This window comes from Paenibacillus sp. MBLB1832 (assembly GCF_032271945.1).
In the GTDB taxonomy this organism is placed as follows: Bacteria; Bacillota; Bacilli; order Paenibacillales; family NBRC-103111; genus Paenibacillus_E; species Paenibacillus_E roseopurpureus.
The window spans coordinates 1827058-1884728 of record NZ_CP130319.1 but is presented as its reverse complement, the minus strand read 5'-3'; the positions used below and the strand labels follow the sequence as shown (position 1 = coordinate 1884728).

The following is a 57671-nucleotide window of genomic DNA, read 5'->3' as shown; positions in this document are numbered from 1 at the left end:
GGGTTGACCTTCGCCTTCGTGTAGAACTCATCCAGCGGTGTCAGTACTCCCATCGCCGAACGAGCCATGATCTCCTCAATATTCGGGAAAATCGCTACATCTACCTGCTCGCCGGAGGCCAGCGTTACATCCAGCTTCTTCAGTGTCTCTACAGAGTTGCCCGGAACCAGCGAAATCGACTCTACCTTAATGTTAGGAAACTTCGCTTGGAAGCCTTCGATCAGCTTCTTCGTAACAGCGGCTTCAGCCTCTGTGTCATTGTTATAGTACTTAATTGTGACTGGCTCCTGGACTTTGGGTGCCGATGATTCCGCTACCTTTTTATCAGCAGAACCGGAACCGCAAGCGGTTACAGCAGCAGTAGCCAACAAAATACTAACCAATGTTAATGCGATCTTTTTCATATCCCATTCCCCCTATGAATTATGCTTATCCTCTTACTATATATATTGTATCCTACCATTCTGATGTTGCGATGTGCCATCTCATGCTCGTTTTGTGCCAAATCTTTACCCCTTTACACCACCCAGCGAAATGCCTTTGATGACCTGTTTCTGAAGCAAGATAAATACCAGCAGCAGCGGCAGAATCGCCGAGAGAGAAGCCATCATCAGCACCGCATAGTTATCGGCAAAGTCATTGCGGAACAGCTGAAGACCTAAGGGAATCGGATATAAGTCGCGTTTGATCAAAAAAATCAGCGGGTTCTGGTAATCGTTCCAGGACCAGATGAATTTGATGATTCCCACCGTGGCAAGGATCGGCTTCGACAAGGGCAGCATAATCCCCCAGAAGACTCGCCAGTAGCCGGCTCCGTCGATTTTGGCCGCTTCGATGAAATCATTATGAATCCCCATCATAAACTGCCGCAGGAGGAAGGTAAAATAGATGGAGAACATCCCCATGAAGATCAAGCCACCATGAGTATTGTAAAGCCCGAACCACTTCAGCAGTAAATATCTGGGTACCAAGGTAGCCTCCGATGGAATGATCATGAAGGAGAGCAGCAGACCGAAAGCCAAGTTACGTCCGGTGAATTGCAGCTTCGTGAACGCATAAGCTGCCATAGAAGAAAACAAAAGTGTGGTTAGGGTCATAATTAGGGAAAGCTTGATGGAATTTAGATAGAACAATGTGAAAGGCACCTTACCGAGCCACACCTGCTCGAAGTTACCTAGGAAGTTCCACTTGGTGGGAATCCATTGAATAGGATACACCAGCACCTCGGTTTCGAACTTGGAGGCAGCGGACACCATCCAAATAAGCGGAATTAAGAACAGTAGAGAGAACAAACCGAGAAGGGCTGTTGTCACCAGCTTGGATACACTTAGCTTCGTGGAATTCAGGGTACTCACCTGCCTCTTGTTAGTTTTTCTTATTCTGCAGCTTCCAGCTGATCATGGTGATCACGCCGACAATAAGGAACAGCAGCCAGGATATCGCCGAGGCATACCCCATCCGAAAATTGCGGAAGCCTTCTTCGTAAATCCGATAGACGAGCACGGTAGAGGAATCATTCGGTCCCCCTCCTGTCAGGAACGAGATCAAGTCGAACACCTTGAAGGAGCCCATCAGCGTTGTGATAAAGAGAAAGGAAAGTGTCGGGCCCAGCAGTGGCAGCGTAATATTGAAAAATTGCTGTGTCTGTGACGCACCGTCGATGTTCGCAGCTTCGTACAGCTCATCGGGAATGTTGCTGAGTCCGGCAATGAAGATGATCATCTTGTAGCCAATGGCTGCCCATATCGCGATAATGATAATAGCCACTAACGAATAGTGCGAGTCGGCCAGCCACTTCGGAGGATTCTCTACACCTACTCTAAGCAAAAACTGATTAATCGGCCCTTGGGACGGATGAAACAGTGCACTCCATACCGCACCCAGAGCGATGATGGAAGAGATATACGGGATGAAGAAGGCTACCTTGAAGTACTCCTTGCCGTACACCTTCGAATGAACGAACACAGCTAAGATCAGTGCAAGAAAAATCCCAATCGGCACAGTGAATAAGGTGAAGATTAAGTTGTTCTTCAGCGCCATATGGATCTTCTCGTCCTCCAGCATGGCTACAAAGTTATCAATGCCGATAAAGTGGATCGAGCTCAGTCCACCTACCAAATTCCATTCACAAAAGCTTAGGTAGAGGGAAAATACAATGGGAAATACACTTAAAATCATCAATCCTACAAATTCAGGCGCTAAGAACAGCCAGCCCACGACGAACTCCTTGCGCTTATGGTTCCAGTACGCCTTCTTCACTGGAGCCGCCAAGGGCTGTATTTGTGATTGTACCATATTGCTCACCCCATATTCTTAATAGTTCGTTTGTATTTCTACTATAGAATGGATCGGGGTTTGCTATAATAGCTTGATTTTGACCCATTTGTGCCAAATCTTTACCTTTGGCGGGATTCCCTGCTTTACTAGAACAGAACGTAAAGAGGCACTCCCACTGGAATGGGAGTACCTCTTAAGATTGCATGATTTGATCTACTTGCTGCCAACCGATCGGAACACCGCTTCATCTCGCTTGATTCGAGCTTCTTGCGCTAAGGCTGAAATATAATTTTTATACTTCTCTCTTGTCCAGGCCCGCTTTACCTGATCCTTATGTTCCTCATAAGCAGGCTGCGGCGTGTTAGCGACAGACTCGACGCGAATGACATGCAAGGCTGCGTGCTCCTCAAATACCGCGCTCACTTGCCCCTCCTCCAGTCTCAGTGCTTGACCAGTCAGCAGAGGGTCCTCCTCTGAATAAGAGCGAAGCATATCGCCTTTCAATTGAAGCAGCTCCGAAGTTTCATCTAAAGAAGTATCCCCGTTCTCCCATGCCTGCTTAAGCTTGGTTGCTCGCTCCATCGCCGCCGCCCGAGAATTCTTACCTTCTGCATCATCCACGTCAAAGGTAAACGCAGCATGCTTCACTTGCCTATCAGGCGGACTTTGATATAGCGGCAGCGTCTGCTGGAAATAAGCTCGAAGCTCCTCATCGGTGGCACTCCATTCTACCGATAGTCTTTCTTGAAGCCTAAGTGCAAGCTGGTCCATCACATAGCCATAATATTCATGGAAGCTGAGCTCCTCAGGACCATAAACTGGCTTGCCTAGAGAGAGTGCTTCCTTCCGCCGCTCATTCTCTTGTGACCATGCCTTAACGAAGGAGGAATAATTCGTATTCCCGATCAGTCCGTTCTTCTTGGATAATTCCAGAAGGATCCGATTTATAAAGAATCCTTTCCATGCGTTGTCCTGCGCCACATGAAGCGGTATCTCCCCATTGTAGTCATGCAGCCAAAATTCTGCGCTGCCCGGGTCTGCTTGATAGCTGCGCACAAAATAATCCGCTGTCAAGCTTCGCTGCTGAGTGACCCAAGGTTCGAACTCCTCCACAGAAACGGCATACCCATTCACCCATGCGACCGTCTCGTCCTTCACTTCAGCAGATGTTCGTGTATGCAGAACCCCAACATAGCTTACCAGCAATATGACGAATAGGATTCCTCTTACCTTAGGCCAACGAAGCCTCAGCATAATGACCACATCCTTAGTTAATTACGAATACGTTGTTTAAATAAGCTGTTCCTGTCTTCGCCGCACCGGTTGCGAAGGAAATTCCGTTGGCTTTGGTTAATGCCGTTCCAAAGCCGACATTCGTTGCAACTGCCGTACCATTGACATAGATCGTACACAAATCGGTTGCCACATCGGCTTCAACCTTGACGGTATACCATTCATTGGCAGCGTAGGTACCCACAGTCGGATAAGCTCCCGAGCTATTCTTGTAGCTAAACAAACCATCTTTGGCAAAGAACGAAATGCCATTCGTTGTACCATCCTTCAAATACAGCTTGAATTCCCCGGTTGTTGTCGTTTGCAGGAACTGATACTGGATGACCAGCTTACCGGTCTGGTCCGCGAACGACTTGTTCAAGTCCAGTGCATCCGTTGTGCTCGCATCCTGGAATCGAACGGATTTATCCGCTGTGCTTGGGTAGCTCTCGACCGTTGCACCGGCAATGGTCGACGTCCAGCCAGTCGGAGCTGTCCCAACGGTTCCTCCATTGAATGAATCAGCGGACAGCGCATTCACAGCAGGACCACCATAAGCGCCGCGGTTAATGCTCGATCCTAATGTATTGCCCCAGTAGTCGCGGCCACCATTATTGGTGATCGTGACCCCCGAGCCCAATGCAGTTGAACCAGTCTTCAGCTTGTAGCCATCCACAGAATTCATTCCCAAACCTCCACAGCCGCCGCATACAAGGCCCACTGTACCGCTCAGCTTGTTCAGGTCCTGCGTACTGGTAGGCTCATTCACCCCTGCTGTGCCGCCATAGAAATTCGCATCGAAGGTCGCATTTCCACCTTGATAGCTGAGAGTCCCTGCATTGGCAATCACATTGTTACGGAAGGAAAGGTAATTACTGCTTGCATTGATCGCTTGACCGAAGAAGAGTACCGAATCTCCGGGGTTAATGAAGATCGTATTATTATAAATTTGCGTATTTAAAGGCGCCGTTCCGCCATTCAGCTGGAAAGTCCTTGTTTTATCGCCTTGACTGATATTGTAGCGGACTACAATATTGTCGTTGAACGTGTTGCCCATCATGAGCAAGAAGCCGCCATCATTGTCATGGCTGTAGTTGTATTGGACTGTACATCCCCGGTTGCTATAATCACAATCGAAGGATTCTCCGTCAATCGTACCAATTGTATTATACACTTCATTAAACTGCATGATCGTATTATTGCTGTTGATCGGCCAAACAGCGACATTCGCTTCTGTGGAGCGGGAGCGCGACTCGCTTACTGTATTGTACTCAATAAGCGCATCGTTCGTAGAACGAATGAGTATGCCGTCCCCGCCAATGTCACGAAGTACGTTATTCCGGACTACCACATTCAGCAAGGGTGTAAAGTTGGGGTCTGCATTATTACCATAGGTAGCTGATGTAAAAATCCCTGTACGATCAATTGTATACAAATTATTGTCTTGGATGAGAATATCGTCGAACCAGGCCTTGGTTGGGCCCTTAGCCTCGAAGAAGATACCGCCTGTGTTTTTATAGGGGGCCGTATTGGTCGATCCACCCTTAACGTTATGAATGGTCAGATTCTTCAACTGAAAATGCTTGCGGGCGCCACTATTTTCTGCCACAACATGAACACCCATCCGCACATCATTAGTCGAACTGTCGTTCGTAATTTCAAGGTTGTTGATTTCCCAGTATTGCTGGTTGTACAAATACACGGTTCCACCTATCAAACCACCACCATTGATAATTGGCTTCGCTGTACCGCCATATTTATCAATGATGATGGAAGCTGTGGAGTTCCCAGAACCCAGGGGATGCAATTGCCCCGTCCATACCCCTCCGGATTTGAAGAAGATGCGGTCTCCAGCCGAGAAAGTGGTCGCATTCACTTGAGTTAACGTTTTCCAAGGGTCCGATAGTGTAGCTTGCCCGCTATCGCCAGAAGCAGCCGAATCAATATAATAGTCTCGGGCTTCCGCCTTATCCATACCAATCATAATCAGCACGAAGAACAATAGCGTTGCAAAGAGAAGCTTTCCATCCACTTTCATAGTAAAGCTTGGGTAGTTCATATCATGTCACACTCCTTGGTTATTGTTTGAAGCAATGCTTATGAGTTTCTTCTCATATCATGATCTGTAAAGCTAACACCTCATCTCCATTGAAATCGCTTACAGTTTGATTGTACAATGATTCAGTCAGTTATAGATGTGCCATTTGATGACTTGAATGTGCCAATCTTTTACCTGAAAATGAGGTTACTAAATAGAGGGGCAACATGTCGTACATGATAACTAGGATTCAGGGGTGTTTGAATACACGTGGATAATTTGTTACTCCACTTTCGACCAATTGCCTCCTACGTCGCATAATGGGCTTACGTCGAGTGTTCTCGGAGATCATGAACAAAAGGCCCTTGCGTTCGGCTTCCCCAACTACTTACATGGACTCCCCCCGCAGAAGTGCAATGGGCTTCTCATAAAGTACAGGAATGCCGGCGTCAAAGGCCGCTAGATCCACCTTCGTATGCACAGAAGGTGGTGTAACATGAATAAGAAAATGCGAATACAACTTGGGTAAATATTCTTATGCTCCTTCAGGCGTCGGTATCAGCCTGACCGAAATTTCCGAGTCCAAGATGATCGCCTTCATGAGGCTACCCCGTAATGTCATCGATGAGCTGCAGCTCTTCCTCGCTAAACGCCATCCGATTCAGCATACCCAATGTTTGCTGGAGCTGTTCCACACTGGACACTGCAGTAAGCACCGAAGTGAGCTCTGGCAAGCGAAGGACCCAGGCAAGCGCCATCTGAGCCAGTGTTTGCCCGCGCTGCGCAGCCAACTCGTTCAAGGCGCGAATGCGACTCAGCTGCGCTTCGTCCGGCAGCTTGAGACTCCCTAAAGCAGCCCTTGAGCCGGTTGGAATATCCTGCTTAAGGTATTTATCCGACAACAATCCTTGGGCTAATGGACTGTAGGCGATCAAACCAAAGCCATTGTGGCGTGCCGTATCCACAAGCTGCTGTTCCATTTGCCTGTTTAGTAACGAGTAATTATTCATCTGTACTGTGAGCGGGAACCAATTCTTCCGTTCCTTGAGGTTGATGGTCTCCTGGCTCTGTTCCGCCGAGTAGAAGCCTGATACTCCCCCATAGAGAACCTTCCCTTGCTGGATCAGCGTTTCTATGGCCCCATGTGATTCCTCCAGCGGCGTATTCGGATCAGGACGATGATGATAGAATAAATCGAAATACTCCAGTCCCATGCGTTTCAGACTCTGATCACAGGAAGAGATAATGTACTTGCGGCTCCCCCAGTCGCCATAAGGTCCTTCCCACATCTTATGTCCGGCCTTGCTGGCAATGATGATTTCATCCCTGGGAAGATCCTTCAGGATCTTCCCTCCGAGAATTTCCGCACTACCCACGGGTGTTCCGTAATTATTAGCAAAATCAAAATAAGTGATGCCGTGATCGAACGCCCTGTAGAACACCTCACGAGCTGTGTTCTCTTCCTCATAACCGCCAACAGTTCGCCATGCCCCCAGGGAAATGACAGGAAGCTTCAGCCCCCATTTACCACAGGAACGGTAGATCATTTGCTCATATCTCGAAGGATTCCAACTCATGGATATTATTCTCCGTTTCGTACGGCATGTTGAATGCGAATTGTCTTGATCTCGAAGGGGTTCAGCTCAAGTGGAATCGTAGAGCCTACATAGCTGAGCGAATGCAGCTCGTTCTCCAGCATATCGCATTCCGCTGCAGAATGAATGGACGTCATCGGAAGCTGAATCGCCACTTTCGTTCGCGCCCCATGATTCTCATAGACTCGCACAATCCAATCGCCCGATCCATCCTCCGCCGGCTTCAGCGCAGATAGGAACACACCGCCGCTTGAATCTAATCTCAGCCAGGACTTTTCGGAAGGCATCACTGCGCCTTGTCCGACCGGATGCGCAAGCAGAGGTGCATTGAACTTCCAACCCTCTTGATCCACTCGCCCTGCTCTCCAATCTCCATCATGCAAGTAGAGCGAGTAGGTGAAGTTGTGCTGTCCGATATCGCAGGTGGTGTCCGGATATTTCGGTGCCTTCAGCAGCGTGATGCGCATGAGTCCGTTCTTGATATCATGGCCGAATTTCCCGTCATTTAGAAGGGCAACACCGTAGCCGCGCTCGGACAGATCCGCCCAATGGTGCGCGCAGACCTCCCACTGTGCCCGATCCCAGCTTGTATTGTTATGTGTGGACCGCTCGATATGGCCGAAGCTCATATCATACGTAGCTCGGTCAGCACGGATATCGAGGTCGAAGCCCGCCTTCAGCAGACGACCTGTTTCCTTCCAATCCACCTGGGTCTGGAAGTCCACCTTGCGTTCGTACTTCTTAAGCACGATATCCTGAACCACAACCGAACGATATACCTGCTTCTTGACCCGGATGACCGCGATTGAAGCGTTCGCTGTAACCAGCTCCACAGATTGTGCTTCATCGAATAACTTCCCTCCGGCCGCAAGCGTCTCCTCGTTGATGTTCCATGCATCATAGAAATCGTACAGCTCCTCGAATACTTCCAGCACGTTGCCAGGCTTCCCGGATTGACTCAGCACTTCTCGGCGATGGCGCTTATCCCACACACTATCCAGGAAGCCCGTTTGACGGTTAACGACCAGCAGCAGCTCCCCATTCTCCAAAACGAAGAGGTCGCCCACTTCAGTGACCTTAACATCATCTGGTGAGGCTGGAGTAGCTGAGGCAACAGCCACGACATCATATCGTCGATAGCCTACGGATGGGACATTCACTGCATAGATCATCGTACGGCCATTCGGGAGTATCCTATGTTCTACCGGCTCTCCACTGACCGCATCCATCACCGATTGTCCCTCAGCGATCTGGAGGTCACACTCTACCCATCCCGTTCGTGCAAATGCGAGCGAATTGAATAGCACGATCGATGCTGCTTCTTGCACAGCTGCTGCAGGAAGACCTGTCAGCGCCATCAGCGCTTCCGCAGCCGTCTTTTCCCCGATGCGGAAGATTTCCTGATACTCCTGCGCTCCGGTCACGAAGGTCTCCGCTTGTGAAGTACCAGGGAGAATGTCATGGAACTGCTGGAACAACAGTCGCTCCCAGCCGTCGCGAAGTTTCGCACTGTCAGCACCTTGAAGCGCCAGCAGCAGCTCGGCGTTCCGGTAGAGCAGCTCCGCTCGGCGATTATTTTTCTTCGCTGCCGCTTGGGATGTATAGGTGCCTTGATGCCACTCGAAATACAGCTCACCTCTCCAGGTCGGCAGCTCCTCGCGAATCGCCTCTAGCTTGGAAAAATAAGATGCTGCGGTGCCTCCCTTGATCTTCGGCATCCCCGGCAGCTTGGAGTAGCGATCAGAACGCTCGATCATCTCGGAGGTAACACCTCCGCCTCCATCTCCGAAGCCATATACGATCATCATATCTTTGATGTTCTTCTTGTTCCGGAAATTTTTGATGCCATTTTGTATCTCAGGTATTTTCATCTGAGCAGAGTAGCTGTTGAACATATCGAGAGCCGCAACCAGCTTACTGCCATCCGGGGACTCCCACTGGAACGTGTTATGCGGGAAGATGTTGACGATATTTCGATTGATTTTGCCAGTGTAAAAATAGCGGAATCCGCTCTTGCTCAGCACCTGAGGCAGGTACGCCGGATAACCGAACGTATCTGGTAGCCAGCAGATGTCGGGAGTGATACCGAACTCATCTTGGTAAAATTTCTGTCCGAAGATGGTTTGGCGAATAAGCGATTCTCCCGAAATCAGGTTGCAGTCCGGCTCGACCAACATCCCGCCCATGAGCTCCCAGCGGCCCTCTCCTACATAACGTTTAATTCTCTCATACAGGGAAGGATAGTGCTCCTTTGCCCATTGGTATTGCATGGTCTGACTCTGTGTAAAATGAAACTCCGGGTACCGATCCAACAATTGCAGCATATTGGAGAACGTTCTACCGCATTTGCGAACGCTTTCCTTCGCAGGCCAAAGGTAGGCTAAGTCGAGATGTGAATGGCCAACAGCAGTAATCTCCCGTCCTGGAGCTGAATTCGTTGCCTCTGTCCATCGTTCAGACAGCCATGCGAGGTAGTGAACGACTCCTTCTTGGAAATAATGCTCCTCATCATCCGGCTTCACCACGCGTCTTGCCTCATTCAGCAACGCTTGCGCCCAGTCCGATTCCGTCTGGAGATAGTACTCATACAGCACTTCGAGGTCAAGCATAAGATTATACACATTTTGGTTTATTGTTACGATGGAGGCGTACTTAAACACATGGGTACCGTAATCGACACCACCTTGCACCATGTGGGCCAGATTTTGCCAGCGAAGCGAGGCTTCTACTGACAGGTTGTATTCCGTGCCCGCTATACCAGACTCCGATAGGAGACACAGTGAACGGTTCGGGTCAAAGCCCTGCTGCGGTTCTCCATTTAAGGTAAACAGACATTCCCCCTGATTGTCGAAACGCAAATACACCGGTTGGCCTGCATGCTTTGAATCAAGTGTGATTTGTGTTTGAAAAAAAGCAGTGTTTGCATACCAAGTCTGGTTGACATCAATGGTCGTCCATTCCGTAGTATAGCGTATATTTCCCGGACCTTCGTAGAAGGCCTCCCGATAATTCCAGGTAGGAAGAGGGGTTACCTCTCGGAATAAGTGTTGCTTGATTTTGCCTAGAAAAGATTCCATAGATCTGCGAAAATGATCTGTAACTGCCATTGGGCTCAGCCTTCTTTCTCTTGTTCGTCATCTTCTATCACTTTATAATAGGTATAAACCAAGTGAAATACGTTTTTCGGACGTTTTTGTAAGATATTTGGACATAGTTAGAAAGGATGTGAATGTGAACTTGAAAAAGCATATCTACATTGATGAAAACGAGAACTACGAATTCCGCTTTGGTGATCTCATGGTTCGCATCTTAAACGTAACGAGAGTGTTTCCTAGTCGTGATTGGAGGGTGGGCGAGCATTCTCATACTTGCTATGAGTTACACGTGATTCCAGCCGGTGAAGGGATTGTTACCATTGAAGGCCGAGAACTCCATGTGCGCGGGGGGCAATTCTACATTACTGGTCCCTATATTGAACATGCTCAGCAGGTGGTTGAAGCTAATCCAATGAGTGAATATTGTCTTCGTTGGGAGCTTATTCCTCTGTCCGATCATACGGCGGAAAGTGATGAATATCGAACGTTAAAGAAGTACCTTTCTCATTGTTACCCTTACGCTTTCGAAGATACAAATCGGATTGATCACAAATTCGAGCGTATCTTCACTGAACTTCAGGTACCTCGTGTGGGCTCGCAGCTTCGAATTCAAGCTATTCTTGTAGATATCATGGTCGATGTCGTACAATCCGTTGATATTTTCGGAAATGCGAGAAAACTCATGGAGGCTGAGGAAGTACTGCGACTCAATCGTATATTGGAATTTATACAGAAGGAATATCATCGCCCCATCACTGCAGAGGAGGTGTCCTGCCTTCTCTTCCTCTCCCCAAGACAGATCAATCGGCTTCTGCAGAAACGAACAGGCTGCTCGCTTGGAGAGTTAATTATTAGACGTCGGTTAGAAATGGCGATTACGGCATTGCGACAAACGAAACTAACCATCGAGGAAATTGCTATTCGTTGTGGCTTCACAAGTCGTTACTATATGTACGAAGTCTTTCGTAAGCACGGGTATCCTTCCCCTGGAGAGGTACGAAAAGTAAATCACGCATGATTTCATTTAAAAAAACTGGCTTTTGATGCAAACTTCGATCACGTACACCTTTCCGTCAAGCGGCTTGCTGCGCGGATTTTCGTAATGCAGCTCCCCCTTTTCACAATATTTGCTTAGATACCGTATGCAGACAGCAGCCATTTTGCTGGAGCAGCCCCCTCGATGCTCATCCAGGAGGTGGCTGCCCTGGTGTGTATGGAGCCTGTTTATTTCAGCCGCCTTTTCAGAGAAATCAATGGGACTAGTCTCACAGGCTATAGACCTACGCAGGCATAATTTCTTGCGAGCAATTCTCAACTTGAACAGTATGACAGATCAACCGGCTGCTCTGAGAGATAACGGTAAGCATACCAATCAGCCGGGGCGCACCTTGTCCCCGACTGATTGACTTAATCGCTATAATTCATTTTTAAAAACTAATAAACGACCACATCGTCTACATACATGTCCCCAGTACCTGCTATTACGGTGTTGATCCACACATTGCTAACGGAAGTAACCGCATTGCGAAGCGGCTTTCCTGCCACATACTTGGTATTATGAATGTACAGATCGTAGGTCCCTGCCGTTGGCCGGACGACGATTCGGAATGGATACGTTGTGCCCGTGTTATAAGCCATGAGATAGATCTTGGTGGCGCCGTCATAGGCATAGATTTGTCCTGCTGCCGGATCGAATCCAACCGTAGCAGCAAGGATACTAGAGCTGTTGCTCAAACTAAAGCCGCCTCCGCTGCTAGGGGCTTGGGCACTGAATTTCAGGTTAACGGTACCCGCTTGAGCTGTAAAGGAAGTGGTAGCTTCCACTCTCGATGCTGTGCTGGTATCCGACAGTTTCAGACCCTTGTTGCTGGTGTTAGGAAGGTTCGCAATAGTTACAGTTCCACCCGACGTCAAAGTGGTCCAGTTGCTTCCAGGCGCTGCTCCTAAGGTACCAGTTCCAAAATCATCCCCCTGCAGCTGCACCTTAAAGCCTACTACAGAATTAGCAGGAACGCTGATGTCGGTTGTGATGGTTCCATTGGTAACGGTTACAGGTTTGCGTTCTCGATAAACGGTTGCGTCATTGGCAGTTGAAGCCTCATAGATTTCTAGTATAGCGCTTCCATTTTCGAGACCAGTATTGTTCATTGTAACTGTTGCCGTGTTCACAAGGGCATCACTATTAACCAGCACTCCGAGCTTCTCTCCATAGGTATTGATATACCCTTGAGCACTTGTGATATTGGAGGAGGATGTGAATTTGACATTGCTGTCCCCTTTGCCTAGTCCCATCTTGTCGGACATCAGGCGATAAGTTTTTGCTTTGGGCGAAAACACACCGTCTTTATAAAAATACCAGAATGGATAATTCGCAATGTATTTACTAGATTTGAACAACTGTGCACCTTCAGTTCCTACAGAGAACATGTCATTTAATTTTAACCCAATATAGGAAATCGTTTCTTCTCCCATGGTGTTGATTGGTGTCCCACCACCAGTAGCACCAGCTTGATCAGCATCATAGTTCCATTCAGTAACATGGACGGGGAAGTTGGACTTGCCGTACTGAGAAGCCCAGTACCTCCAGCTCGTAACTGCTGTGGAGATTTTACCAGTCCCATTGTAAACATGCATGCTTGCAAAATCGATGTTATCCTTGTTTCGGGTGTCCTGTAAGATATAGCTGATAAAATCTGGCCATGTAGTTCCACTCGCCAGTGCTGGACCACCAATTTTAATGGTCTTCAATGGGTCTGCCGCACGAACCGCATTGGTCACATGGTAGAAAATTTCATTGTAGGCGTCTTTCAAATGAGCAAAATCATAGGGACTGCCCGTAAGGCTAAGAGCAGACGAATTATCCGGCTCATTCCATACTTCGACCCAGGTAATCTTATCCTTGTACCGCTGAATCACCTTTTTAACGATATCTTCATACACAGCCCAGTCCTTAGGGACACCTACCTCTGTACCGCTCCAGGTTAACCAGGTGGGCGCTTTGGTTACCAAGAGTAATATCTTTTGCCCATGATCCGCCCAGGCAAACCTGCTATCCATAAGAGTCCAATCCCAGGTGGAGGGATCCTGGATATTGCCCACATTATTCTTGTAATCCTGCAAGTTAGTACCAGCGAGCATCACATGCACATACGTTTCGAATCGGATGTTGGTAAACCCGATATCCTTGATCTGATCCATATAGCCCGCATCTTCTTTACTTGAATTGCCGCCAAATACCTCAGGATGTCCGGTAGCCACCGTATTCGCGTAATCGATAGTCACCGTGCCAGCTGCAGCGCTTGCGCCTCCAGGAGCAACTCCAATACCCAACACAGCTGCTACGAGTACGATACTAACCATTCTCACAAGTGAAGCTTTCATTGTAACAAGGTTCATCAACAACTCATCTCCTTCATCATTTCTTTTTTCCTTCAATCTCACTTACTGATGATCCAGGTCAACAAGATTAAATCGATATGCGGACTTCCACATCACCCCCTTTCATAGGTACGTCAGGTCTGCTACTCCTTAACAGAACCGACAAGCGCACCCTTGGCAAAGTATTTTTGCAGGAACGGATAAACGGCAACAATCGGAGCCATGGCAATCAGGATCGCCGCCATCTTCACATTCGCACCCAAAGTAGCTGCCAGTTGCTCGTCGATTGCAGCCTCCGCGCTAATATTGGAGGAGCCGACAAGAACCATCTGCCGCAGCAAAGGCTGAATAGGCCACTTGGACGTATCGTTGAGATAAATAATCGCTCCAAAAAATTCATTCCAATGACTGACCATGAAGAACAACGAAAAGGTGGCTATAATCGGCATGGACAAGGGAATAACCACATGCAGCAGGATTTTCAGCTCCCCTGCACCGTCGATTCTCGCTGCCTCATCCAGACTTTCCGGTAATCCCTGGAAAAAGGTCTTCATAACCATCACCGTAAAAGCATTGGTCGCTCCAGGTAAGATCAACGCCCATAAACTGTTTACAAGTCCTAGCCATTTAACCAGCAGGTACGTCGGAATTAATCCACCGCCGAACAGCATCGTGAAGAAGATCAACATCATCATCCCCCTGCGGCCTGGAAGGAATTTCTTCGACAAAGCATAGGACAAGGTAACGGAGAGAATTAGGTTTATGACGGTTCCCATGGCCGTCAGTTTAACGGTATTCCAGATGGCAAGAACGAAACGTGTAGACGAGAACAAGTAACGGTACGCATCATCGTTCCACACCTGGGGCCACACATAAAAATTACCCGCCATAGATTCGGATGGAGAACTGAAAGATACGGCGAACATATAGAGAAAAGGAAGGACAACCAAACTGGTGAGTGCAAGCAAAAAGGCTATGATAAGGATTTCACTTAAAGACAAGTATCGTTTTAACTGCATGATTTCACCTCCATTAGAATATACCGTCTTCACCAAACCACTTTGCCAAGCGGTTAGCGCCAAGCACCAGCACAAGACTGACGATCGACTTGAACAATCCGACTGCAACCCCGAAGCTGAAGCTCCCCTGCTGCAAGCCCACCCGGTAAACATAGAGATCGAATACATCCGATACCCCGATATTCAAGTTATTGGACATCAAAAACACCTGCTGAAAATTGGAATCAAGGGCGTGTCCAAGTCGAATAAGAAGGAGTATGATGATGGTGCTCTTGATGCCCGGCAAGGTGATATGCCACATACTGCGAAGCCTCCCGGCTCCATCCATCTTCCCAGCTTCATATATCTCAGGGTTAATACCGGCCAGTGCAGCCAGGAAAATGATGGTGCCCCAGCCTGCATCCCGCCAAATGGATTGAAATATGATAAGCGGCCGGAACCATGCTTCGCTCATCATAAACGGAACCGTACGGCCTATCATTTCCTCAAGAGAATGGGTAATCACTCCGCTGGGACCAAAGAAGATTAAGGTAATCCCCGCAATAATAACCCACGATACGAAGTGGGGGAGGTAAAACACGGATTGGACGATTCGCTTGAACAGAACGGAACGAAGCTCATTTAAGAGTAGAGACAACAGAACCGTGAAGGGAAAATACAGAGCAATACTGCATAAACTTAGGATTAGTGTGTTATTCAAGAGTACCTTGAAGTCGGGTAGATTGAAGAAGTGAATAAAGTTCTCAAACCCAATCCACTCACTTTTGAACACCCCAAGATAAGGACTGTAGTCCTGAAAAGCAAGAATAATTCCCCAGATCGGTACATAATGAAATAGGATAAAATAGATCATACCTGGTGCGGCAAGCAGATAAAACGGCAGGTATTTCGAGAATTTTGTCCTCCTGACCGCAGTGTTCATAGTTGTTTGCTCCTTTCGATAGGTCGAAGAATGGTTTCTTATACTTCTATTCTATCGCGTCTGTAATTGTTTCCCCATGTCCGCAGAGGATCTATCTGTATCCTTTCTTGTCCTTATGTTCAGATCAGCGGACATAGGTACACAGCAAACCCGCTTCCTCAGAGGAAGCGGGTTTGCTGATGCCCTGCCCTGTGATTACTTCTTATGATCTTCCTGGTATTGGTCCATGAGCTCCTTCTTAACCTGTTCGGTCAGAGGGTTCTTGGAAACAGCGTCCACTTCCTTCTGGACTTCATCCCAATTCCCCTCACCAACTACATATTTAACGAGCGCGGACTCCAGCTTTTTGCCGATATCCGGATTTTTGGATCCAGTCTGAGAGTTATATCCCTGCAATGGATTCTCAACACCAACCTTGGTGATTGCATCTAAAGCTTCCATCTGCTTCTTCCGGAGGTCCGGATTGGTAGATCCGGCGTAGATATAGGGATCATAACGGTTAACCAGAACAAACTGATCCGGTCTTTCGCTAGCCCATAGTTTCTTCTGGTCCTCATTGCGTACAGCAACGCCATTTTTGAATTCTGAGGAATGATAGCCTATGATCCCGGCTTTATAAAAGGCAAAATTCTCCTCGGATGCCGAATAATCCATGAATTGAACGAGCTTCTCCACCTTATCTTTCGGAACGGAGGAAGGAATCGCCCAGAGCCCATAGTAGCCCGTTGTAACCGCTACGCCCTTCTTGCCATCGGGGCCCTCCAGGTAAGGGATTACGACTAATTCGGCCTTCGGATCCGACTTCCTCAGCTTATCGTAATTCGCATCATCCATTGCTTGTGTATTGGCATTCCATGCTCCAGCAACACCTGCAAGGAATTTATCCTTGGCCTGTCCGGACTTTAGTACAGGAGCATCCTTGTCAATCAGCTTCTCCCCATAAGCCATTCTCAGCCAGTCAACATATTTCCGAAATTCCGGAGATTCTGATTGAGATACTGGCTTCCCTTTGTCCAGACGATAGATATTCGGCACGCCAAACGCATAAAATACGGACGAAGTGTTCCCAAAGATAGCGTTCGATACGCCTGCCCATGTTGAAGGCGCTCCCGAGTAAGCAACCATAGGAATCGTTTTACCGCCGCCTGCCGGATCCTTCTCTTTGAAAGCTCTAAGGGCCTTAGTAAACTCATCCAGCGTCTTCGGAACTGGCAAACCTAGCGCATCCAGCCAGTCCTTCCGCATCACGACGCTAGCCTCTCCTCCACCGTACAGTCCGCGGGGACGCGGAACACCATAGTTCTTCCCCTGAATGCTGGTCCCTGCCCAAACCTCCTTAGGGGTAAATTCCAGATTCTTCTTCCCCTTAAGATATGGAGTTAAGTCGTAGAAGGCGCCCTGCTTGACCAGATTCGCAAAGCGGTCATTTTTCCCATCTGGGAATAAGATCAAGTCGTAGCTCGCATTGGAAGCGATTGCAACATTGAGTTTATCCGGGTAAGCATCAGAGGGAACAAACTCGATATCCAGCTTTACATTGCCGCGCTTCTCGAAATCTTCTTTACCCTTGTTATTCTGGGTAGCCGGCGGATCACCAAAAAGAATGGCCATGGCTTTAATGGAAGTTGGCGTCTCAGGAGCTTTAGATGCACTGGTTCCAGGTGAGCTGACCGCTGATTTCCCTACATCACTGCCACAACCGCTAATTAAAGCTGTCGTCATTAAAGTCGCAACTAGAATCGTTCCCCAACTTTTCTTCATGTACACAATCCCCTCTCCAATATGTTCATCTTTTGGATACAAGCTTATTATAGAAAATCAGAGTCCAAGAGTAGAGGCCTTTTCCATACCAATGTGTATCCTCTTTTGCTTTATCCTGTTTATTGCATCCAAAATGACCTAACTGATAGTATAATAGTGCTATTACTATCACATCCCGTCGAATGGAGGCGAAAGAACTGAAAGTAAGATCCTTCTTATCCTTCCTGAGGACCAGTTTCTATGTCAAAATGATCCTTATTATGCTGCTGGTATCGGTCATACCACTCATCACCCTGTCTTTTCTTGCTATTTCATTGTTTGAGCGTACATTCGAGCGCCAGCTCAACCATGCCAATTATCAGGTTGTTAATCAAGTAACCGAACGTATTAACGTGATAACCGACCGCATGCAGCAGATAAGCTTTCAATATGCCGTCATGCCTACAATCAATAACGCGCTGTCCCCCTATAAATCCGTCTTCGACGGAATTGAGAAGATGAAAGAGCTTCTCGCTACCTTTGATACTGGACTCCCCATTATCGGAGATGCGGACGCGTATGTATTATATCGACATACGGATAGCTCTCTTTTAGCAACTAATGAAGCTGTCACTTCCTTGGACAACTCCCGCTACCGGAATATCGTTACTGATTTTATAGAAAAAGGGAAGTCCTTTGTCCTGGATAATGTGGATAAGCTGCAGGTGGATCCTGTTCTCCTAAAGGACCACTCTTATTTTCTCCGTCGTATTCCCACTGACCCTACAAAGGAGTTGAGCGGAGTGCTGATTATCAGTGTACATAACCAAACCTTCAATAAACTCATCCAGCAAATCCAGATCGGCCCGAAATCCACGTTTTGGATTACAACACCGGATGGCAATGTGGTTGCAGCCTCACAAGATAACAAGCCAGCCTATATAGACCGGAAACAGCATATGAAGAGCATCATTCAAGTATGGGAGGAAAATGGGAGACCTGAGTATTTCTTTAATGGAGATCACATTTTAGCCATTCAGCAATCCGCTGGGCAATTCCCATGGCTAGTCATATCCGAAGTGCCTACTGACGAGTTGCTGAGCAGCAGCAGAACGATTCGCAGTACCTTATTTATCTCATTAACCCTACTAATAACCATTGGTCTCTTTAGTATTTTCTTCTTCGGTTATTACCTTTACCGTCCATTGCAGAGAATTAAGCTGCATATCAACGGTTTCAAGTTGGGGGATTTCAGCCGGCGCTTACCCGTTCAGAATCGCAATGAGATCGGCGATCTGGCCATGCTGCTAAATACGATGGCTGCCCGCATGCAGGACCTGATTACCGAACTGAAGGAAACGGAACAGGCCAAACGCAAGCAGGAGATTCGCGCACTGCAGTCTCAGATTAACCCTCATTTTCTATACAATAGCTTAAACTCCATCAACATGCTGGCGATGATGAAGGATTATTCGACAATCCGTGAAATGATGAACAGCCTGGTCTCCTTGCTCCGTTACTCTATGGAGCACATGGAACAATCCGTTCCCCTTCAGATGGAGTTGGATTATCTCCAGAAGTATGTACGGACCATGCAGATCCGGTACCGCAACAACTTCCGTCTTGAATGCGTTATTGAGCCCAAGCTGCAAGCTATGAAGGTGCCTAAGCTTATGCTCCAACCCTTGATCGAAAACGCCATCCAGCATGGAATTTTGGCTAAGGAGGATTTGTCTGGAGGCATTATAACCATATCTGCCGCTTACTGGCAAGGTAGTCAACGCATAATTTTGACCATATCGGACAACGGAGCTGGTATGAGCGATTCCAGACTAAGTGAGATTCAGGCCCTGCTGCAGCAGCAAGGAAACGATGACAACATCGGGCTGAAAAATGTTTCCGACCGGGTCCGGTTGGTATTTGGATCTGAGGCCTCTTTTACAATTGATAGCACCCCTGGTACCGGTTCAGTGATTCGGATCATATTACCAGAAGAAGAGATCGCATATGAGGAGGAACAAGGGGATGACGAAGTCCTATAGGGTAGTCCTTATCGAGGATGAAGAATTGGCTCGTGAACTATTCAAGCAGTTAATCAACGAATCAAACGGCGTATTTGAGGTCATTGGCGAGGCGGCTAATGGCAAAGCAGGATATACCCTTATTCAGAGCCTGAAGCCGGACTTTGTGGTCACAGACATCAGCATGCCAGTCTGGACAGGTTTGGACTTAATTCATGAGATGAAGCAAACGATGAAAGAGCTTCCGCAAACCATTATTCTGACCTGTCATCAAGATTTCCACTATGCCCAGCAGGCGGTGCACCTAGGCGCGTCCTCCTACTTGCTTAAAGATGACTGCTTGTCTGATACAGGGCTTTTAATTCGTACCCTGATCTCCCTCGTTCCGAGTGTTATCGATCATGCCGAGAAGCAGCGCAAGCAGGCCGAGCTGGAAACAAAGCTTAGAACCAATGAGATCAGCATTAATCGTAACTCGTTACTGAGCACCATGCGAAAATCCGCGAAGGAATGGCAATCCTATCTCTCACAGACGCTCCGTGTCCCCATGGACAATTCCCATCAATATCTCTTCTTGGTTGAATTCGACCGCAAGTCCTTGCGGTTTATGGAGGCGGAGGAGCCAGAACAAAAGCTATGGGAATTCGCCGGGGTGAACGTGCTACAGGAGCTGCTCCAACAACACGGCTACGCTAACGTGGTGGCGGTCAACGTGTCCCGTTTCTTGTGTATATGTGCACTTACGAAACATGTTCCGGAGTTAGCTTCTGATATTTCAGACAGCTTGAACCGATACTTGAAGATCAACAGCTTTGTACACTGCCACCAAGCTGTTACCTCATTAATAGAGGCTGAGCAGGCTGTGAAGCAGCTGCTGAAGGAACATCTGTTGTTCTTCTATGAGCCTCATAAGATAACCGTGCATCCACAAATGCCGGAGTCCCCTCATGAACTCATGTCAACAGACCAGAAATCCGACTGGTGCAAGATTCTGAGGGAAGCTATGTACAGCAGCACTCTGTTAGCAAATGAGATGAAGCATTTGGCGGAGGAAGCTCGCCAGAAGCAGTGGCGGCCACAAGACATATTAGGCATTTGTACCGAGGTTCTTCTAAACATAAAGCTTACGCAATCCGAATCCGCAGGCTCATCTCTGAGATTGCAAACACTCCTCCACCATCTAGGCACGTGTCAAACCATGAGGCAGATCGTAGACGTCATGTTGCTGGAATTCGCCAGTCAAAATCAGAAGACAGTACATTCTGCTGCGGAGCAGGTTGTGTTGCAGAAGATTGAACTAATGAACGCCGATATGAGCCAGTCGTATTCGTTGGAGGAGATGGCTGCGTCCGTTGGATACAGTGCTCCCTATTTCAGCCGTACCTTTAAGAAGGTTGTCGGAGAGAATTTCTCACAGTACTTAATGCATATTCGGATCCAGAAAGCAAAACAACTGCTACTCACTACCGACATGAGGACTTTTGAGGTTTCTTATCAGGTGGGTATTGAAAACTATCGGAATTTCAACAAAATTTTCAAGAAAATTGTGGGCATGAGCCCGAATCAATATCGTATCTACGGGAAAACAACTATGGAAGATCAAAATATATGAACGCCGCCCAGGTAGCCAAGACTGATCAAGTTAGTTCCGTACTCAAAGTGAAAAAACTTAAATAAAGACAGAATATCTGATCTCAATCTGATTCTCTGTCTTTATCTTAAGCTATTAAATCAAGATGCCATATCTTCTTTCTCTACACCGCGCAGCCCCATTGAATGAAGGCTTGACGTATCCATTCTCGTACTTTGGTATCCATGATAAATTTGATCGCTGAACTGCCTTTAAATGAAATAATTAATGAACCATCTAATCGTGAAATAAATCGATTAAACACCTCATAAATGAGTGATCGGGTTTCAGGATGTGCTTGACCAATCTTCGTCATGGCAACAAGTGAATACGAAGCATACTGGAAATATAGTTCTGTTTCATCCGAGATAAACTCTCGATTGGCATCCATAAATCTTAAATTTTCACCACGTTCTTCAAGAATCTGTATCAATTGGGGAAGAATCTCCTTATCTCGCATCTTTCCTAATAGATAAATGGCTGCATAGCCGCGAGCTTGATTGTATTTACGGCTCGTCTTCGGCACATAGGGGTCCCTTTCTACGACCATCTGTCGCAAAAGCGGAGCAGCATGGTGATCCCCGATTAAGCCAAGGGACAGCGCGCTATGACGTTGCAGCTGATGATCTGTGTCCTGTTTTACCCATGCTATGAGTTTGTTCTTTACGTGATCTCCTAGTCTCTTAGCTGACCAGATGGCAACGCCAGGCTTGTCACTCGCCAATCCCGCCTTGATGTCGTCCTCCGCTGTTAACCATTTCACCAGAGGGTTTGTTTCATCGGCATGAGAAAGTGTTTCTTTGAAAGCAACCCTCTCATCTCGTTTCAGACAACCCGTATCCATAAGTAATTCGGCAAGCTCCGAATAGGGCACGTCCCGTACCGATACATTATGTTTAATAGCTAGATAGACTGCGTTAGCGGCCGCTTCCCCGGACTTCTGCATATCCCGCTTCATTCGGATACAAGAGGCCATGTCATGGTCAACTGCAAGACAGCGCCCAGCAACCATAAGTCCTCCGAATCCTTTGGGAATGAGCGCACCCAGCGGCACGGGCACAGTGAAATTATAGCCCCATAAGCTGCTGGCTACCGTCCAATCCTGCTGAAGTTCACTTTCAAAAGCAACATCCTTACTATGATTATCTGCATTGGAATAGGCGAAGAATATAGGCTTATCATCATAATCTTCCCGCATAAATTTATCGAATGTCACATTCTCTTCACCAACAATGAATTGTCCTTCACGAACACCGAGCAGTGGAGCCACCTTTAAAATCCGCTGTTCCTCACCATATTGAGCCTGCAGATGAGTAGACAGTATCGCAGAAGAAACGATGGCCTGTGACATACTTTGAGGATCATGTGGAACAACGTATCCCGAATCTGTATAAACAAAGTGTATTCGCCCATTTTCCAGCTTGATTAGCACATTGGAAAATGGCTGCGCCTGGCCATCAAACTCACGCCCACCCCTAAATTCGCAAGAGAGCATACGGCAGACATCACCTTCACCGGTAGCATCAATCACAAAGGAAGCTGTCGCATTCAAAATACCTCGAGGAGATATCCATTGTATGCCTCGGACAACTGAACCCTCTGCCCACACACCTGTAAGTGTGCTATCATAGCTCAATGTTGCCCCAGCCTCCAGAGCAGCTTGCTCCAGAAGAAGCTTCTTCACTTCGCCGTTTACTCCTGAAGACGGGGTATACGCGAGCTTTTCCATAGCTGCCACTTTCGTGTCTAGACTCTCCATCTCACCGCCTCTTGAGCCGAAATAGTAACCAAGCACGCCACCAGCTGTACCTGTTCCTCCCATACAAGTAAGCCTCTCGATGCCTAAAACCTTGAGTCCCTTCCTAGCCGCACTAATCACCGCTGCAGCTCCTGCAGTTCCGAGACCAACAACAATGACATCGTATGTCTCAAAAAAAGAATCTTCCGCGGGAGGTACTTGTGTCAACACACCATTAACCTTTCTGGATAGCAGCATGGGTCAATTCCTCCTTGTTTATGAGAAACATATATCCTTGATCTAGAGCTTCAAGCGGATTTTCGAATCCAATGGATGGCAGCCAGTTCCAGCCTTTTTCCAATTCAAATGGTCCTGCGGGAACCTTCATCTCGAATTGGTCGGCAACCGCAGCAAGCGTGTAACTCGACCATTCTTTCGGTCGAGATGCCCAGAGATCATGGAGCATTTTGCGAGCTTCAGGCCACTCGATTTCAGCATCCAATGTGAGCTTTACGATAATTTCAGTTGGAAATCGGCCATGTACGATCGACATCTCCTCATGAAATGGTTCTGGGGTATGCGCATCGTTCTCTGCATGATGAAGATACGCATTTAAGCTCTTTTTGTCTGTAGAAGTATATAAGTTTTGTGGTGTAGATAGCCGAGTCGAAGTTGTATCTAGGATTTCGTTGACGTGAATGGTTTCAAGGCCTCCAGAGTGAAAGATCTCCACCTCAAACCCACCTTGGGGCAACCTTTCAACAGCCAATATTTCGGTCATAAATTGGACGTGCAAGGCTTGATCGTGGATGTGTTTACATAGGACAGGGTGGACACCAGGCAAGTGAATGGTGCCGTCCTCCCCTAGTAAATTTCTATCCAACATTTCTTCCTGCAGCTCCCTGGCAAATGTGGAGTTTGGGAGCTTATCCCGCGCCACACCAGGATGGATAGCTCCTATAAACTCATGCCCTACACTGGAGGATCTTTCAACAAGGAAGGCATCTTTTCCAATTGCGACTCCAGCGCCGATACCTGCGAAGCTTGTTCCACATATCAGTAGTGGGTAATGTCTAGTTTTACGATGATGGGACAAATTCACCACGCTCCTTTACTCTTTCCGATATTCTCTAGGGGATAGCCCGACCTCACGCATAAACATTTTGGAGAAATAAAGAGGATCTTCGTAACCAATTTCTCTAGCAATCTCTGAAATAGGCGCATAGCTGCTGCGGAGAAGGACTTTGGCTCGATCTAACCTTACTTTATGAATATATTGCACATAACTGTAGCCTGTGTATTTTTTGAATAGGACAGAAAAATAGCTCACAGACATGGCACATTGCTTCGCCATCGCATCCCTGCTCATCGGGTTGTGGAATTGCTTATTTACATACATCATGGCTGACTTCATCAGCTCATCTGACTTCGTATCCGGCAAATGCTGTTGGCCTTGCATCCCTTCAATGTCCGACAGCAGCTCTGTCAAGGCTATCCGCGATCGCCATTCATAGCCAGCCTGCTTTTCAGTCCACATGTGGTAAAGCTTGCGAAACCTCGCTTCAGCATCTGATGCTGAGGCCAGCTCTGTCACATGAGGAAGTGGCAAACCTGTTTTAGCCTCCTGTATGCTAAGCTCCATACCCTCCCATTGCATCAGACGATAATCGAAATGAATGGCAAGATAAACAAGCGGCGCCTCAAGAGAAGACGTCATTCGGATGGAACTCCCAATTGGTGACAGCTGATAGAAACAACCCTTCTGTAAGGGATAGACCATATCTCTAATTTCGAGCGTACCGCTTCCACTTAAAATAAAACCCATGTTACACACCTGTGTAGCCGTTCGAACCGCTTGATAGTCATTTCCCTGCCAAAAGTTTTCATCGCGAAGCAGAATAGCATTGATCTTCGGTATAAAGCGATTCATAAAATCTTGATTCATCTGATTCCATCCTATCCGGCCGAATATGGAGAAATGATTTACTGTACAATTCTTATTATATTCTTATTTTATAAATATAAAATGGATAATACATTCACAAATATGGTTGATCGTATTATTTTAGAAAAATCTTTAAAAGACTTGTTGGGGTTAGTCCGAATCAATACCGTGAAAAACTCTGAACTGAAGCCTCTAGTTATTTTCCCAGTTGAAAGAAATATATTTTCCCCTAAACTTAAAACTTTAGAAAATGAAATCATTTTTTCATTATTTATATTGGTGAACTGCGCAAACAATAACATTTACTAGACCCCATTGTTTTCTAATTTTAATCGAAGTCAACAAACAAACCTAGAACGAATAATGTTCTAGGTTTGTTATTAATGTATATTAATACGAAATTATGCATAACATCAGATTTATCGGCGGATCGCCAGCCAACGTGCGAGCAATCGCGACACGCTGCTGCTACCCGTCAGACAACTCCGAAGGAAACTGTTAAATCAACGGTAACTCCACATTGATTCCTTCAGTGCGTGAATATGCTTTTCGTCAAGTGTATAGATCCCTTCGTCGGACACGTCTAGGCAACCGATAATGTTCATCAACGTGGACTTACCTGAACCTGACGGCCCCATAATGGCGACATACTCGCCCTGCACAATATCTATCGAAATGTCATCCAGCGCACGGATCGTCTCTCCACCCATGAATTAAGATTGTCCCGATCGAGATCAAATCTTCCAGATCTTCTCCGGTATTGTCGAATTTTTTGAGGATATAGACACGAAGCAAGGTAAAAAAGCATTCAACTATGCCCCCAATATATTTTTATGGAAACAAGGGACTTAACTTTTTAATTAAGGCCATGCAGCATCTCAATCGCTTTCTTTTCCAATAACAAGGGAGATAGTCACTCCTTATAACGTAATCTAAAGCTCAGTACGATTCTATCAAGATAACAATAACTTAGAGCATACTTCAAACGATTTATCTTAAATAAACACCATCAATGTTGTGATGTTGTCGTTTCCGACAGAATCCGAGCACTATAAAATAAAGCCAAGGACAACAGCTATAGATAGATTAACGATAGGATAGGGTGAAAAATGACAACACAAACCAATTCGATTTCCAAAATGCCATTCGTAAAACCAACCGTCCGTGCAAGCAAAACCAAGAAGATCTTGCTGGCCCTGTTCAGAGACCGGTATCTGTACTTACTAGCTATACCCGGCATCTTGTACTTCCTTATTTTCAAGTTCGTACCCATGTGGGGGCTTATCATTTCCTTCCAGAATTATTCGCCGTTTCTAGGAATACTCCACAGCCCATGGGTTGGCTTTGAACACTTCCAACGGTTGTTCGGTAATGAGGACTTTAAAATCATCTTCCGCAATACACTGGCAATCAGCTTTCTTAATCTCCTGTTGTTCTTCCCAGCACCAATCGTATTATCCTTGCTGTTGAACGAAGTGAGTAGCTCGGTTTACAAAAGGTGGATTCAAACCGTGATCTACTTCCCGCATTTCCTGTCTTGGGTAATTATTGCTGGTATTACATTCATTATGTTGGGCCAAGCCGATGGTTTGGTAAATGAAATCATTGCTTACTTCGGAGGCGAGAAGATTGCCTTCCTCTCTGAGCCCAAGACCTTCTGGCTGTTGTTGGTTGTGCAAAATATTTGGAGGGACGCAGGCTGGGGAACGGTCATCTTCCTGGCTGCAATCACCAGTGTAGATCCAGCACTGTATGAATCAGCAAGAATGGACGGAGCCAACCGTTTCAGACAAATATGGCACATCACGCTGCCGGGCATCAAGAATGTCATTATCGTTCTTCTGATCCTTCGCATCGGACAAGTTATGGAGGTTGGCTTCGAGCAAATCTATCTGATGTCCAACGCACCTGTCGCAAGCCTCGCGGACGTATTCGATACTTATGTTTATCGCAACGGTGTCCGGGCAGGTCAATTCAGCTATAGCGCTGCAGTTGGATTATTCAAATCTGTTATTGGTTTAATCATGGTCTTGTTGGCCAACCGACTGGCCAAAATGTTTGGCGAAGAAGGAGTATATTAAGAAAGGGGTTAAACAACGTGAAACGCCATGTCTCCGAATTGATTTTCGAGTACGCCAACTATATCTTTCTATTCATCATAGGAGCAGCATGTATATTCCCTCTCTATTATGTATTTGTCGTTTCCATTTCCGATCCGATTGAATATTTGCATAGTAAACTGCTGCTCTTCCCTACGAAGATCACGTTTATTAATTACAAGTATATCTTCTCCACTCCGCTCTTCACCCGAGCAACTGGGGTTTCCGCCTTTTTATCTACGGTAGGGACCGCCATGAGTATCATTGTTACATCGGCACTTGCCTATGCGCTATCCCGTAAAAGAATGCTGGCGAGAAAATATCTGCTGCTTGCCATTGTATTCACTACATTGTTCAATCCGGGGCTAATCCCGAATTACCTGCTCGTACGCAATCTGGGACTGATCAATCATATTTGGGCATTGATTATTCCAGTCCTTAGCAGCGGTTGGAATGTACTCCTGTTGAAGAGCTTCTTCGACAGCATTCCGGAGAGCCTAGAGGAAGCAGCTATTATTGACGGATGCAATGACATCCAAGTATGGTTCCGGATTGTTCTTCCCTTGTCCTTGCCTGCTCTGGCGACATTCAGCTTATTCTTCGCCGTTGCTTATTGGAATACATTCTTCAATGCGATTATGTATATCAATGACTTCAAGAAATGGCCGCTTCAGATTGTTATGCAAACCTTGTTGATTGATTCATCAACACAGTCCGCTTACAATGAACAAATTGCCAACCCACAAGCACTCAAGATGGCAGCAGTCGTCATTGCTACGACGCCAATTATGTGTGTGTACCCTTTCCTTCAGAAGCACTTCGCCAAAGGCGTCATGTTAGGTGCAGTAAAAGGTTAGCAAGCCGCATTATCAACCGTATTTTAGCACTATGTTCCCATATAGCTGTTAGAATAAATACAAAAAGGGAGGCACCACAATGAAAAAAAATATCTACAGAAATGCCGCACTCTTAGCTGTAGTGACAACTTTGACAGCAGCATCTTTGACTGCATGCGGAGGCAGCAACAGCAATACCTCAAGCTCTTCTTCTCCTGCAGTAACCAAGAAGGAGGATCCAACTCCGATCTCGATCATGAGCGTATTCTTCAGTGTTGGACCGATCGGTGCAGATAATGTGATCCTGAAGGAATATGAGAAGCGTACCAACACCAAGCTCAACATTAACTGGGTCAGCGGCAACAACTATGCTGAGAAGGTGAGTGTCGCACTAGCATCTGGCGAGATGGCGGATATGACGTTAGTTCTGGACACTGAAGGTCCCAACAGCTCATTGATGCGGGGCATGGTTGCCCAAGGCGCTTTCTGGGAAATCGGCAAATATTATAAGGATTATCCGAACCTAGCTAAACTGCCAGCGGATATTTGGAACAACATCAAGATGGGCGATGGCAAGATCTATGGACTTCCTAGACCTCGTCCATTGGAAGGCAATAATGCTGGACAAGTGAACATCCGGAAAGACTGGTTGGATAAGCTGGGGTTGAAGGTGCCAGAGACAACGGATGATCTTTACGAAGCAATGAAGCAATTTACTAACAATGACCCTGACGGCAATGGTCAGAAGGATACCGTTGGTTTAGTGTCCAATATTGGCACGAATGATCTTGGCGGATTACGGCAGATCGTCAACATCTTCAACGCATCCAACTACGATTGGAAAGTAGATAGCAATGGCAACCTGCAGCACATGTACACCGAGCCGGGCACCAAGCAAGCGCTTCTCTGGCTGCGTAAAGCCTATGCTGAGGGCTTGATTCACAAGGATATCGGCGTACTGAAAGGCACTCAAGTGGTTGAAATTGAGCAATCAAACAAAGCTGGCATCGGATTTGACCCCCTTTCCCAAGCATGGACCGTGGATGAAGTGCTCCGCAAGACCAACCCAAAGGCGGAAACCTTGCCACTGGTTGCTCTCTCAGGTCCGAACGGCAAATTCATTGGACGTAACACCGGCGTATACGGAATGTTCATGATTCCGAAGTCAGTTCCTGAAGCCAAGATGAAGAAAATTCTGGAGCTCTACAACTACGGTCTGAGTGACGAAGGCGACGAACTGGGACGCTACGGTCTGCCTGATGTCCATTTTACAAAAAACGGCGACCTCTATGTTACCAACGATCAAGCGAAAACAGATGCTTTGACCACCATGAGCAATATCTTCTCCAAATTTGACAAGTATCAACTTGCAAAACAAGGCAATAAGATTCCTGCGGACTATGTAGATAGAAACAAAAAGATTACCGATGAAAGATCCAAGGTTAGTACTTCCTTCCCGGTCTCTGGTGTTATGTCTGATACAGAGATGAAAATTGGCGCCGACCTTGGTAAGAAATATGTAGAAAACTTCATGAAGGTTATGTTGGGCAGTGCTCCGATCGAAGCATGGGACGATTATGTTGCCAAGCTGAAAGCAGATCCGGAATATCAGAAGATGATCAAGGAAAAGAACGATTCTTATAAAGCAGTTAACGGCAAGAAATAGTAATGAAAAACGCCATGGCAAATGATTAACCATGGCGTTTTATCATGTCTAGGAGGAGATACTCAATGATCAAAATTAATATGCAGCTAGCTCGTGAACCAGTAATTAATCCAGGCAAAGGCTGGGTATTATACGGAACAGAAGGCTTCTACACTGAAGGAGTTGAACCCTATAACGGGCACAGTGAAGAAGCTTGGAATCTTTGTTCGTTAGGTTACATGCGTTATCATTGGTGTGATCTGGAACCAGAAGAGGGAATCATTCGGTGGGAACTTATTGAAGCCCCCTTGCGGGAATGTATTCGGAGAGGAAAACGCTTCGCATTTGGTTTCATGCCAGCCAACAGCTGTACCGTATTACAATCAGCCGTACCGGAGTATGTATTTCAAACTGGTGCTGGATATACGACTTGCCGCACAGAAGACAATCTAAGCGACCTTCGTAGTGAGCAGAAAATTCCAGTATGGGATGACCCCATTTATATGGATAAGATCCATAACTTTATACTTCAATTGGGTAAACGATACAATGGACACCCCGACATAGAGTTTATCGATATCCGAAATTACGGCAACTGGGGAGAGTGGCACATTGAATTTTTGGAGGGAAGCTTAGAACCGCCTGAGGAAAGCTTGCGCGAGCATATCCAGATGTGGACCGACTCCTTCCCCTCAACCAGGTTAATTCTTCCCGTAAATGGGTCAGAGCCTACCTCCTTGTCAGAATGGGCTGTACAGCATGGGATTGGACTCCGCCGAGATGGCATTATCGTGTTGCCAGAGGATCATAAGGCTGTTCTACCTTCCTACGGAATTGCCCCTTCTGTTGGGGAATTTTATGGTTGGTACAGTTGGCTGATAGCCAATGGGAAGTGGAACTCCCAGAAACTTCGAGAAATTGTTGATGAGGGGCATTTTACGTTTATGGGTATGGGCCATTGGCAGCAGGACGGTACCCGACTTCTTAATGAAAACCGTCAGCTTCTATGGGAGCTGAATAATCGCCTGGGCTATCATTTTGTAGTAGAAGAAGTGGTGCTACCTTCTGAATGGACTACTGATTTTAACATTCAAGTACGATTAATTAATAAAGGCGTTGCCCCGATCTACCGAAATGCCATATTAAAAATCGCAATCCTGGACCAAGCTAATAACGTTCTAGAATCTTATGAGCACGCAACCTGCAACCCCAGAACCTGGATGCCAGATGAAGTAGTTTCATTTGATGTCCAAACGCAATGGAAACAGGAAATAAACAGCTGTAAGCTTGCCCTCGGCTTGTTTACTTCCTGGGAACAACTTCAACCGGATATTAATTTTGGTAATGAATGCGAATTTTGCAATGGGTGGTTGGTCTTACATCAATATTAACGTAGCATCGTATCACAATAACGCATAATGAAGCGGCCAAACTCCTTGAGGGCATAAAGGAGTTTGGCCGCTTTTCAGCAACAACCATTGTACTACTTCGTATATACCTGATAGAGCAGCACTGCAGCTTCGGCTCTAGTTGTTGCACCAACAGGACGAAGCTGATTGCCATCTCCTTGAACGATTCCTGCTTGGACAAGTGCTGCAATTGATTTTTGTGCATAAGAAGCAATGTCCTTGTGATCCGTAAACGCGTTTAGATCTGCCTTTGAAGATGACTCCTTCAACACTCCTTTGACGATCATGGCTCTGGCAAGCAGACTCATAAGGTCCTGGCGTGTAATCGGCTGCGATGGGTTAAATTGATTATTTTCATCTCCATTTGCTATACCCAGTGATTTGGAAATTTGTACAGATTCTGCATAATACTCATCTGGGGGTACATCATCGAAATTGCCCTGACCATCAGCTGTTAATCCCAACGTTTTTACTAGAAGAAGAATAAAATCTGCTCTGGTGATTAAGTTGGCTGGACTAAACTGGTTCTCTGAAGTCCCTGTAATAATACCTTTGGATGCCAACACTTCGATCTGACTTTTAGCCCAACTGTAGTTGACCAAATCAGTGAAGGATTTAACTTCATATCCAATTCCATACTTGCTAAAATGTGTCGTACTAAACGTAACCTCACCCGTTATAGCGTCGTATTTGCCTGATGGCACCTTATTAACCTGACCCTCTCCATCAATATACCAAATGGCAATATGCTCAGAATGCTTTAATTCTTCTGCTGTCGGTGTGTATTTAATAGATACAGTAACTGGCACTTGATTATTCTTCCATTCAACCTTTCGGCCATCCAACATCATTGTGAGCTCAATAATCGGTTTGTTACCCAATTGTTCTTTGACTGAATCTTTTAATGTGGATCTATCCCCTTTACCAATGACAATTTCGACTTGCGATGGAGTACCCAAAGACTTCGCTGTTAGCATATTGTCAGGAATCATAACCTCACCCAGCGAGGTTTGAATTTCAACATTTTGTTTGCCTGTTCCCGATTGAAAAAACTGTGCAGGCAAATCTAGCGAATAGCTATTAACCCCCGATACTGGCTGTACTTCAACAATGGCTGTCTTACCGCCGGAAATCTCTGGGGTTATTTGGCTTAGAGCTTTTGAAATAGACGCTTGGCTGATTACCGATTTAGCTGTATCTCCAGATACAACAGGAGTCACATAAATCGTTGTTCCGACTGGTGGGACTGGATTTGCCGGTGGTGATGGTGTTGATGGTATTGATGGTATTGATGGTATTGACGGTGGTGATGGTGATGGTGATGGTGATGGTGATGGTGATGGTGTTGCTGTTGGCGTTGGCGTTGCTGTTGATTCGCTCCCAATTGTAATTGAAGCAGTTAGACCTGGTGTGAGGATTGATGTAGCAAGATTATTATCCACGTTCATATAACGTTCCCAAGTAACAGATGCAGTTCCACTCGCACCTTTTTTAACCGAGAACGTTAGTACGGTTAATGCCTTCGTGCCATTCTCCACAGGTGCATTGCCCATCTTTGTAAATGCAAACACTAGCTCACTATTTCCTGCTACGGGCGGGATACTAAAGCCATTCAGAAGTGTTGTTGTCGCCGAGATGAACTCGAGCTTACTGGTGTCATAAGAAAACTTTGTTTCAAATGCATACATGTTTGTTACGTCCCCAGTTGCTGTTACAGAAAAAGTCCCTTCCGGAGCAACTTTTGCGCTGCTTGTCGTTAAAGTAAATCCAGGCACACCTGCGATGGCAAAAGCAGTCACTGAGAAAGCACATGAAATTGTAAAAATGAGGGCAATGAGAGATGTTATATATTTCATTTTCTAGAACCCCTTTATTAAGAATAGTTTTTCTAAAAAAGTTTCGCCTTAGAGTAACAAGGCCCCGTTTTTAAACGGAGCCTTGCTTCACAAGTAATTTTAATTTAGTTTAAAATCTTCTTTGCCAACATAGCCAAATCAATAATTGTAATTTCGCCATCTTTGTTTAGATCTGCATTCGAATCCCATTGGCTGTTCCCTTGTTTCAAACCATACCGTACTGCCATGTAGCTTAGGTCATGGACATTAATTACGCCATCTCCGGTCACATCCTCCAACGCTCTGATCTTCTTCAAAGCCATGAATGTGGAGACCGCCGTCTGCAACGCGGTATACGCATCTTCAATTTGACCTTGCATTGCGCCTTCATCCACGAGCACGGCATTGGCTTGGTTAATAGCGGTAAGCAGATTAGCCTTGGAGCCAACCGGGTATTGATCGAACCCGTTTCCTTCAGTAGAAGAATCGTACAGACTTCTTGCAGAGGCAACCGCTTGGCGGAGCGCTTCCTTATCTACGATGACGATTTGAGTGTCTACCGAATATCCTCTTGCGTTAATTGGCTGGCTATCCACATTGGACAAGACGGAGTTGACGCTTATGGTTGCTCCTGCCGCTTGTACAAGGGACTTGGCTCTCCATTGAAGGGAGAATAAATCAGCGCCATTGGTTACACCTGCACCCTGTGAAGTTACTGCAGCAAGTAGACGAACGTGACCTGGGACAGAAGTGTTGGTTCCTACGATCTTATAGTTGGATTGCAACTCTTGCACGCCAACAAACTCAAGCTTATTCGGATCGTATACGATATCCATGTCCTGTGCATATACAGCGCCACGAACCAAATTTTCCAAACCGTATTGGACGGTAAAATGGGACCCAGCAGCTACTGCCTGCGGAACAGTCATCTTTTCTTGAACCGTCGAATCCGTCACGTTAACAACCCATTGACGATCTGCACCGGTTAGGAAATCGAAGGTCAATGTATGTTGGCCGACCGATAGGCTGTTCAGATAGCTAGGTCGAATCGTATATACAGAGCCCGATACGGTATAGTCGGTTCCATTTACCAACGTATAAGAGCCATTCTTGATAACCAGGCTTTGCTGCGGGTTACCATAAACTTGCACGTTCACGCTTACGGGTTGAGAGTCGTACTTGTCATATGCCACTGATACAGGAGTAATCGCTGCGTCCAGCGAACCAACAAGATTCATCTGTCCCCATACGCTAGGCAAGCTGTCTGATTTGTTCTGGGTACCCGACCAGCCTACAATTGCAATCCTCTTACCTAGATTAGCCGTTACGTTCATCTGGACGTCGAATCCAATCTGGTCATCTACCGTATGAACCAATCCTGCAGGAACCTTAACCTGGATTATATAGCCTCCCGGAATTTCTCTAGCGGAACTTACTATTCCCGACAATCCGGCGCTGTCAAAGGCTTGAATGTCATTCTTGTAGGACACGATAAAATGACGCTCATCCGCCCCATAGATGTCAGGCCTTACATTGTCGCTGTCCAGGAAGAAATCGACACCATCCTTCTCCCAAATATTCGCGTTCGCCGAGTTATTCGGATAGATGGAATTGTCCACTTTCACATAGCCATAGACATAATTCGAATCCCACATCACCTTAAGCGTACCTGTAGGCATTACAAAGTCCACCGGGGCAATGGAAGACTTGCTGCGGAGACTTTCTACTTTAACTCCCGGAACGGAATCCCATACTGGATCAACAACCGAAGCGGTAATGTCAGGCGTGCCGAACACAGCTTGGCCCGAGTAATTGACAGAATACGGATTGGTACCAATGTAGAAATAGTATCGGTTCTCTGTAAACTGCACTGTACCGTCAACCTTCGTCTTTACGATGAAATAAAGATTCCGGTAAGTTACGTCAGTGATGGATGGTGCTGTGAATGTGATGGTAGGCGTATCCGAACGGTTCGGAGCTAGCGTCACAGGGGCCGTAGCACCTGAGGCAACCAATTCTCCAGCAGTACTATCCCATCTTGCTTCCCACTCGATGTTCATGTTATGACTCTTCAAGTCATTGTTAAACATGACCATCTTTCTCTTAATCGTTGCACCCGGCTGATAAGTTGGAAGCTTCTCATCCTTGAACAGGTCATTTTCTGTATTCAGGGCCATCTGGTAGATGCCAAGATCAGCTGAAGCAAAAATATGGTAGCTGTTCTGGACGAAGCTAATGATGTTGGAGCCCCAACCGTCCACCCCATTCGTACGGTCTAGCGGACGTACGTCATTTCTGCTGGGGTATGTTTTGGCATCGAACGATGATCCTTGCAGGAAATTCGGCCAATAGTTATTTAAGCACCAAGGCCCGAAAACAGCAAACCCATAGGAGCGGTATAAAATTGCATTATTAGCTACCGTAATCAGCTCGTTGTGATTTGAAACCGTTTTGGTTGTATCCGTAACCCACGCAGTTTCCTCTACTCCTCGAAGCTCCGTTGTGCTGTGAGATGGCTCGTAATAATGGGCGAAAATATACGCATGGTACTTCCCATCTGTGCTATAACGGATTCCACTAGAGTAAGTAGCCTTATCCCCTGAATATGACAGTGGTCGTGTTGTATCTTCTTGGACTGCGGCGTCGATTAAGCCTCTCGAAACCGTCAGATCATCAGTAAATGCCTTCCATTCATTTCCTAAGCTATACCTTGCAATAGATGGGTGCTTACGATTGTACTTTACCATGGCCCTGATCCCAGCTGGTTTATACAACGGGTCCCATATTTCCTTCGGTGTATCGTATCCTCTAAAGGCCGATTCTGGAACAATCATCATTCCTATCTCGTCTGCGGTATCCAGCATGACTTTGGTTCCTGCAGAAGTATGGAGTCGAAAGGTATTGATCCCCAAACGCAAATAGCGTTTCCAGGATTCCTTGGCCCCGTTTACCGGGTCCTCTCCCCAACCCTCAAGTTTACTGTATCCAACTCCAAAGCCTGAAACTGCTCCTGGATTCCACATTGCTTCTTGAGTAGAGTCCATCGTCTGGAATACTTCAACGCCGTTCACTTTATAGCTGGTAGTCCCTTCGGTAAATTCCACGAAGCCAAAGCGTTGGGTCTGCTGGTGTAGAACGGTCTGGCCTTCCTTCAGGGTGAAATTCATATTGTGCAGCTTGGCGGTATAATCCTCACGGAACGGAATATTGGGCCACCAGTAGCTGTCACTGCCCAATCCCCAAGTGACTGGATTGAAGCTTACCTTGTGCTCGGTATGAGCAGGAATGGTTACCGTTTGATCTTGCAATACGGGATAATTCCAGTGATCTTCTGTATTCCAAGGCGTGAGATTGGCAGAAATAGTTACGGTCTTATCGTTGTCGGTCGTATTACTGACCCATACATCGTAAGACAATTGATCCTTCGACACAGAAGGCTTAACGAAGGTATCACTGATATGTACCAGTGGGAAGAAATCAAGTGCAATTCCCTTGGGCATGCCCAAGTAACCGTTGTAATTTAAGCCGGTGTTAAAGCGACCTGTTAGATAGCCAGAATAATTATCCTTACTGTAGCTTCTGACCATCAGAGTGTGGGGGGTGCTATCCTTCACATACCGGGAAATGTCCAAAGTGTAAGGATAAATGGAGTAGGGAATGATATCCACCGGTGTGTTCAGGTCATCGATGAAGACCTCTCCACCATCATAGATGGCTGGAATCTGAAGCTTAATCGCTTCGTTCAGATGGTCGGCAGGAATGGTGATCTGACGTTTGAAATCAATCCATTGGAAAGTCCCTTGGTTGAAATAATTCGGCAGATAAACCGGCTTCCATAACGTTGCAAAATCGCCCTTGTAGCTCCATGCTTGCTCAGTCAGGTCCATGGAATAGACAGGCTGTATATCCCTGTATTTCGGATTCGATTGGTTGGACCCAAGCAAAGCGGGAGCTTCCGTAAATCCGCCTGTACCATCCTGGCTGACGACGACCCAATTATCAGACAGAAGGTATTGTCCGGTTCCACCCGCAGCTCCCTCCGCCCCGATATTCACTGTCAGCTTATTATTCGAGACAGGAATGTCCTTGATGATATACAAGGTCCATTGTCCTATTGCCGTCAATGGAAGGCTAGTTGTCTTGGTGCTGCTGTTCGAATCATAGCCTTGAGCTTGGACGAGAAGCCGGCTTTGCCCGCCGCTGGACTTGATCCAAACCCCGAAAGTATATAGCCCATTCTTCAGGCCCACAATATCCTGATAGACATAAGCTTTGAAGGCACCATCCTTACCAAGCTTCAAATGATAGTTGCCGCTTTGGGAGGGGGATGCGTCCGTTCCTGCAACAGTCGTGATGGCATCCGCATTCGCCGTTGTGTCGGTCCATTTCCGATAGCCGTTAGGAAGCGCGACAACCTTCGCATCCAACTCCATTCCCGGGTTCAACAGCAAGTTATCCCCAGGAGGTATAGTAGGTGCCGGAGTCGGGGTAGCAGTTGGTGTTGGTGTGGCCGTCGGCGTTGCTGTTGGCGTTGCTGTTGGCGTTGCTGTTGGCGTTGCTGTTGGTGTGGCCGTCGGCGTAGGCATTGGTGTAGGTGTCGCCGTCGGTACCGGCGTCGGTGTTGCGTTTGGATCGCTAATCATTGTGATTGAAACATCATCGATCATTATGAATTTATCCGCTGCTGAAGACTGATAGGCGATGGTTACCGTCATCTTGGTAGCGGTCACGGGTATGTTCGTAACCTCAACATAGGTCCAATTTGTAAGCGGATTGGTCTTATCAATGTTGATCAATGTTTGTGTTGCAGAATTATTCACATCATAAGATTTCGACTGCAAGTAAAACTTGCCAAGCCCACCGCTGGATTTCACCCAAGCCCCTACCTTATAAGTACCATTAGGAATTGCTCCAGCTGACAAGGTGTAAGAAAGATATAAATCCGTCGAATATGTTGTGCCTGTTACTGTCGCATAGCTGTTGCCGTTATGGGCATTTGCCGCATCATTTTGAACGACATTGACGATCTTCATGGCATTGGCATCGGTACTGGACAGGGACCAGTTCTTGGGGGTTGTATTCCCACCCGTAACCGTACTGCCAGATTCAAAGCCCGCATTGTTCGATACATAGCTTCTGCGTACTGTCACATCATCAATATACAAGTACTTGGAGCCGGAATCTCCATTGTATCCGAACTTGACGGAAAGACTGTTATTGGAGACACTGATGTTATTGATTTCGATGTAGGTCCATTGACCGCTTGTTACGTTCGGATTGTAAGTAATGGCTGTGCCGCCAAAATTCTCCGCAATGGCTTGGAAGAGTGACAGCCCACCGCTCAATTTCACCCATGCACCCAGGGTATAGTTGCCGTTCGTCAGCCCTGACATGGAGGTGCTTAAGTAAACATTGGCTGTTATCGCTCCGGACATACTGGCATAATAGCTGCCGCCATGCGCCGGACTAGCCCCGGTGCCCAACACCGAGCTGACTGCCCCGTCCGCAACGCCGCCTGCACTGGTAACCGTCCACGCGACCGGCTTGCCTATGCCATCCACGACTTCAAAGTCCCCGTTGCTAATTACATTTGGATCCGCCGCCGCATATACAGACCTTTCGAATATTGGGATGAACCCACTGAATATGGAAAGCATGATAACAACAATCAAGAGACCTGAAATCTGTTTTCTGATTTTCAATTCAAACCCTCCTTTTTATCTGGATACATCGTTTATGCATCCACTTACGGTTCCCAATATGGAACCGTATACATGAACACCATCACCCCTCCTTTTGATTACCCATCAAGCTATCCGCCATATTTTAAATTTATCATTCCATTTCTCCAACGGATATATCATCATTGCAACATTCGATATGATAATCTTAAACTTGTCCAAACATCAAACAACCCTCGAAGAGTTAAATCATCGAGGGTTGTCCTTAGTCTAAACTGCCATTTTCAATTATTTGGACGAAACACTCCGATACCAATCATTCACCTCTTGGGTAATTTGGTCCCCGCCCATTTCCTTCCATCTGGTTACGAAGTTATCGAATTCATTTACACTATCTTTATTGTAAATAATTCTCAGAAATGTATCTCTTTCCAGATTGGACAGAGCCTCCCATTTTTGCCGCATGGTCTCCGTCTGAGAACCCAAGAAGAGATTCCGGATTGACGCAGCTTTCTGGTCCTTAATAATCTTTGTTGCCATCCATTCCAAATTCGTTGAAGGTTCTTTTTTGGTAAGGTCCGCTGAATTAATATAAATTTGCTCTTCGAGGGGCGTGGTCGGCATGCCTCCTTCGTAAAATTTGAGTCTGGCGTTAAATTCCAGCAAAGGATCAATAGGCTGTCCTGTTGTGAGAAAATATGAATTTATATTTACCCTAAAGCCTGCAGGATTATCCGCTGGGTTTCGGCTTACCTTCCCGTCCTTGATCACATAGTCGTAGCCTTCTTTCCAGCCATTCTCATACTTGCTCCCCCATTCGGGGTCGCTATATTCGTAAATTTTGTTTAAATAAAGAAACAAGGCATCCAAATGTTTAAAATCCTTGCTAACGAGCAATGCGCCGTTCGGAACTCTTGAATCCCTCTTGCCAACCTTTCCAGTCGGACCGGCAGGAATGGGATATGGCTTAACGACGGCTAGCGGTTCGTTCTTGAGCAAGCCCGTTGATGAACGGATCGTTGACGTCGCCGTGAAGACAGGGCCTGCAATAATACCTGCTTTGCCTTGGCGAAAGTCTTCGTCCGCTTTGCTGGGAACGATGAGCGCACTGTTGGGTGAAATATATCCTTTCTTGAACCAACTCTGCAGTCTCGCCAACGCAGTCTTAACTTCCGGTTGAATGGAACCATATTCCAGCTTCTCGCCTCGCCACTTATTCCAGAAGGTTGGGATTACTCCATAGGCCCCGAACAGCCAACTAGCATCGGAACGCCATTGTACGGGACCTTCCTTCAAGCTAATACTTAAAGGAGGGTTATGAAGACCTTGACCGAAGTCCGTATTATACATGGCTTCCATTACCTTTTCCAACTCGTCAAAATTCCGTGGTGCCTCCATATGGAGCTGATCCAACCAATCCTGACGAACCCACAAGACCGGTTCGTTCTGATGCTCCCTTTCAAGAATTGGAAATCCATACAGCAGCCCATCTTTATTCACCTGATACCAATAGGAAGGATCTCTTTTGAAAATAGCTTTGAGCTTATCCGAGGCATACCTATCAAAGGCTTCTCGGATATCTAACAGCTTACCAGAGTCAACAAGGTCTGCAATCAATTGATCATCGCTGGAATTATTAGCAATCTTGATGACATCCGGCAGCTTGTCGTTGGTTGCAAGATATAAGCGTATCTTGTTATTGCATTGATCCGTTGTCGTTACCCATTTATATGCCAAATTAATGCCAAGTTCATCTTTAGCCCAACGAGTATGAATGTTATCCGTTAGATTTTCATTATTTAAAAACAGTATCGTATTATTCATACATCCAACTGTTGTAATCGTAACAGGAGGATCAAATTTGCCTATGCCGATGCCCGAATTTTCCAATGGAGGGCCTTCATTTGGGCAGGCGGAGAGAACGCTGGATATAAGCAATACTGAGAATGCGGCTGCTATTTTCTTGTATCTTGGTTTCTTTGTCATCCCTAATTCCCCCCCAATTTCATATCTGATTTGATTCCACCATCATTGTAATTCAAGTAGAGAATGCCTGTAAACGATTCATTTCGTTATGGATATCTTTAAGTAATACTGAATTAGTCCAAGAATTTGTTCTTTATTCTTGTTAAGTTTCCCTTTATGATAAATGTAAAAAACTGATAAAGGGAGGATCAGGAGACATGCGAATCCGGTTAAGTATCTTTCAGAAGATCAATATTATACTCATCATCTTGTTTGTGCCGACACTGATCCTAATCTATTACAGCACCCGGACAAGCACCGAGGTGGTAAGAAATGAAATCCTGAAGTCAAGTGAAACCTATCTATCCCTCCTTGCCAACCAGATCGACACGACCGCTGACCAGTTGTCCTTCTACGCAATTACCATGAACCGGGATTCCACTCTTCGGAGCTTTCTCAACTATGAAACTCTCCAAGCTCCCTATGATAAATATACGACAAGGAATACGATTGTGGAGAAGCTTAAATTAAATAGTACATCCAGTTCTTGGAACAATTCAATCACCGTTTTCGCCCCACGGATTAAAGAAGTGGTATCCAGTGATGATTCAATCACATATAACGAAAATTATATTCGTGCTAATCTGACCCCGACATGGAAGCTCCATGCTCCGGATAAGCGTTACGGAAGTGATTCCTATTTTATCCGTCATTTTACCGACCCCATCTATACCGCTGGCAAGCTGCCTTTTTATTACCAATCTATAACGGAGATCACTTTTTCCAAAAGAAATTTGATGGAAATGCTGGATACATTCCGTGCTAGCGGGAATATACACGACCCGATTCTATACATGCCAGATCAACCGCCTATCCTTAATAGCAAAAGTGAAGCCAAGAATATCGAGCCACTGATTGCAAGCTTAGACGGGATCGACTTATCCTCCAACGGACATATAACGACGCAATGGAATGGAAACAAGTATCTGATCACCTATAAGATGTCCAAGACATTGGGATGGTACTTGACTGACTATGTGCCCATTAACACTGTACTATCCCCTATTAAGCGAATCAGTTTGATCTTTACAGCCATTCTGTTATTCTTGATTGTGGTCGGTTTCACATTATCCTTCACCATTTACAGGAACGTACAGGCTCCTATCGCCAAGATGATGTACAGTGTCCGGACCTTGATGCGGGGTGATTATTCTGCTCAGATTGACTATCAAGCCAAGAATGAATTCCATATTCTGATCACTCAATTCAACGCAATGGCCCGGCAAATCAAGGAACAGATTGAAACCATCTACGAATCCAAAATCCGGCTTCAGGAAGCGACATTAAAGCAGCTTCAATCCCAGATTGACCCGCACTTTCTTTATAATTGCCTTAACTTTATTCAGAACAGCGCCAAGAGAGGGGACGAGGAGATGATCATCTCCATGACATTAAACTTAGGGGCGTATTACCGGTACACTACCCGACTGGGGAATCCACTGAGCACATTACATGAGGAGATAACGCTGATCCGGAACTATCTGGAGATTCACAAGCTGAGACTCCGTAAGATGAGTTACGACATCCAGATTCCAAAGGAGATGGAGAACATCGAGCTGCCGAGACTGCTCCTGCAGCCCCTGGTAGAGAATGCGATTATTCATGGAATTGAGCCTAACGTTCACCCGGGTTACGTGAGGATTACCGGAGAGATGAAGGACGGTTTCTATAGACTTGATGTGGAGGACAATGGGGTCGGTATGAAGGAGGAAGCCCGACTAAGGCTCAATAAAGCCATGACGAATTCAGGGAATGAGGATGATTTGTGCGGTGTCTGGAACGTTGCCCAGCGTCTGCTGCTTCACTGGGGAGAACAGGCCGAAGTGGCAGCAATACCATCGGAGCTTGGAGGCCTGAAAATCAGTCTATCATGGCCAATTTTATAAGAAGGGGGTAGAAATCTTGTTCAATTTACTCATCGTTGATGATGAATGGCTAGCTGCTGATACCTTAGCGGAAAATATCCCATGGAGTCAATACGATATTCAGGAGGTTCATCGTGCCTATTCCGCAATGGAGGCTCTTGAACTGATGAACACCCATGCCATCGATATTGTCATTACGGATATTCGGATGCCAGGCTTCAGTGGATTGGAACTGATCCAGAAACTCAGAGAGTCCAACAGGAGAACCAAATGTATTGTACACTCTGGCCATGCCGACTTTAATTATGCCAGGGAAGCCATGGTCTCCCAAGTATCCGAATATCTGGTGAAACCCGCTAGTGACGACGAAGTTATCTCAGCAGTCGTTCGGATGGCGGACCAGCTAAGGCAGGAATGGGCCCAAATGTCCTCCCTCCATAAGGCTTCTTCCACTCTAAAGGAACAAGCGCCAGCTATTCTTTCCACGCTGGTAAACGATCTGCTCAAAGGTAAAAAGTTTAAGGATGAAGAACTTGAATATAAGCTCAAGCTGCTGAATAAACCCTTTTATCCAGGGGACCAGTTCGCCATTATCGTCATCCGTCTCGAGCAGCATTTCACCAAGTTTGATCCAGCCAGCCTGGACTTGTTTGAATATGCCATTAGCAACATCGCCGAAGAAACCTTAAGTGACCACTTCCACCTGCTGGCAGGGAAGGACCCCCACGATTATCTTGTCTTGATTGTTAAGCTGGACGAAGAGAAAGAAGCAAGGCTGAAGCAATTGAATCCTGAGAGCCTGAACAGCCCAATTCTGCTTCAACAGACGGCCATTAAGGTTCAAGACAATGTACGAACCTTTCTGAAAGGAAAAGTGTCCATGGTGGTTAGCTCTTGGGGTGTCTTCCCCCAAGATGTCTCCGACCTGTATCAAAGGTCCGTATCCTCTATTCGCCGCAATGTCGGTAACGATGAGGATATCTTTCTGACCCTGTCAGACGAGCTTCAGCAGACTGCCCCTGTCCGCTCCCTGCAGGTTCTCTATGAGCCGCCGCTGCTCATGCAGCTCCTGGATATCGGCAAGAAGGAGCCCGTTCTGGAGAAGATTGAAATGATCACCTTGGAGCTCGAAGAGCATTGGAGGGATTCCAGGGAACATTTACTTGAGGTGTATTTTTACTTTTCCTCGGCATTTACCTACTTTTCCCATAAGAGCGGGAAGCGAATGGAATACTTGCTTGGCCATGCCTATGAGCCACTGATTTCTAGCATGGCGTTCCAAAGTGTGAAACAACTGAAGGACTGGGCGATTCATGTAACGGAATTGCTGTTCGAGGACCTGAGCCAGAGCATGGCAGCAGGTAAGAACAACGTGGTTCAAGAGCTGCAAAACTTTGTGAACGTCCATTTAGGGGAAGATGTGACGCTTCAGGCATTAGCTGATCATGTTCATCTCCACCCGGTATATCTGTCCAAAATCTTCAAGACCGAAACCGGCGAGAATCTGAGCGACTATATTATTCGTTTAAAAATGGAGCGAGCTTCCTACCTACTCCAGCATTCATCAGATAAAATCTATGAAATTTGCAACAAAATTGGATATCAGAATTCTTCCTACTTCATCAAGTTATTTCGCAAATATTACGGAGTCACCCCTCAGGAATATCGAGATGGGCAGTACCCAGGTTAAAATAACCCACTCTGGTTTCATTTAACCAGAGTGGGTTATTCTGTTAAGAAAACATTATCCAATCTTGCAATCGTATCATTGTTCGTGAAGGAGCATCGTGTTACTTTGAATACATCAGCCGATAGATTTGTTTAATTGCGAATGTCGAATTTACTCGAATCCAGCCGGTCATCCTCGTCAAACTATATTCACAATAATTTGAAATCGCTTACAGAAATTAACCATTGAAAGGAGGTGGTATCGCCTGTTGACATGGCATTGGTATAACCCACAAATTTAGGGAGGTACAGTTAATGACTCAATCCATCTATGGAAAAAGGCTTTCTGTTTCGAATTTGACCTTGGTATTATCCCTGTTATTCGTGCTCATCAGTCTCTTTTTCTTTGCTACAACGACCCATGCCCAATCCACAGCACGAGACAGGGTTAATATTCAGAATGGGAACGTGGTTACCGATGATGGCAAGCCGCTCCGTGGCGGACGTTTCTGGATCACCCCGGGCGCTATTACCCAGATGCAGGCCGAGCCGACTCAATTCCGCGAATATTTCCGCTCCTTGTCGAGAGATTACCATCTGAATGTGGTACGAATTTGCATTTATGACCAATATCAAACCCTTGACCCAGCTTCTGTCTCTAGTACCGTAGATACTGTCGTCAACTGGGCGGAGGAAGACGGCATCTATGCCATCGTAAATTGGCATACCGGCTTTGAAAATTACACGACCCAGATCAATTTGACTCAAGCGGACCGTTTCTGGGCATTTTACGCTCCTCGCTATAAGGATCGGACACATGTGATCTACGAGGGAAGCAATGAAACCGTTACCAATGCAGCTTCCCAGGAGCATATGTACAATTACATCCGGAACCTAGCTCCGAATACTCACCTTATTATGTGGTCAGTCCCTAACACATCTCAGTACTATGGTGGCGATACAACCAGGCCTGTGATTGACTTAACGACCATTCAAAATACAACAGGTATTAACTACTCCAACGCCTCCATCGGCTATCATACTTATAGTTCTACTTCTGAAGACACTACTGCCAAGAGCTGGAGAGACGCCGGATACCCCATTATCTGCACGGAATTGTTAAGCGATTCGGGTACGCGTACGCCAGTGAATTACGTTAATATGATGCCACTAATCAAGTCAAAGGAAACCTTGGGCATCAGCTGGATGAACTGGATGACCTTCAATTACCGCATACCGGTTGTGGATCAGGGCATGAACTTTACAGCGGACTTCATAACGAACCTTGGCACATACGGAATCACCTTCTGGCCGGAAAACTTCAAATCCCTCGTCGTAAACGGTGGATTCGAGAAGGATGCGCTGAACTCCCAGACCATCACTGGTTGGACCACCAGCAGCGCGACGCCAAATGCGGATTATGTTGATAAATACGCACATGACGGCAACAACCGATTGACGCACTATTATGCCAGTGCTTTCAATATCTATACCTTCCAGACGATCACAGGTCTATCGGATGGCACTTACAAACTTACGGTATGGGTCAGACGCGGCGGAACCTTTACCAGGAGCATGATCGTAGCCAAGAAATTCGGCGGAACCGATTTGAGCGTTACTACCCCGGATAACTCTAGCTGGACTCAGGTAACTATCGATAACATCGTTATTGCCAATGGTTATGGTAAAATTGAGGTTGGCGCTTATACCGATGCGAATGCCGGAGCATGGATCGGTATTGATCAAATTGACCTCATTCGAACAAATTGATCCGCACTCACAGCCCGTTCCAAATGGACTAATACTTGAAGCCGAGATCCTGATTCAGGACTCGGCTTTAAGTTTCGTTTTTATCAAAACTGCCATGAATCTTTCCATTTCAAAAAAGTGTCAACGTACTCCCGATCAACGATAGCTCCAGACAAAATAGGATAAAAGAGAATAAATAAAAGGAAAGCTAAGATTAAATATCCATAAACAATTCCATTAGCCCATCTTTTGCTAGAAGCTCTCTTGTCCTGTAGGGCCTTTTCTTTAACATACATAATCACATACGTGATGCACAAAATCATAAACGGAACGGCAGCAAAAAAATGGTATATGAAAGTCAACCTTGCTACAAGCATCCACGGCACATATACGGAGCCAAGCGCAACGGAAATAAATAAAATGCGCCTGTCCTTGTTTTTATACCCGATCCATGAAGCCAATAGAACGCTTGCTATCCCGATCCATCCCCAAATTACAGGATTGCCCAAAGCCACGATCAACGAGGTTTTTCCATCAGGCAATTCCTGACCTCCGTAATACCACACCGGTTTCTCCATCGTAGGCCATTGATACCAACTCGAAGAGAATGGATGCGTTGCTTTCAAGCTGCTATGGTAATTGTACATATGTTTTTGATAGCTGACTACGTCTGCCAGCCCATGTCCTGGTCCAGACACCATCATGAATGGCAAATACGACATCACATAGATTAGCAACGGAATGATGATAAACCATATTACGCACCAACCGACCGTTATCATCACAAATTTTGGGAACACGCTTATTCTATATTGGCTTCGTGCAAGATCCGCTTGCTTGTTACCACTTTTTTTCTTTGCATTGGATTTATCGCATTCACACTGCGCTTCTCTGTATTCGATGTATCTATCTCTTAAGGAGATTAACAAAATGAGAGCCAAACCCGCCCCCGCGTACAATGAAATCCATTTGGACGCTACACCCAAGCCAAAAAACAGTCCACTCAGCGCAAGTGGTATTAAAGTTCTTTTTAAGCCGTCTACAAAGAAATTCATATTGAAATAACGGTACATAAAGTAGAACATCATCATGATAAAAAATACCGCATACACATCAATCGTTGCAATTCTTGTTTGTACGAAATGCATAAAATCAAACGCGAGCAAAAACGAGGCGATAAATGCATATTCCGTTTTACGAAACAGCCGCTTCGCGAAAACATACATGAGGGGTATCATCATGATACCAAACACGGTTCCAACAATCCGCCATCCGAATGGATTCATCCCAAATATCCACGTTCCAACAGCAATACATATTTTACCCAAAGGGGGATGTGTGCTTTCAAAAGGCTCGAGTTGATGGGTATGCTCATAAGCCGTACGAGCATGGTATATCTCGTCAAAATACATGCTGTTCAAATACGATTGTTTATAGGAGACTTCCTTTTGTTCATCAAACAGGTTCTCAATGCTGCCTTCCGAGCTGTTGCTGATGTTCTCTGCCTTTACATTGTGAATCTGGAGCGGCTGTTCACTCCCACTGCTGAAAATCGCCAGCTCATTTAAGCGGGTTCCCGGTGTTTCCACCTTTACCCTAATATAGCGTGCTGGTTGGTTAATCAGTAGGCTTTGCCAAGTAAATACGTTGCCGCCATTTCTGTTAACCGTATATTCCCCTTCCCAATTGAGACCATTCTGCGAAATCTGTAGCTTAAACGATCCGTTGCCTAGTGCAGCGAAACTGTTAACTCTCTCGACTGGCTGAATTTGTCCTAAATCGATAACCAAACTTTCACCCGCATTTGCCGGCTTCCAATACGTTTCTGGTGCTAGGTTCGACCCCAAATTAAATAATGCGAAGGAGGAATAAGCACAAACTAGAACTAGCATCAAGAGAGCGTCTCTTTTGTTTAGCTTTGATTCTGGCTCCGAAATTGGTTGCGAAGCATATCTAGAATTACCAGATACCATGGGTTTAATGGGTTTAATCCCAACAATTTTTCCTTTTATGTAAATGTCCCATCCAACTTTGATTAAAGCTGCAAACAGCCATGTATTTGCCAAAGAAACGCTTAATACGAAAAAATCAAAGCGGTTAATTTGAAAAACTTTTGCCCAGCTGTTCATTAGCACATAATGCGCATTCACATATTGCGTGATACTGAAACCTGCGAATATGAACAGCAGCCGGCGGTCTTTCGTATGGAGAAAACTCATAAGTCCAAGAAGTAATCCATAAAAAAGGTACCGCTCATGCATCTTAACCGAAAGCATAAACATGATTGCCGTAAATAAGAAGCCTATATAATACAATTTGCTGTTATCCGCTTTACTTTTAAAGTAGAGAAAGGCACAATAAATCAAGCCGATAGCTGTGAAGATCGTACTCCAAGCACTGTACGGAATAAATAAGAATGTTTTGGATACTGGCTGCCAATTCTCACCCATCAAGTCATATATATTAAAAGCATTTAAGCTAGCATACGGATATTGGGAAAGTGTGCTGAGATAAAGCTTGTACAACCACAAAGGCCCTCCCGATTTATGCAGCGTGAATGGGAGTGACAATAATACAATTACCGAAAGGCCATACACCACGCTGCGCACAAAAACAGACAGGCTTTTTTGACGTAACAACACAAACAACAGCAGCGGAGTAAAAATGAGTGCCTGCGGTTTTATTAAAATGGCGAGTGCAAAAACAACTGCCGAATGAGGTAATCGGTTTTGGACAACCAAGTACATGGCAAACAAGATAACCATCGTGAAAAATGCATCTACCTGCCCCCAAGCGGCCGAATTTACGATAGAAACTGGATTAAAGGCATATAAGACAGCCAAAGAAATGGCAGTTTTGGGCTGAAACTTTATTTTAGCCATGCGGTAGATGAAAGAACTGATCATAAGATCGGTCATCATCGAGGGTAATTTAATAAGAACGGTAAAAGCAACATTCCCAAGCGAAAATAACTTCTGTAAGCCTCCAATAAGATACAAAATATAGATGTAGCCGGGCGGATAATCAGCGAAAACATTTCCATTATAAAATTGGGATAATCCATCAGAAAAAGCGTGATTAGCCCATGCTTTAAATACATTGATGTCCGTGTCGTGTCCAATAGACAATGGAGCAAGGAGCATCCTAAGCATGAACGCTGCTGCTAGAATGATCATCATCAACTTATTTTCATTGGACCTTAAGTGAGGTTGTTGGTTGACTCTCATGATTCGATAAAGTATCACAAATAATAAAACATATAATGCCGAGAACAGCAGTATTGGACTTATTGAAATGTCGTTTGCAGACCGATCTTCCTTGGATGCAGCCACAGGTTGATCTGACATCCCTTGATCGAATGTGGTGACTGTTGCTCCTGAAGGCGCAACTTCTACCTCCTTCAAAGTAATGTCATCAAATGAGGCACGACCTGTATTGGGACTCCCGTAAAATCCCAATCTCGCATTGACAATTAATTGACTTTGTTTGGTTCCTGTTCTGCCATACCATTCAACAAATTTCCATCTCCCATTCGTATCGTGAACATCTTCCGATGTGGACATGATACCGTCGACCGTTAGAAGCGCCCCTTTACTGTTCGTTCTTGTCCCATCGGCCATGATCCAGGCAGAGAGCTTGTACAAGGTGTTCGGCTTTACTTGTACCGTTTGCATCCAACGGGAGTCATTCTCCTGTTTGTTTTCAATGGATACATAGTAATTTCCAGAATGTGCCCCTCCGTTGACAACAGAATAACCTGTTATCTCACTCTCCGTTTTCCAAGCGGTATGTGACCACATCAGTGGTACATTGTCATCAATTTCTTCGAAACTTCCATTCTGCATGACATTTGGGGTTGCCCCAAGTACGAAATTGGAACAGCTTAGACTGACATAAAGGACGAACCAGAAACAAATTAAAATCCTTTTTATTTTCATTAAAAATGTTCATCTCCAGCCCCGTGCTCATAGGTTTGACATTTGTTACAGGATTTCCCCATTGGTTTTAATAACCCTTTTGTACCAATATCCGGATTCCTTGATGGTGCGCTTCTGTGTGGCAAAGTCCACATGCACTAACCCCAGACGCATGGAATAACCCTTCTGCCATTCAAAGTTATCCAGCAAGGACCAATGGAAGTAACCTCGGACGTCAACACCGCGTAAATATTGATCCCCAGGAAATCCATAGGCTGGCACATCATCTCCAGGTCGCCATCCTCGATCTCAGGCATGTGGGCCCCATGTGTATCCCACATACTTTGCGGATAATGCCCGAAGATGATGGGCTCGTGAAGCATGGAGACCGTAAATTTGTCTGGGATATTGGTTCCGAACATGTATTGCTGAGCAGCTTCAACATCCTCGGCCCGATCGGAGTATGGCGAGGCATATCGGCCATTGGATGCACACCCTACGATATTGGGAAGCTTAGAGGCAGAGCGGATTGCCATTACTGAGTTTCCGTGGGCTCTCATGGAGTTATGTGCAATCTGTAGAGTTTCCTTCCAAGAAAGCTTCAATCCGGGAGCCATCGAACCTTCATAATGCCCATAGTAGATGTAACAGAGCGGTTCATTTTGTGTCATCCAATATTTCACTCGGTCACCAAGTCGTTTGACGACAATCTTTGTATATTCACCGAACCATTCGGCTACATCCCGGTTTAACCAACCCCCCAGCTTGTACAGCTCATAAGGGAAATCCCAATGGAATAAGGTAACATAAGGCTCGATCCCGTTCTCTAACAGCTCATCTACCAATCTATCATAGTTAGCAATTCCTTCTTCGTTGACCTGTCCTACTCCATTGGGAATAATCCGTGGCCAGCTGATGGAAAGGCGGTATGCCTTAATTCCTAGTTCCTTCATAATTGCGATGTCTTCTTTATACCGATTATATTGATCACAGGCTGTATCCCCGTTATGACCATTGAATACTTTGCCTGGCGTCTTACAGAAGACATCCCATATTGATAATCCCCTTCCGCCGCTGTAAGCAGCACCTTCCACTTGATAGGCAGCGGTCGCTGCCCCCCATACAAATTGATCTGGGAATCTGCTCATCTCTCTCTTCCTCCTAATATGATGGTTGTGTATTTCCGCTAATTTAAATGTAGCATGTGGAGAAAGGAACATCCTATAACGGAATTTAAAGATCGGTACGCTTCCCTCAAGATGACCATATTTATCGCAAATCTTGGTCAATTTATCTTGAATAAACACCATCAATGTTGTAAATTGTCGCTTTCGACACAATCCGAGCAAGTTACAGCTGGCTGGGGGAACGGTTATCTTTCTTTCTCTCAGCCATCACTGGCGTAGATCCTCCACTTTACTTATCAGCAAAAATGGATGGCGCCAGTCGTTTCAGACAAATCTGGCACATCACACTGCCAGACATCAAGAATGTCATTATCGTCCGTCTGATCCTGCGAATCGGTCGGTCTTGCTGACCAACCGACTGGCCAAGCTCTAAAAATGGCCACCACCTTCTCAATCAAGAATATTGTAGAAAAGATTGTGATCAACTATCATACAGGGGGTGTAAAATGCATACAGGCTCCGAAAAAAACGGAAGCCGCTTTGCCGGTTAGGACAAAGCGGCTCACCGCGCTAGCTGTTTACAGAAGTAAACAGACATTCATTTCCCAATCCGATCCTGCCGACACCAGCAAGTTGATCAAGGAAATATGCTATTAATATTTTCTGGTTATATCCAATTTCTTTCTAATGATTCCCAAAAAAGAGAACTGACAAATAATTTACATGGAGTTCTGTATTCTTATTTTTTCTCGTTTCCAGTATGGTGATTCTAAAATCCTTCAAATTAAAAATAAGATCTATTCGAAGTAATACCCTTATTACCGCTTCGCCTTATAAAACTCATGATACAACTTCATGAGCGCCCTTTTCTCGATCCGCGAAACATACGAACGCGAAATCCCCAGCTCCTTCGCAATCTCCCGCTGCGTCTGCTCTTCTCCACCTAACTCCAATCCAAATCGACCCACGACAACTTCCTTCTCACGGTCGTCCAAAATCTCTAGATTGCGAAAAATCTTCGACTTCTCAAACTTCAGCTGCACCGCGTCCACCACATCGTCTGCCTCACTGCCGAGGATTTTGATCAACGTAATCTCGTTCCCCTCTTTGTCCGTTCCGGTCGGATGATGAAAAGACACATCTTTCCGTGTTTTCTTCAAGGAGCGCAGATGCTTCAAGATCTCATTCTCGATACAACGTGCTGCAAATGCCGCCAGCTTGGTCCCTTTGTTCGTGGAAAAGGATCCGATAGCTTTGATCAATCCGATCGTCCCAATGGAGATCAAATCTTCCAAATCTTCGCCCGTATTGTCGGATTTTTTGAGGTTGTGGACACGAAGCGATGTAAACAATCTTTCAACTATACCCGTTACTTTAATAAAAACGGAAAATAGGATCTACCTCGAAGTAGATCCTAGACTATAGTTCTTCGTTTACGAAATTTCGTAAATCTTTGTAACTTCGCCAATAACCATATCAGGTTGCAACTTATCGCAAGCCGCGTTGCAGTAACCAAGAACGGTAATATATTAAGAATTGAGCTCTTTAATAAATACACGCTATTGATACTGCCGATCAGTTGATCTCACGCGCGGTATCGGTCATACTCGCTCCAAGTGGACGGTTGGTTGGTAATCGAGACCATATTCTAATTGGTGGATAAGTGTGACCGCAGACATCATCTCACTCGCCATATCGTTAAATTGTGTACTAGTCAAATGCAACGCCTCCTGATGGAAGCGCATGTTTTTTTCTTCAATATTACGCTCAAAGCGATTTTTTAAATTACGAATTATTCGGGAAGACGTGAGATGACATCTTTCATCACGTTATCAATATGTTCTTCCATAAACTTAGCAGCCACATCTGCGTTACGTGTTCTTATCGCAAATTCAATACTTTCCCTTTCGAATTGTGCCCTACGAACAACAGCATCATTTTTATTAGCCATTTGTCTAATAATTAATATTTGTGTGTTCATGGAAGACATGATGTGATAGAGAATTTCATTCCTTGAACATTTTAGCAATTTATCATGGAATTGTGTATCATACTTCGAATATGAGGAAAGATCATTATCTTTGGCAGCCGTAGCCGATAGGTGTACAAGTTCAGATATCTCAGCTGCTTCTTCTTCTGTCATATACGCAATCGCTAAGCGAATCGCCATAACTTCAAGTGATTTTCTTACTTCATACAAATCCCTAACTTCTTTAGGTGAAAACTGCCTTACGAAGTTTCCGCGATAGGGAATTTCCGTAACGATTCCTTCTTGTGCAAGACGATTTATAGCTTCCCTTATCGGTGTTCGACTTACGCCGAGCCTCTCCGAAAGCTCCTTCTCATCCAACTGTTTTCCCGGTTCGAGTTCACCGGAAACAATCCCGCTTAATAAACTATTATAGACTTCCTGCCTCATTGGTTGTTTTTCTAACTTCCCTACTAACATCGTCGCTTCCCGCCGATCTCTAAAATAATTATATATGTATATTATAACTCATAATATACAAAATACAATATTTCAACCTTAGATGACCCTAGTTTTACCATTGGACAATAAGGCAGCTTCATACACTTTCATAACCTCTAGGGCAAATTCCAAAGATCCTCGCTCTGCTTGTCTATTCTCCAGTACGCAATCACAGAAATACTTCATTTCTCCATACATGCCTTGCGTAAATATGGCTTTATTCTCCAGTGTCGCCAAACAATTTTGCGGCTCCCATATAACAGCGCCGGAATCTGTACCCTGAGGAATGTAATTGTGGGTACTTTCATAATCAAACGGGATTCCCCTTTGCAATTTAACGCGTAAAGAATTTTCAATTTCAAGGTGCCAGGATTCCCCGAAAAAACGGTATGATTCAATCGGTTGAGGACCGGAAGCGAAGTGAAAATTACCTGCAACGCCGTTAGCAAAATCCAATAGGCATACGCCTCTTCCACTCGCGTTGCGGCGCACAGTTACCGCTTCAACTTTTCCGCTAACGGCAATAAGCAACGACAAGGGGTGGATACCATTGGCGAGCCAGTTTACATAACTACCGCTATCCAGAACTTCCTGCCCGTTATCAGGTATGGTCATCGGATAAACAGCCAAACTGGAATGATGCTGACCGTATTGCTCGGAATTTACGATCTCAATTGCTTTTTCCGTAGATGGCATAAATGCTTTTTTATAACCAACAACTGCTGTATGGCCATTCTTTCTTGAAATCATTTCCTCAACTTCATGTACTCGCATCGCAACCGGTTTTTCCATCCAGACACTAATGCCCCTATCAAATGCATCCATGGTCAATTTAGGATGCAGCTGGGGAGATACACACAGGAATACAGCATCTAATTCTTCTTCCCCATACATTCTTGCAGTATCACTATAATGCCGACAACCGAATTGCAAGGCTGTCAACTTAGCTAGATCCTCGTTAATATCGCAAACTGCTGCAATTTGAACAGGCAAATAATGCATAGCAGGCAAAATATTACGATAACTATGCCGACCTAGACCTACAATTCCTATCCTCAAACGCTTCGTAAATTCCCTTTGATAGGTCATCTTAGCATACTCCTTTTATATGTTTTCGGAGATAATCCAGATCTCGCTTTGCCACTTCATCATAATTGTAACCTGGCTTACGAACGCCATGCGATGGATTTATGCAAATTATAGGACTAACCCCATCCGTTACTGCTTGTTGTGTCATTGGAATAACCGGCCAGGTTGCGTCCTCCAAGCTGGAACTCCAAGCGAGAGAATTGTCATTTTCTCCTTGTTGTCCGCCTTTCACATGATAGAACCCGATGTATGGAGCAAGTGCTTCATACACCTGTAAGGAGGGATACGTACCCATCTCCCATAAATTCTGTACGTCATATGTCAAATAAACGCTATCCTTACGATTCAATTCATCGAAGAAGGAAATCATTTCCTCGGGATTCGAAAAGATACACTGATTGCACTCATTTTCAATCGTTACCTCATAACCGTGACCACTTATCCAATCAATAGCTTCTCTATACAGCGGTATCAACCATGGATGATGCTCTTTCACGTATGCCGTACAATCGGAGAATAAGCTGCGTTTGCTTGAGCGTGCTGCAAGTAAACGAATGACGGTTGGTTTTAGAATACTGGCAGTTTCAAGAAGTTGTTCAATCTTATCTACAGATTTCGCTCTGAATGCCTTTTCACCTATTTCTATATCATCTTGAAATAACTCGGTTGAAAAGCAATAGACTGACATTTCTCTATCCTCAATCGCTTTTGCAGCCTCTTTTGCTTCAGCGACAGTGAGATCAATAAGTGATTTACCGAAAATTTCGTTCTTTAAATCCAGAACAGTGATTCCCCAACTCTTCTGCGTATTTAGGGATTCGATAAAGTCGGTTCCTGCCATGAAATTAAGCATCGTTACTTGTACCATCTACGAGATCCCCCCTCGTCACGACATGCTAATCCTTTTAAACTTACTTACCTGATCAGAAATTGCCGCTTCTGTAGGCAGCCGTTCAATGCTCGATGCTCCGAAGAACCCAACAACACCTTTCGTTTGGCCGAGTACATAAGCAGCATCTTCAGGTTCTGAAATCGGTCCTCCATGACAAATAACGATAATATCTGGATTAATGGATTTCCCCGCATCATGAATTCGTTGCACAATATCAATAGATTCCTCTAGTGTTAGTGCGGTTTTTGCTCCAATCATCCCTTTCGTAGTCAGTCCGACGTGAGCGACGAGCATATCCGCACCGGCCTTAGCCATGGCCACAGCATCTTCTTCATTAAAAACATAAGGAGAGGTAAATAAATCCAACTCATGCGCTTTGCGAATCATATCCACTTCTAACGCATACCCCATCCCTGTCTCCTCCAAGTTTTGGCGGAAAACACCATCACATAAGCCAACTGTTGGAAAATTTTGAACACCACTAAATCCCGATCTTTTCAAATCTTCTAAAAACACATCCATGTTCCGAAAAGGATCCGTTCCGCAAACCCCTGCAAGAACCGGAGTGTCTTTCACGATCGTGAGGACTTCCCTCCCCATTTCCGTTACAATCTGATTGGCATCCCCATATGGCATTAAACCCGCCAAAGAACCGCGACCAGCCATACGGTATTTTCCCGAATTATATATGATTATTAGATCGACTCCGCCATCCTCTGCGCTCTTTGCTGATAACCCCGTGCCTGCTCCAGCACCTATGATTGCTTTATTTTCGTGAATCTGACTTTTCAATCGTCTTACTATTTCTTGTCTTGAGATTGCCATATAAGAATCCTCGCTTCATTCATTTGAATTTCCTTCCATAAGCCGAATCATGGTAGTTGCAATTAGAGTAGCTACAGAAGGATCATTGATATCAAAATCTGTTTCGATAAAAGGTATCTCTGGTTTTAATGTCGATTTTAAACTGCTATATAAGGCCTCTCTTTGCTCTGGGCCATGGAATGCTTTGGAAGGTAAGTCTAGCAACGACACCCCTCCTTTTGGGAAGATAACCACCGTTTTGTTCGAAGCTTGATTTAATTTTTCTGCCAAAATCGTACCAAGCCTTCTATTTTCTTCTTCCGTTGTTCTCATTAGTGTTGTAGTTGGGTTATGTTGATAGAATTGCCTATCCTTGAATTGGGCTGGAATCGTTTCAGTTTGCCCGAAATTTACCATATCCATAGCGCCTACAGACACCACCTGAGGGATATCTGCTCTAGCGCCAGCTTCCAACCGATGAGGTCCTGCGCTGAAAATACCGCCCACCAATTCGTCAGCGAGCTCCGTCGTTGTAATGTCGAGTACGCCTTTAATATACCCCGCGTCGATCAGTTCTTCCATCGCCATTCCACCTGCTCCCGTTGCATGGAACACGAGCAGATCGTAGCCTCTAGTTTCTAATATTTCTCGAACCCTTGTCACACAAGGTGTCGTAACGCCGAACATCGTCATGCCTAAAGTTACACGTTCTTCCTGGATGGACGATTCCGCTTGTATTTCTTTGACCATGCCAGCAAGAGCGTAGACAGCATTGCTTAAAATTCGACGTGAAAGCTTGTTGATTCCTGCAATATCGACGACAGAATACATCATGGTTACATCTTTCACTCCGACATACGGCCGTGTATTTCCAGAAGCAACCGTGGACACGAGCAGCTTCGGAATGCCTATAGGAACAGCTTTCATAGCAGCTGCGCCGACAGTCGTACCCGCAGTTCCCCCCATCCCGAATACACCCCCAACCCTGCGTTCGCTAACCAGACGCTTCAGGATTTGAAAAGCTCCTTCTGCCATTGCAGTGACTGCCTTTCCGCGATCATTGATTTGGCGGAGTTGTTCGAGCGTGGTGCCAGCAGCAACTGCAACTTCCTCAGCCCGAATATCGGGCTCAAACAAAGGCGTATCCAGTACACCCACATCGATAATAAGCGTTGGAATGCCAAGTCTCTCCAGCCCTTCTTTCACAAAACGGAACTCTATCCCCTTCGTATCCAGTGCGCCAATCAATACGGCATAGTTGGTCATCCTTATTCCTCCATTCGAGTTCGACAACTACGTTTTCATTCGCCGATCGTCTGTCTGTCAGGTGCTGAATATGTAATGATCATTCTGCATGGTTCCCAGCCAACTACAGTGGCATTGTGTGACACATCCCTTGGAATTCTGAGCATCATGCCTGGTTCAAGATGATACTCCTCGTCACCTAGTGTGTGGATGCATTCGCCGGATAGCACAAAGATATACTCTTCACAATTGGGATGCCTATGTCTTGGATTCGAAGTACCCGCATGGATATAGACAACACCAAACGTCATTTCGCATTCTGGATCAATTTCTTGACCACAAAGCCATTGAATTTTACCCCATTCCATATCCTTTACGTGTGTGCCAACTCTTAAATCTGTTACTGTTGCCATCGTCTCTTCACTCCTATGTTTGTTTTAAATTCTTAACCTTTTTGTGCACCAGCCACAACACCTTCAATAAATTGTCTTTGAAAAAGGACATACACAAGTACAATTGGAATCATGGAGATGACAGAACCTGCGAAAATAGCAGAATAATTCGTGTTTTGCTCCGTTTGAAACGCACCTAAACCGACAGCTATTGTAAATTTACTTGGATCAATTAGAATAACAAGCGGGAGCA

The 57671-nt window shown here is 45.6% G+C and carries 39 protein-coding genes and 2 pseudogenes (2 of these 41 only partly in view); 12 read left to right on the top strand and 29 right to left on the bottom strand.

The genetic code is table 11. From position 1 onward, the window contains the following. The 7 genes from MJB10_RS08310 to MJB10_RS08280 all read right to left on the bottom strand — a co-directional run. Positions 1–404 carry the beginning of an ABC transporter substrate-binding protein gene (locus MJB10_RS08310; RefSeq protein ID WP_314803386.1) on the bottom strand. 940 nt of this gene lie to the left of the window's left edge, so only the first 404 of its 1344 coding nucleotides appear in the window; it begins with the start codon at positions 402–404; the stop codon falls past the left edge of the window. A gap of 105 nt (positions 405–509) precedes the next feature. Next, positions 510–1346, bottom strand: a complete 837-nt coding sequence (locus MJB10_RS08305; RefSeq protein ID WP_314805527.1) for a carbohydrate ABC transporter permease — start codon at positions 1344–1346, stop codon at positions 510–512. Positions 1347–1365: 19 nt separating this feature from the next. Next, a complete protein-coding gene (locus MJB10_RS08300) occupies positions 1366–2295 on the bottom strand; it encodes a carbohydrate ABC transporter permease (protein ID WP_314803384.1) in 930 nt (309 codons plus the stop codon). Between the two features lie 195 nt (positions 2296–2490). Then, the gene (locus MJB10_RS08295; protein WP_314803381.1) at positions 2491–3531 is read right to left on the bottom strand and encodes a peptidylprolyl isomerase; all 1041 of its coding nucleotides are present in this window, start codon (positions 3529–3531) and stop codon (positions 2491–2493) included. A gap of 13 nt (positions 3532–3544) precedes the next feature. Continuing rightward, positions 3545–5608, bottom strand: a complete 2064-nt coding sequence (locus tag MJB10_RS08290; protein WP_314803378.1) for a right-handed parallel beta-helix repeat-containing protein — start codon at positions 5606–5608, stop codon at positions 3545–3547. 584 nt (positions 5609–6192) lie between these two features. After that, positions 6193–7164: an aldo/keto reductase gene (locus tag MJB10_RS08285; RefSeq protein WP_314803375.1), complete on the bottom strand. Its 972-nt coding sequence runs from the start codon at positions 7162–7164 to the stop codon at positions 6193–6195. A gap of 5 nt (positions 7165–7169) precedes the next feature. Then, the gene (locus tag MJB10_RS08280) at positions 7170–10289 is read right to left on the bottom strand and encodes an alpha-mannosidase (protein ID WP_314803372.1); all 3120 of its coding nucleotides are present in this window, start codon (positions 10287–10289) and stop codon (positions 7170–7172) included. 130 nt (positions 10290–10419) lie between these two features. On the opposite strand from MJB10_RS08280, the gene MJB10_RS08275 reads away from it, so the two are divergent. Then, positions 10420–11295, top strand: a complete 876-nt coding sequence (locus MJB10_RS08275) for an AraC family transcriptional regulator (RefSeq protein ID WP_314803370.1) — start codon at positions 10420–10422, stop codon at positions 11293–11295. A 416-nt stretch (positions 11296–11711) separates the two neighbouring features. Here MJB10_RS08275 and MJB10_RS08270 read toward each other — a convergent pair whose 3' ends face one another. From MJB10_RS08270 to MJB10_RS08255, 4 genes are all read right to left on the bottom strand, one after another. Then, entirely contained in the window at positions 11712–13673 is a 1962-nt protein-coding gene (locus tag MJB10_RS08270; RefSeq protein ID WP_314803366.1) for a GH39 family glycosyl hydrolase, read from the bottom strand. A gap of 125 nt (positions 13674–13798) precedes the next feature. Continuing rightward, entirely contained in the window at positions 13799–14674 is an 876-nt protein-coding gene (locus MJB10_RS08265; RefSeq protein WP_314803365.1) for a carbohydrate ABC transporter permease, read from the bottom strand. Between the two features lie 13 nt (positions 14675–14687). Continuing rightward, positions 14688–15596, bottom strand: a complete 909-nt coding sequence (locus MJB10_RS08260) for an ABC transporter permease (RefSeq protein WP_314803361.1) — start codon at positions 15594–15596, stop codon at positions 14688–14690. 195 nt (positions 15597–15791) lie between these two features. Continuing rightward, positions 15792–17357 carry an extracellular solute-binding protein gene (locus tag MJB10_RS08255; protein WP_314803358.1) on the bottom strand — a complete coding sequence of 522 codons (1566 nt, stop codon included), beginning with the start codon at positions 17355–17357 and terminating at the stop codon, positions 15792–15794. Between the two features lie 182 nt (positions 17358–17539). On the opposite strand from MJB10_RS08255, the gene MJB10_RS08250 reads away from it, so the two are divergent. Both MJB10_RS08250 and MJB10_RS08245 read left to right on the top strand, forming a co-directional pair. Continuing rightward, positions 17540–19378 carry a cache domain-containing sensor histidine kinase gene (locus tag MJB10_RS08250; RefSeq protein WP_314803355.1) on the top strand — a complete coding sequence of 613 codons (1839 nt, stop codon included), beginning with the start codon at positions 17540–17542 and terminating at the stop codon, positions 19376–19378. Further along, entirely contained in the window at positions 19362–20969 is a 1608-nt protein-coding gene (locus MJB10_RS08245) for a response regulator transcription factor (RefSeq protein ID WP_314803353.1), read from the top strand. Before MJB10_RS08250 ends, MJB10_RS08245 begins: the two co-directional genes overlap by 17 nt. Positions 20970–21111: 142 nt before the next feature. On the opposite strand, the gene MJB10_RS08240 is transcribed toward MJB10_RS08245, so the two are convergent. Genes MJB10_RS08240 through MJB10_RS08230 form a run of 3 tightly spaced genes read right to left on the bottom strand, consistent with a single transcriptional unit; the run spans position 21112 to position 24670 of the window. Then, the gene (locus tag MJB10_RS08240) at positions 21112–22983 is read right to left on the bottom strand and encodes an FAD-dependent oxidoreductase (RefSeq protein ID WP_314803352.1); all 1872 of its coding nucleotides are present in this window, start codon (positions 22981–22983) and stop codon (positions 21112–21114) included. Then, on the bottom strand, positions 22961–23821 hold the full coding sequence (locus tag MJB10_RS08235) for a hypothetical protein (RefSeq protein WP_314803350.1): 861 nt from the start codon (positions 23819–23821) through the stop codon (positions 22961–22963). The genes MJB10_RS08240 and MJB10_RS08235 overlap by 23 nt, the downstream gene beginning before the upstream one ends. A gap of 15 nt (positions 23822–23836) precedes the next feature. Next, positions 23837–24670, bottom strand: coding sequence for an AraC family transcriptional regulator (locus tag MJB10_RS08230; RefSeq protein WP_314803347.1), 834 nt, complete (start codon positions 24668–24670; stop codon positions 23837–23839). 113 nt (positions 24671–24783) lie between these two features. On the opposite strand from MJB10_RS08230, the pseudogene MJB10_RS26685 reads away from it, so the two are divergent. Further along, positions 24784–24852 (top strand): annotated as a pseudogene (locus tag MJB10_RS26685) (AraC family transcriptional regulator); the annotation flags it as partial. A gap of 321 nt (positions 24853–25173) precedes the next feature. Here MJB10_RS26685 and MJB10_RS08225 read toward each other — a convergent pair. After that, positions 25174–25380: an ATP-binding cassette domain-containing protein gene (locus tag MJB10_RS08225; protein ID WP_314803344.1), complete on the bottom strand. Its 207-nt coding sequence runs from the start codon at positions 25378–25380 to the stop codon at positions 25174–25176. A 399-nt stretch (positions 25381–25779) separates the two neighbouring features. On the opposite strand from MJB10_RS08225, the gene MJB10_RS08220 reads away from it, so the two are divergent. From MJB10_RS08220 to MJB10_RS08205, 4 genes are all read left to right on the top strand, one after another. Next, complete coding sequence (locus tag MJB10_RS08220; protein WP_314803342.1) at positions 25780–26751, top strand: ABC transporter permease; 972 nt, start codon at positions 25780–25782, stop codon at positions 26749–26751. 17 nt (positions 26752–26768) lie between these two features. Continuing rightward, entirely contained in the window at positions 26769–27626 is an 858-nt protein-coding gene (locus MJB10_RS08215; protein WP_314803340.1) for a carbohydrate ABC transporter permease, read from the top strand. Between the two features lie 79 nt (positions 27627–27705). After that, complete coding sequence (locus MJB10_RS08210; RefSeq protein ID WP_314803338.1) at positions 27706–29271, top strand: extracellular solute-binding protein; 1566 nt, start codon at positions 27706–27708, stop codon at positions 29269–29271. A gap of 65 nt (positions 29272–29336) precedes the next feature. After that, positions 29337–30641 carry a DUF4832 domain-containing protein gene (locus tag MJB10_RS08205; protein ID WP_314803336.1) on the top strand — a complete coding sequence of 435 codons (1305 nt, stop codon included), beginning with the start codon at positions 29337–29339 and terminating at the stop codon, positions 30639–30641. Between the two features lie 92 nt (positions 30642–30733). On the opposite strand, the gene MJB10_RS08200 is transcribed toward MJB10_RS08205, so the two are convergent. From MJB10_RS08200 to MJB10_RS08190, 3 genes are all read right to left on the bottom strand, one after another. Next, positions 30734–32515 (bottom strand): S-layer homology domain-containing protein, encoded by a 1782-nt coding sequence (locus MJB10_RS08200; RefSeq protein ID WP_314803334.1) that lies wholly within the window; start codon positions 32513–32515, stop codon positions 30734–30736. A 104-nt stretch (positions 32516–32619) separates the two neighbouring features. Continuing rightward, positions 32620–38196: a sugar-binding protein gene (locus MJB10_RS08195; protein ID WP_314803332.1), complete on the bottom strand. Its 5577-nt coding sequence runs from the start codon at positions 38194–38196 to the stop codon at positions 32620–32622. 267 nt (positions 38197–38463) lie between these two features. Beyond that, on the bottom strand, positions 38464–40161 hold the full coding sequence (locus MJB10_RS08190; RefSeq protein WP_314803331.1) for an extracellular solute-binding protein: 1698 nt from the start codon (positions 40159–40161) through the stop codon (positions 38464–38466). Between the two features lie 197 nt (positions 40162–40358). Between MJB10_RS08190 and MJB10_RS08185 the strand changes: the two genes are divergently transcribed. The 3 genes from MJB10_RS08185 to MJB10_RS08175 all read left to right on the top strand — a co-directional run bounded on the left by MJB10_RS08185 (position 40359) and on the right by MJB10_RS08175 (position 45503). Then, the gene (locus MJB10_RS08185) at positions 40359–42086 is read left to right on the top strand and encodes a sensor histidine kinase (protein ID WP_314803329.1); all 1728 of its coding nucleotides are present in this window, start codon (positions 40359–40361) and stop codon (positions 42084–42086) included. 16 nt (positions 42087–42102) lie between these two features. Beyond that, the gene (locus MJB10_RS08180) at positions 42103–43755 is read left to right on the top strand and encodes a response regulator (protein ID WP_314803328.1); all 1653 of its coding nucleotides are present in this window, start codon (positions 42103–42105) and stop codon (positions 43753–43755) included. A 293-nt stretch (positions 43756–44048) separates the two neighbouring features. After that, complete coding sequence (locus MJB10_RS08175; protein WP_314803326.1) at positions 44049–45503, top strand: cellulase family glycosylhydrolase; 1455 nt, start codon at positions 44049–44051, stop codon at positions 45501–45503. Between the two features lie 83 nt (positions 45504–45586). Here MJB10_RS08175 and MJB10_RS08170 read toward each other — a convergent pair whose 3' ends face one another. The 3 genes from MJB10_RS08170 to MJB10_RS08160 form a co-directional block, all read right to left on the bottom strand. Then, on the bottom strand, positions 45587–49327 hold the full coding sequence (locus MJB10_RS08170; protein ID WP_314803325.1) for a glycosyltransferase family 39 protein: 3741 nt from the start codon (positions 49325–49327) through the stop codon (positions 45587–45589). Between the two features lie 138 nt (positions 49328–49465). Then, the gene (locus tag MJB10_RS08165; RefSeq protein ID WP_314803323.1) at positions 49466–49609 is read right to left on the bottom strand and encodes a family 1 glycosylhydrolase; all 144 of its coding nucleotides are present in this window, start codon (positions 49607–49609) and stop codon (positions 49466–49468) included. Beyond that, positions 49558–50547 (bottom strand): glycoside hydrolase family 1 protein, encoded by a 990-nt coding sequence (locus MJB10_RS08160; RefSeq protein WP_314803321.1) that lies wholly within the window; start codon positions 50545–50547, stop codon positions 49558–49560. Before MJB10_RS08160 ends, MJB10_RS08165 begins: the two co-directional genes overlap by 52 nt. A gap of 233 nt (positions 50548–50780) precedes the next feature. Here MJB10_RS08160 and MJB10_RS08155 point away from each other — a divergent pair. Then, positions 50781–50924: pseudogene (locus MJB10_RS08155) on the top strand (ABC transporter permease subunit); the annotation flags it as partial. A gap of 420 nt (positions 50925–51344) precedes the next feature. Here the strand turns inward: MJB10_RS08155 and sigK are convergent. The 8 genes from sigK to MJB10_RS08115 form a co-directional block, all read right to left on the bottom strand. Continuing rightward, positions 51345–51923 (bottom strand): RNA polymerase sporulation sigma factor SigK, encoded by a 579-nt coding sequence (gene sigK, locus MJB10_RS08150; protein WP_397386618.1) that lies wholly within the window; start codon positions 51921–51923, stop codon positions 51345–51347. A gap of 395 nt (positions 51924–52318) precedes the next feature. Continuing rightward, on the bottom strand, positions 52319–52975 hold the full coding sequence (locus MJB10_RS08145) for a GntR family transcriptional regulator (RefSeq protein WP_314803319.1): 657 nt from the start codon (positions 52973–52975) through the stop codon (positions 52319–52321). A gap of 78 nt (positions 52976–53053) precedes the next feature. Continuing rightward, positions 53054–54085, bottom strand: coding sequence for a Gfo/Idh/MocA family protein (locus MJB10_RS08140; RefSeq protein WP_314803318.1), 1032 nt, complete (start codon positions 54083–54085; stop codon positions 53054–53056). A 1-nt stretch (position 54086) separates the two neighbouring features. Continuing rightward, positions 54087–54953, bottom strand: a complete 867-nt coding sequence (locus tag MJB10_RS08135) for a sugar phosphate isomerase/epimerase family protein (protein ID WP_314803317.1) — start codon at positions 54951–54953, stop codon at positions 54087–54089. A gap of 18 nt (positions 54954–54971) precedes the next feature. Further along, entirely contained in the window at positions 54972–55802 is an 831-nt protein-coding gene (locus tag MJB10_RS08130) for a phosphoenolpyruvate hydrolase family protein (RefSeq protein WP_314803315.1), read from the bottom strand. A 15-nt stretch (positions 55803–55817) separates the two neighbouring features. Beyond that, positions 55818–57047, bottom strand: a complete 1230-nt coding sequence (locus MJB10_RS08125) for a Tm-1-like ATP-binding domain-containing protein (protein ID WP_314803314.1) — start codon at positions 57045–57047, stop codon at positions 55818–55820. A gap of 35 nt (positions 57048–57082) precedes the next feature. Next, positions 57083–57439, bottom strand: a complete 357-nt coding sequence (locus tag MJB10_RS08120) for a cupin domain-containing protein (protein ID WP_314803313.1) — start codon at positions 57437–57439, stop codon at positions 57083–57085. 32 nt (positions 57440–57471) lie between these two features. Beyond that, positions 57472–57671, bottom strand: the 3' end of a protein-coding gene (locus MJB10_RS08115; RefSeq protein ID WP_314803311.1) for a carbohydrate ABC transporter permease. 631 nt of this gene lie beyond the right edge of the window; only the last 200 of its 831 coding nucleotides appear in the window; its start codon lies off the right edge, out of view; the stop codon is at positions 57472–57474.

Excerpts from the sequence above, each read along its gene's own strand:
- MJB10_RS08300 (WP_314803384.1), bottom strand. The coding sequence starts at position 2,295 with ATGGTACAATCACAAATACAGCCCTTGGCGGCTCCAGTGAAGAAGGCG.
- MJB10_RS08175 (WP_314803326.1), top strand. The coding sequence starts at position 44,049 with ATGACTCAATCCATCTATGGAAAAAGGCTTTCTGTTTCGAATTTGACC.
- MJB10_RS08255 (WP_314803358.1), bottom strand. The coding sequence starts at position 17,357 with ATGAAGAAAAGTTGGGGAACGATTCTAGTTGCGACTTTAATGACGACA.
- MJB10_RS08285 (WP_314803375.1), bottom strand. The coding sequence starts at position 7,164 with ATGAGTTGGAATCCTTCGAGATATGAGCAAATGATCTACCGTTCCTGT.
- MJB10_RS08270 (WP_314803366.1), bottom strand. The coding sequence starts at position 13,673 with ATGAACCTTGTTACAATGAAAGCTTCACTTGTGAGAATGGTTAGTATC.
- MJB10_RS08225 (WP_314803344.1), bottom strand. The coding sequence starts at position 25,380 with ATGGGTGGAGAGACGATCCGTGCGCTGGATGACATTTCGATAGATATT.
- MJB10_RS08190 (WP_314803331.1), bottom strand. The coding sequence starts at position 40,161 with ATGACAAAGAAACCAAGATACAAGAAAATAGCAGCCGCATTCTCAGTA.
- MJB10_RS08245 (WP_314803353.1), top strand. The coding sequence starts at position 19,362 with ATGACGAAGTCCTATAGGGTAGTCCTTATCGAGGATGAAGAATTGGCT.
- MJB10_RS08135 (WP_314803317.1), bottom strand. The coding sequence starts at position 54,953 with ATGGTACAAGTAACGATGCTTAATTTCATGGCAGGAACCGACTTTATC.
- MJB10_RS08265 (WP_314803365.1), bottom strand. The coding sequence starts at position 14,674 with ATGCAGTTAAAACGATACTTGTCTTTAAGTGAAATCCTTATCATAGCC.
- MJB10_RS08210 (WP_314803338.1), top strand. The coding sequence starts at position 27,706 with ATGAAAAAAAATATCTACAGAAATGCCGCACTCTTAGCTGTAGTGACA.
- MJB10_RS08290 (WP_314803378.1), bottom strand. The coding sequence starts at position 5,608 with ATGAACTACCCAAGCTTTACTATGAAAGTGGATGGAAAGCTTCTCTTT.
- MJB10_RS08170 (WP_314803325.1), bottom strand. The coding sequence starts at position 49,327 with ATGCAGAATGGAAGTTTCGAAGAAATTGATGACAATGTACCACTGATG.
- MJB10_RS08200 (WP_314803334.1), bottom strand. The coding sequence starts at position 32,515 with ATGAAATATATAACATCTCTCATTGCCCTCATTTTTACAATTTCATGT.
- MJB10_RS08295 (WP_314803381.1), bottom strand. The coding sequence starts at position 3,531 with ATGCTGAGGCTTCGTTGGCCTAAGGTAAGAGGAATCCTATTCGTCATA.
- MJB10_RS08220 (WP_314803342.1), top strand. The coding sequence starts at position 25,780 with ATGACAACACAAACCAATTCGATTTCCAAAATGCCATTCGTAAAACCA.
- MJB10_RS08260 (WP_314803361.1), bottom strand. The coding sequence starts at position 15,596 with ATGAACACTGCGGTCAGGAGGACAAAATTCTCGAAATACCTGCCGTTT.
- MJB10_RS08140 (WP_314803318.1), bottom strand. The coding sequence starts at position 54,085 with ATGACCTATCAAAGGGAATTTACGAAGCGTTTGAGGATAGGAATTGTA.
- MJB10_RS08120 (WP_314803313.1), bottom strand. The coding sequence starts at position 57,439 with ATGGCAACAGTAACAGATTTAAGAGTTGGCACACACGTAAAGGATATG.
- MJB10_RS08145 (WP_314803319.1), bottom strand. The coding sequence starts at position 52,975 with ATGTTAGTAGGGAAGTTAGAAAAACAACCAATGAGGCAGGAAGTCTAT.
- MJB10_RS08205 (WP_314803336.1), top strand. The coding sequence starts at position 29,337 with ATGATCAAAATTAATATGCAGCTAGCTCGTGAACCAGTAATTAATCCA.
- MJB10_RS08280 (WP_314803372.1), bottom strand. The coding sequence starts at position 10,289 with ATGGCAGTTACAGATCATTTTCGCAGATCTATGGAATCTTTTCTAGGC.
- MJB10_RS08125 (WP_314803314.1), bottom strand. The coding sequence starts at position 57,047 with ATGACCAACTATGCCGTATTGATTGGCGCACTGGATACGAAGGGGATA.
- MJB10_RS08250 (WP_314803355.1), top strand. The coding sequence starts at position 17,540 with ATGGAGGCGAAAGAACTGAAAGTAAGATCCTTCTTATCCTTCCTGAGG.
- MJB10_RS08160 (WP_314803321.1), bottom strand. The coding sequence starts at position 50,547 with ATGAGCAGATTCCCAGATCAATTTGTATGGGGGGCAGCGACCGCTGCC.
- MJB10_RS08240 (WP_314803352.1), bottom strand. The coding sequence starts at position 22,983 with ATGCTGCTATCCAGAAAGGTTAATGGTGTGTTGACACAAGTACCTCCC.
- MJB10_RS08230 (WP_314803347.1), bottom strand. The coding sequence starts at position 24,670 with ATGAATCAAGATTTTATGAATCGCTTTATACCGAAGATCAATGCTATT.
- MJB10_RS08130 (WP_314803315.1), bottom strand. The coding sequence starts at position 55,802 with ATGGCAATCTCAAGACAAGAAATAGTAAGACGATTGAAAAGTCAGATT.
- MJB10_RS08185 (WP_314803329.1), top strand. The coding sequence starts at position 40,359 with ATGCGAATCCGGTTAAGTATCTTTCAGAAGATCAATATTATACTCATC.